This is a genomic window from Microvirga arvi (assembly GCF_016892765.1).
In the GTDB taxonomy this organism is placed as follows: domain Bacteria; phylum Pseudomonadota; class Alphaproteobacteria; order Rhizobiales; family Beijerinckiaceae; genus Microvirga; species Microvirga arvi.
The window spans coordinates 57,172-114,842 of the sequence record NZ_JAFEMD010000009.1; the positions used below are offsets into that span (position 1 = coordinate 57,172).

A 57,671-nucleotide genomic window follows, 5' to 3' on the forward strand; every position below is an offset into this window, starting at 1 on the left:
TCGATCCAGCCACAGGCCGCGTCAGCGTGGAAGCCGGCGTCCTGCTCTCCGATCTTCTGAACGTCGTGGTTCCACATGGCTTCTTTCTACCCGTGGTGCCAGGCACAAAATTCGTCACCATCGGCGGCATGATCGCTTCGGATGTCCATGGCAAGAACCACCACCGGGATGGCGGCTTTGGCGATCATGTGGAAAAATTGACCCTTGCCCTGCCGGACGGAAGCACGGTCGCGTGCTCGCGCGAGGAGAACCCCGAGCTGCTGGCTGCCACGATCGGCGGGATGGGTCTCACGGGGACCATCCTCGATGCCACCTTCCGCCTCCGGTCCATTGAGACCGGTTGGATGCGCCAGACCACCACCGTCGCTCGCAACCTTGATGACGCCATTCGTGCCCTTCAGGAAACGAGCAATGCCACCTATTCCGTGGCCTGGGTCGATTGCTTGGCTCGAGGCGCTGCGCTGGGCCGTTCGCTGATCTTTGCGGCCGAGCATGCCACCCTGCGGGACTTGGATGCCCTTCGCCCGGATGCAGAGCCCTACCCAGCCTCCAAGCTCGGCCGTTTGGCTGTTCCGCTCGATCTGCCTTCCTTCACCCTTAACCGCCTCTCGGTATCCGCTTTCAACGAGTTCTACTTTCGGGCAGGAGCAGTGAAATCCGGCTATCCCTTCCTGGTGCATTGGGATCCGTATTTCTTTCCCCTCGACGGAATCGGCAACTGGAACCGCATCTATGGCCGCCGCGGCTTCCTTCAGTATCAATGCGTCGTCCCCACCGCGCAGGCTCGATCCGCACTCGGCAGCATCCTGGAGCGGGTCTCCAAACATGGCAGCGCTTCATTCCTGGCCGTGCTGAAGCAGCTCGGCCCTGGCCATGGCAACCTCTCGTTTCCGCTTGAGGGCTTCACCCTTACCCTCGATCTGCCGGTCAGCGACGAAGCTTTCCCCCTGCTTGATGAGCTTGACCGCTTGGTGGTCGAAGCGAGGGGGCGGCTCTATCTAGCCAAGGATGCAAGGCAGTCGCCTGCAACCTTCGAAGCCGGTTATCCGGGATTGCCCCGTTTTCGCGACCAGAGGCGGGCCATCGGTGCGACCGGCAGGATTTCTTCGCGTCTGTCGGTACGGCTAGGCATTTGATGACACCTTCGAAAACCCTCCTCGTCGTTGGTGGCACCTCCGACATCGGACGCGCCACGGCGCTGCACTACGCTCAGGCTGGTTGGCGGGTACAACTCGCTGCGCGAAACGAGGAGGAGGCCTGTCGAAACGCCGATGATGTCCGCGCTCGCACCGGAACCGAGGTGACGGTTCACCGGCTCGATGTTCTCGACACTGCCGCTTTCGGGAGCTTCGCCGATAGCCTGTCCCCCCTGCCGGATACGGTCGTCTGCGTTGTCGGTGAGTTGGGCGACCAAGTGCTTGGCCAGAGCGACCTCTCCCATGCATCCCTTGTGTTGCGGACGAACTTTGAGGGGCCGGCGCTCCTTCTCGGATTTTTCGCGGAGCGCTTCCTGGTGCGGGGATATGGTACCATCGTCGGCGTAAGCTCGGTTGCAGGGGATCGTGGCCGCGGCTCCAACTACCTCTACGGAGCGGCCAAGGCAGGATTCACGGCTTTCCTGTCGGGTCTGCGCAACCGCCTTGCCCCGAAGGACCTGCGGGTCGTGACAGTCAAGCCCGGCTTCGTGCGCACGCAGATGACGGCAGGCATGAAGCTGCCTCCCGTTCTGACCGCAGAGCCCGACGAGGTGGGCCAGGCTATCTTCACAGCAGCGGAAAAGAACGGTCGGGATGTGATCTATGTACGCCCGATCTGGCGACCTGTCATGATGGTCATCGGCAGTATTCCCGAGCGGTTCTTCAAGCGCTTGCGCCTCTGACCCCGACGTATGGAGGACAGGAATGATGAGGCTCTGGAGTAAGCGCAGCATCCCGTCAGGCCCGATTTTGCTGGCATCCGCAGCACTCTTTGCCCATGTGCCGGCGGAAACTCTGCTTGCCGATGTGCAGATTGTGATGGAGCCGAAACCTTCCGACAGTCCGGACGATGCAAAGGGACCGTTGGCACAGCTTCAGGCCTCCTATGGCCCCTACATTGCAGCACAATTCGACCTTGCAGGAGAGACGCAGCATTGGAAGCTCCACCGCCGCCGCCTTCCCTCGCCCCCACTGACCGTCTTGCAGCGGGACGGCCGTTCATGACGCTCTCGCGAGAACGACAGACGCAATGGGTTCCCGTCGTACTTCTCGCCGCGGCAGCATTATTCGCGCTGCTCCTGGCAGCGCCGGGCCAGACGGTCACGACAGCTTATCTCAACGATCTCTTCATCTTCCTCGATGGCGCACATCGGATTGCTTCGGGGCAGGTCCCCAACCGCGATTTCCACACGGCTTTAGGTCCCCTCTCCTTCTATGTGCCGGCTCTGGGCTATTGGATCTCGGGCAGCATGGGCGGCGCGATGCCGGCAGCCATGGCTGCCATGACCGTCGGACTTGCACTGCCGATAATCCACATCCTCGGCTCGCGCCTCCGGCCGGTGGTGGCCATTCCCTATGGTGTGTTCCTGCTCCTGATCGTTGCCGTGCCCATCAATCTTGGCGAGAGCATCGCATCGCTGTCCTTCGCGATGTTCTACAACCGGATCGGCTGGACTGCCCTCAGCACGCTGCTGGTCATGTATCTGCGGCCAGAGCAGACCCGAGGCCAACAGGATGTGCTCGATGCCCTCTGCGCCGCAGTCCTCACTCTGACGATGCTCTATACCAAGCTCACGTACGGCCTTGTTGCTCTTGGATCCCTGGCGTTCATGGTGTTCGACAGCCGCCAGCGGCGCTGGGTCTTGTGGGCTCTTGGTGTAATCGCTTTGGCGGTGCTCACCATTGAGCTGTTTTGGCATTCGTCGCTGAGCCATCTTGAGGATCTCGCGCTTGCAGGCCAGGTGAGCGGAACCAAGGGCATCGTCGATCTGGCATCGTCGTTCCTCGGTCACCTGCGCGACTATCTGCTTCTCGCCATCTTTGCCATCATGGTGCTGTGGCGAACCCGCAGCCTTCGTCATCTTCTATTCTTTGGCATCTGCGCGTTCCCGGGCCTCCTGATCCACAGCCAGAATTCACAGGCCTGGGGCATCATCACTCTCTTTGCCGGAGCGGCCGTGGCTACGGAGATCCTCCTGCGTTTCGGCATGCCGACTGGCCGTAAGGGAAATCGGACATTGAACATAGGGGCACCACTTTTGTTGCTGGCATTTCTGCTGTCGACGAGCCTTTATTGCTTCATGGCGCTTGGCTTGCATACGATCGCTGCGGTGACACGCATGGGCGAGCCGTTCGGCCTGCCGCGATTCAACGAGCTCCGATTGACGACCCTCTGGGTGCCAGGCGATCGCACCTTTGTGGCGGATTACCTCACAAGCATTCGAGAGGGCGCCCGCCTCTTGGGTGAGCTTCCTGTGAAGCCTGAAAACGTCTCCGTCCTGGATTTCGCCAATCCTTTTTCGGCAGGCCTCGGCCTGCCGCCCTCCCGCGGCGACTATGCCTGGCTCCACTGGGGCCGCAACATCGATGATCGGCATCACCTGCCCCCGAAGGAGCTGCTCGGAAACGTCGATATACTGATGGTGCCCAAGGACGGGATCAACGACGCTCCGCTGCGCCAACTTTATGGAGCCTATATCCGCGAAGCATTCGTTGCCATCCGTGAAACGGACCGCTGGGTCGTTCACCGCCGCAGGGATGCGAAGATGCTCAGCAATCTTGGCAGGTCTTCGGAACATGACCACTGATCCTGGATTGGGAGGGGGGATGGAAACTCACAACGCCAAGCTTGATCTGCTCTGTGAGGGCCTACCACATCGAGGGCCTGGACAAGGAGAGCCGAAGTCGAAGGATTGAGATTGGGGTTCCATGAATCGAACTCAAGCAGCTCGACGCGAAGAGCCAGCGGATAGCCGCCACAAAGGACCCGAAACCCCATAGACCATGCGCATGGATGATGCGGGGAAACTCGGCATGGATCGCCAAGAGACCATGGATTGCGACCTGCAAAGCCTGTGATCCAGCACGCTGTTGCCGTCATCCTAGGCTTCAAAACATTACAGCTTGAGGGAGGCTTCTTGGCTGTAATGCACTTCTCTCCGAAGACCGCCATTGCCGGGATCTCTCCAGGGATTCCTGGCAATCCCTTCCCATGAGTGGCACAAGCACTTGGAACCACTGTCTTATTTGGAAGGTTTACGGTTGGGCCAAGCCATTTCGGCAGGCAATCGATAAGTGAGGCTGTGTCTGACCATGGCGGATAATCCGGCTGTCCAGCAACCTGGAACGCGGCAAACCTCCTCTGCGGCCGCGACCATGTGGGCTGTAGTTCTTGGTTGGGCCCTGGTGAAGCTCGTGGCAGGCGGGGAGCGTCGCCCCATGCCGGCCGGAACAGGTCGTCAAGCGCAGCGCTCGCCTCAGGGCACGAGACAGGCGCGCGGCGCCGACACTGGCTTTGCGGAGAAGCAGCATGCCCCACCTGAGGCTGCATCCGAGAAGGGCCGCGGCCGCAGTGCGGATACGCCAACCGAGATTCCGGCCAAAGGATGGAAGGACATCCTGTGGCGCACATATGAGGAATTCGGCAAGGATCGCGTAATGTCGGTTGCCGCCGGTGTGACCTATTACGCTCTGCTCGCCATCTTCCCGGCGATCGCGGCTCTCGTCTCCCTTTATGGGCTTTTTGCAGATCCGGTATCGCTGCAGGATCATCTCAATGCCATCTCGGGTTTCCTTCCTGGGGGCGCTGTCGACATCATTCGCGAGCAGGTCACCAGGATTGCGTCCCAAGGCAGCGGAACCCTGGGCTTCAGCTTCGTCATTGGCTTGGCAATCTCCCTCTGGAGCGCCAATGCCGGAATGAAAGCCGTCTTCGATGCCTTGAACATCGTCTACGACGAGGAGGAGAAGAGAAGCTTCATTAAGCTGAACCTGATGTCGCTTTCATTCACCTTAGGAGCGATCTTCTTCATTCTGCTCGCCCTTGCCGGAATTATCATCCTTCCCATTGTCCTAGACTTCATCGGGCTGCGCGAAAGTGTCGAATGGCTGCTGTCGCTCGCTCGCTGGCCGATCCTGTTGATTGCCGTTGTGCTGGGATTGTCGGTGATCTATCGCTATGGCCCCAGCCGCGACAAGGCAGAGTGGAAATGGGTTACGCCAGGCGGCGTGGTTGCGGCTGTGCTCTGGCTCGTCGTTTCGATGCTGTTCTCCTGGTATGTGGGCAACTTCGGCAGCTACAACGAAACCTATGGCTCGCTCGGTGCTGTCATCGGCTTCATGACATGGATCTGGATCTCGTCGGTCGTGGTGCTGTTGGGAGCTGAGATCAACGCGGAGATGGAGCACCAGACCGCCAAGGACACCACTGAGGGGTCCCACCAGCCTATGGGTACCCGTGGCGCACAGATGGCGGATACGGTCGGCGTCGCGAAAAGCTGATGCTGTTTCCCTTAGCAACAATGGGACTCCGCCAGGAGACTCATTGTTGATCGGGCACTCTGCGAATGTGAGAAGGTTGTGTGTGCGTCAGGAGGTGTTTTCTGAGGTCTTGCTCGCGACGTAATCCCTGCGCGCCGCGCTATTGGGCTCTACGCCCTTTTCTGCGCACCAACGGGCGAAAGCCTCCGGCTCGATCAGAATGCGACGGACTTGAAGACCAGCGTCTCGACCGACATTTTCATTGTTTTCGGCCGCTGCCAGCCACGTGTCATAGACGGGGGACAGATTGTGCCGGTCGGCCATCATCTCGCGAATGCTTGGATAATCCTCACGCCTGTACCATGGGAGCCCGATCCGTCGCGGCTCATCTACCATTTCACGCCCCATTTCGAACCAGCAACCGAGCCCTTCCATCCGCTTTCCAGGCAAAAGGGCTCGATGCTGCTTGCCTTCAGCTCAGCAGATAGAACACAGCAGGTGCTGCGGTGAGCAACCCGGCTGCCGTCAATAACGTGAGCCGATGGTCAGGGTTCGCAATGCGATGAACTTTCCGGGCGGTCGTGCCGGCCTCCATACTCCACCCATTCATGCAGGAGCAGAGAAGGCGATGGGAGGCTCCCTCGGACAACTCGAAGAACTCCATGGCATCCCCGAGTGTATCCCCCTTCAAGCCCGCGGCACGCAGGACCGGGTCTTCGAAGGCAACGGTGATCGGGGACTCATCGGACCTCAGCTGGGGCCGCTTGTCCTTCGGGACGAACTCGATTTCTCCTAACGACCTCAGGCGCCGCTTCGGCTGGCGCTCCAACACTTCGGCCCAGCGCTCAAGGCGTTCGTGGCGGGACAGGAAACCTTGGTTGAACTCATGTACCTCAGCGACGCTACGCAGCTTCTCTACAGGCTTGTGTTCCATAGGTATTCTCCTGCACGGGAGCCGACCCTGAAATCCAGGGCCGAGCCCAGGGAACCCTATGATCCTTCAAGTCCCTGGCTTTTTTGCGTCAAAGGAGACCCTTAGAAGAGAGTTTCGTGAGGATGCGCCACATGTTCCTGGAAGATTGCGCCGGTGGACGGCTCGACCTCCTTGAGCACGACGGCATAGCCCCAGAGGTTAGCCACCATCTGCAACACCCGCTGAGCGTCATCCTTGTGAAGCAGATTCCGGTTCAGGACATGGTGGTGGAGGATCAGCCGCCGATCCCCGGCGAGGTCCACATCGATCACTTGAATGTCGGGATCACTCCAGCCGATATCGTAGTGGCGCGACAGGGAACGCCGCAGGCGGCGATAGCCCCTCTCGTCATGAATGGCCTCGATCATCAACTCCGGCTGCTCCGGGTCGTCGACAAGGTGGAACATGCGCCACTGCCGGATCAGATTGGGGCTCAAATATTGAGAGATGAAGCTCTCGTCCCGATAGTTCGCCCACACATCGCGCAGAACCGCCATGACGTCGCCACTGCCGGCGATCTCAGGAAACCATTGGCGGTCCTCAGCCGTCGGCTTTGTGCAGATGCGTTCGATATCCTGCATCATTCCGAAGCCGAGTGCATAAGGGTTGATGCCACTGTAGTGCGGATCGTCGAACTCGGGTTGCCGGGTCACGTTCGTGTGCGACTGCAGGAACTCCAGGAAGGCGCCGTCACTGATCTGCCCTGTCTCGTGCAGGCGGGTCATGATGCGGTAATGACAATAGGTAGCGCAGCCTTCATTCATCACCTTGGTCTGCCGCTGCGGGTAGAAATACTGTGCGATCTGGCGAACAATACGCAGGATCTCCCGCTGCCAGGGCTGAAGCCGCGGCGCGGATTTCTCGAGGAAGTACAGGAGGTTTTCCTGGGGCAGTTCCAGAAGAGCGCGGCGGCGCTCGTCGCTCAGTTGCGGCTTTGCGGCAGCCCCCTTGGTAGGCACCGTGCGCCAGAGGTCGTTGAAGGTCTGCTCCTGATGGAGATGGCGCTCCTTCTCCCGGCGCTCTTCGGAACGCAGGTCAGGACGCTTCTTGCGGGGATAACGATGGACGCCGTGGGACATCAGCGCATGGGCGGCATCAAGCACACGCTCCACGGCGGCATGGCCGTAGCGCTCCTCGCAGCGGGTGATGTAGCCCTTGGCGAATTCGAGATAATCCAGGATCCCGTCGGCGTCAGTCCATTCCTTGAACAGGTAGTTGTTCTTGAAGAAGTGGTTGTGCCCAAAAGCCGCGTGAGCGATCACGAGCGTCTGCATCGTCGCCGTGTTCTCCTCCATGATATAGGAAATGCATGGATTTGAATTGATGACGATCTCGTAAGCCAACCCCATGAAGCCCTGGCGGTAGCTTGCCTCATGGAGCGCGAAGCGCTTGCCGAAGGACCAGTGCTTGTAGAACAGGGGCATGCCGATGGAGGCGTAGGCATCGAGCATCTGCTCGGCAGTGATCACCTCGATCTGGTTCGGGTAGACATCGAGCCCCATTTCCCCGACGCCGATTTTCTCGACGGCGTCGTGAATGCGCTGGATGGTGCCGAAATCCCAGTCGGCCCCCTGGAAGAGCAGGCTGTCGTGCTCTATCACGCTCATGGCACCCTTGCTCCTGCCTCCGCATCGCGCCGACGGAAGAGTTCGCGGAAGACGGGGTAGATCTCGCGCCGATGATTGACCTTGCGCATGGCGAGGTTCGCGCCCTTTTCCTGCAGGGTCTCGTAGGTCTGCCACAGGGATGTCTTGTGGTTGATGAACCCAGTCTGCATTCGGTCGCTGTCGCTGCCGACCTCCAGATAGGCATAGTACTGGCAGACCGGCAGGATCACATCCCGCAGCATGGCCGCACTGGTGCTGCCATCGTTGGGAGAGTTGTCCCCGTCGGAAGCCTGAGCCGCATAGATGTTCCAGCTGTCCGGAGAATAGCGCTCCTCCACAATCCGCTGCATCTCCCGCAACGCCGACGAGACTACCGTGCCGCCCGTCTCAGGGCTGTTGAAGAAGGTCTCCTCGTCCACCTCCTTCGCCTCGTGGGTATGCCGGATGAAGACGATCTCCACGTGCTTGTAGCGCCGCGTCAGGAAGATGTAGAGCAGCATGTAGAACCGCTTGGCAAGATCCTTCATATGCTCGGTCATGGAGCCCGACACGTCCATCAGACAGAACATGACCGCCTGCGCAACGGGTCGCGAGACCGGCTCGAAGCGGCGGTAGCGCAGGTCGAGGGGATCGATATAGGGGAAGCGCTTGGTTCGAAGCTGCAATTGCTCCAGCTCCAGCCTCAGCGCGGTCAGGCGCTCGGACGGCTCCTCCTGTTGCTCAAGCCGGTCAATTTCCTCTCGCAGGCTCAGCAGCTCCTGAGGCTTGGGCCGCCGCATGGCGATGCGGCGGGACAGAGCATTCCTCATGGAACGCAACAGGGCAAGGTTTACCGGAGAACCGGTGACGGTGTAGCCGGCTCGCCGCATACCCTGGATCTCGACTGTTGCCACCCGCCGCTTGGCGAGGTCGGGGAGTTCGAGGTCGTCAAGGAAAAGGTCGAGGAATTCGTCCCGGGTCAGGGCGAAGCGGAAGTCGTCTTCCCCCTCCCCGTTATCGCCGCCGGCAGAGCTGCCGCCACCGCCTTCGGGAGGCCTGTCGATGGTATCGCCTTCGACGAAGCGCTTGTTGCCAGGAAGAATGTGGTCGTGCACACCGCCTTCGCCTGACCTCCGGAAGCTGGGCTCGCGGACACCATCGGCCGGGATGGAGATCTCGCCGCCTCTCTCGAGATCGGTGATGTCCCGATCTCCCGCAGTGTGGCGCACGGCCCTCTGAATCTGCGCCTTGGCGCGGCGAAGGAAGCGTTGGCGGTTCGCCAGACTCTTGCCTCCTGGGTTGAGGCGCCGGTCGATGATGTACATAGGAACGCCTGATCTGCCTCCGTTTTCTGTCAGCCCGCCTGCTTCACCCGCATGTACCACTCCACGAGACGCCTGACCTGGCGCTCGGTGTAGCCACGATCCATCATCCTCGCCACGAACTCGCCGTGCTTCTTCTCGGTCTCACTGTCCTTCTTGGAGCCGAAGCTGATCACGGGAAGGAGTTCCTCCACCTGGGAGAACATCCTCCGCTCGATCACATCGCGGATCTTTTCATAGCTCGTCCAGGAAGGATTCCGGCCGCTGTTGCCGGCCCGCGCCCGAAGCGAGAACTTGACCACCTCGTTGCGGAAATCCTTCGGATTGGCGATGCCGGCCGGCTTCTCGATCTTGGTCAGCTCCTGATTCAGGAGCTCCCGGTTGAGGAGCTGGCCTGTATCGGGATCCTTGAAGTCCTGATCCTCGATCCAGGCATCCGCATAGGCCACATAGCGGTCGAAGAGATTTTGGCCGTAATCGTGGTAGGATTCCAGGTATGCTTTCTGGATCTCGTGTCCGATGAAGTCGGCATAGCGTGGTGCAAGCTCCGCCTTGATGAATTCCAGATAGCGCCGCTCCACATCCTGCGGCAGCTGCTCTCGCCGAAGCGATTGTTCAAGCACGTACATGAGATGGACCGGATCGGCCGCAACCTCGATCGTGTCGTGGTTGAAGGTGGCGGACAGGACCTTGAAGGCGAAGCGGGTCGAAATTCCGTCCATGCCTTCGTCGACGCCGGCTGAGTCCTTGTATTCCTGCAAACTGCGGGCGCGAGGGTCGACTTCGCGCAGGCTCTCGCCGTCATAGACCCGCATCTTCGAGTAGAAGTTGGAGTTTTCATGCGCCCGAAGCCGCGACAGGACCGAGAACCGGGCCAGCATCTCCAGTGTGGCCGGAGCGCAGGGGGCGCCTGCCAGTTCCGAACCACGGATCAGCTTCTCGTAGATCTTCTGCTCCTCCGTGACCCTAAGGCAGTAGGGCACCTTGATCACGTAGATGCGGTCGATGAACGCCTCGTTGTTCTTGTTGGCGCGGAAAGTCTGCCACTCCGCTTCGTTGGAATGGGCCAGGATGATGCCGGTGAAGGGGATGGAGCCGATATTCTCCGTTCCGACGTAGTTCCCCTCTTGTGTGGCCGTGAGCAGAGGGTGCAGCATCTTGATCGGCGCCTTGAACATCTCGACGAATTCGAGAATGCCCTGGTTGGCCCGGTTGAGGCCGCCAGAATAGCTGTAGGCGTCGGGATCGGACTGGGAGAGCGTCTCGAGCTTGCGGATGTCGACCTTGCCGACGAGGGACGAGATATCCTGGTTGTTCTCGTCGCCCGGCTCCGTCTTGGCAACCCCGATCTGCCGCATGCGGGACGGGTTGATCTTGACCACCCGGAACTTGGAAATATCGCCCTTGAACTCGTCGAGCCGTTTGATCGCCCAGGGGCTGAGAAGATTGGTCAGGCGCCGCTGAGGAATGCCGTAGCGCTCCTCCAGCATGGGGCCCATCTGCTCCGGATCGAAAAGCCCGAGCGGGCTCTCGAAGACCGGGCTGATCTCGTCGCCTGCCTTCAGGACATAGATGGGGTTGACCTCCATCAGTGCCTTCAGCCGCTCCGCGAGGGAGGACTTACCGCCGCCGACCGGACCGAGAAGGTAGAGGATCTGCTTGCGTTCTTCCAGCCCTTGCGCAGCATGACGGAAGAAGCTGACGATCATCTCGATCGTCTCTTCCATCCCATAGAATTCGGAGAAGGCCGGATAGACCCGGATCGTGCGGTTCATGAAGATGCGGCCGAGCCGCGCATCCTTCGAGGTATCGACGAGTTTCGGCTCGCCGATGGCTGCCAGGATGCGCTCGGGAGCGCTCGCATACATCATGGGATCGGTGCGGCACCCTTCCAGGTATTCCGCCAGGGACATCTCCGCCTCGCGGCGGGTCTCATAGGCCTTCAAGAAACTCGAGAACAGGTCGTCGGAATGAAGCATGGCGCCACCGAAATCCAATCCCTCTCAGAGACAACTATTGTGCACCGCTAAGGTTGCCCAGACCATGCGATACTATGATGCGGCCCAATGGTGCGGCATATCCCTTTCGTTGTGGCGGTTGATGGCAGATCGCGACAAATCCGGCTCATTTCGGGTTTTTCCGCGCGACCTGGAAGTATGCCCGCCCTGGACAATCAGCGTCGCGGATTGCGGGCAGAACGGCAAGTTAAAGTTTTTCACCACCGCTCGAATCCGGTGTGCCGCATTGCCGCCTGTACAGTCATAAAGCGACGTTTCCTCAAGCTGTCACAAGCCCTTACTCAAGATGTGGGGACGGGCGATGAGGACGCCAGACTCCGGCGATTCAATTGCACGTGACCATGTGGAAAAGCCGCTACCCGCTGCAATGCAGCAAAAGCGTGGCATCCATCATGAACGAACCCTGCCCGCATCCGTTGACGGCGGATCGATGGCACCTATCGGCTTTAGCGGTTGAATACCCAACGGGACTTACCCCTTCAGTCCGCTTTATCTGGAGAACTTTCCTGTGGTCAAAGCTTTCAGCTACGCCGCCCAGGATGCGACCACACCGTTTTCCTCCCTCAAGCTTCGAGCGCCTGGAGCCGGGCGAGCGGGAGATCCAAATCATCCCGGTTCAGAGGATCAACGAGGCCTATGAGCGGATGCTCGACAGCGGCGTCAAATACCGCTTCGTCATCGGATGGCCTCCCTGAAGCAGGAGGCTACAGCTTAAGTTCCTGCCAAAGGCAGCCCGATGCTGGTCTACGACGATGTCGAGACGAATGAGACGGTTGGCGCCAAACAGGCCGCGATCACGGGGACCTTCTGTCGGAAGCCCTTTTCAAACCGACCGGCAGCGGAGGGAGCATCCCTCGCCGAGCTGCGCCATATGGCTCTTTACAATAACGGCCAAGCCCTGGGGTCTGGTGCAACCTCGGCCTTTGAGCCATCCCTGGCCAATCCTGGCACGCTTGAGAGCCAAGTACGCCGGGCTTGTGGAGCGATAACCGAATGCATGTATGGGAGTGACTTGTTTCAGGCGACAAGCTGATCAAAACGGACGCACTGGATCACAGCTTGGCCTATGATCTTGTCGGCTGTCAGTCTGGGATCCGGTATCCGGATCTGATTGCCTTCATGCTTCCTTTTTATCTCGCCGTCCTGATGGGCCCCTGTCTCATGGCGGCAGGAGCCCTAGGTGAAGGCCAGGAAGCCGCCCGCCTGCGCCAGGACACTCAGCGCTACGCCCACAACCTGCGAAAGCGCCTAAACCGGTTCCATGGGTCCGACCCTTCGCAGGAACAAGCAGAAGCGCCAGCCAGTTAATGGCCAAGCAACATCCTCACAGCGCCGGGCAACGGAACCGGCAGGATCGGTTCTTGCATGCTTTCCGAGACGTGGCGGCTCTTGAAGGTGGCATTCGCGGGCTGGTGGAACGACCGCGCCATGAGCCTCGGCGCTTCCATCGCCTTCTTCACCGTGTTCTCGCTGGCCCCGATGCTGCTTGCCGCGATCGCCGTCGCCGGGCTTGCCTTCGGCCGGGAGGCGGCACAGGGCGCCATCGTGGCCGAACTCGGAGGGATGATCGGCAACAACGAGGCTTCGGCCCTGGAGGCCATGATCGCCGGCGCCAGCAACGTGGGATCGGGCATCATCGGCATGACAATCGGCGTCGTGACCTTTCTCCTCCTGGTCACGGGTGCCGTCGTCGAATTGCAGGATGATCTGAACATCATCTGGAAGGCGAAGCCGCCCGCAAGCTATGGCGTCCTGGACTTCATCCGCACGAGGCTCGTCAGCTTCGCACTGGTGCTCGGGATCGGCTTTCTTCTTCTCGTTTCCCTGGTGATCGACACCGGTCTGACGGCTATCGGGTCCTATCTCGAGGCAAACTTCTCAGGTGCGACGGCGATCCTCCACTTCCTCAATAGTCTCGTCGCCTTTGCCGTCGCCACGCTCCTGTTTGCGATGATGTTCAAGCTCCTGCCATCCGTTCACATCGAATGGAGCGATGTCTGGACCGGCTCCCTCGTCACGGCGCTTCTGTTCACCATCGGCAAGTTCCTGATCGGCTACTATCTCGGGAAGAGCAATGTGGCCTCGAGCTATGGCGCCGCCGCCTCCATCATCACGATCCTGCTCTGGATCTATTACTCATCCCTGATCCTGCTCTTCGGCGCGGAATTCACCAAGGCGTATGCGGAAAGCCGGGGGAGCCGGAGCGGCCGCAAGACGGTGGGTCCATAAAAAGAAATGGGCCAGGGAGACCCCCAGCCCGTTCCTTCCCTCGTCATGCGTTATGTGTCACGGCTATTCGGCTGCCTGCCCCATTGCAGGTTCCGTCGGGACATTGCGCATGCCGTTTAAGACCTCTTCGGCCGAAGCCTTGTAGTTCTTCACGGAACTCGTCCATTGACCCCAGACGGCTGGGTCGATCTTGTCACCGTTCTTGCCCAGGTTCTGCAGCCGGCGCTTACCCTCGTCGGTCAAAACCTGCTTTGGCAGCGGCTGAAGGTTGCGCACATCATCCGCCGTGATGCCGAGCATCTCCCCGACGCGATTGCCGTAATCGTCATGGACGATCAGGAAATGCCAGACCATCCGCTCCTGCACGTCGCGCTCGCACTGGCCGAGCAGGGTGCCCATATTGAGGACGAGGTCGTCACGCTCCCAGTCCATCATGGTGCAGTAGCGACCCCGCGCCTGAACATAGTCGTTGCGTCGCTCGATGATGCTGCGGGTCAGGCGCCCGCGGACCTCCGGCGAGTTGATCGGCTCCTCGCGTGGGGATTCATGCAGGCCGTTGTGGATCGACGGCTCGAAGTTCACATGCGGGTTCTGACCCGGCGCCAGATCGCGGCGGTAGGACATCTGGCCGCCGTTCAGGTTGGTGGAGACTTTGGCATTCTTGGCCTGATTGACGGGCAGCTGCAGATAGTTCGTGCCGACGCGGTAGCGCTGGGTGTCCGAATAGGAAAAGGTACGGCCTACCAGCATCTTGTCGTCGGAGAAGTCGAGGCCGTCCACGAGAACGCCCGTGCCCATGGCGATCTGCTCGTTCTCGTTGAAGTGATCCTGGACGTTGCGGTTGAGCGTCATGACGCCCACGTGCCGCAGCGGGAAATCCTTCTCCGGCCAGATCTTGGTGTCATCGAGCGGATCCCATTCCAGCTCCGGATGATCGTGATCCTCCATGATCTGGACATACATGTCCCATTGCGGATGCTCGCCGCGCTCGATGGCCTCGTACAGGTCCTTGGAGGCGGAGCCGAGATCCTGGCCCTGCACCTTTGCGGCTTCCTCGGCCGTCAGGCTGGCGAGGCCGCAGCGCGGATGGAAGTGGTACTTGACCAGAACCGTCTTCCCCTGGGCATTGACCATTTTGTAGGTGTTGACGCCAAAGCCTTCCATATGCCGGTAGCTCGCCGGGATGCCGCGCGGGCTGAACAGGTGGGTCAGCATGTGCATGGATTCGGGCGTCTGGCTCATGAAGTCGAAGATCCGGTTCGGCTCTTGGCGGAAGGTGACCGGGTCGGGCTTCAAGGAATGAATGACATCCGGAAACTTGATGGCATCGCGGATGAAGAAGATCGCCAGATTGTTGCCAACGAGATCCCAGTTGCCATCCTCGGTGTAGAACTTGACCGCAAAGCCACGCGGATCGCGGGCGACTTCCGAGGAGTCGCGACCGCCGATCACGGTCGAGAAGCGGATGGCAAGCGGTGTCTTCTTGCCGGCCTCCTGGAACAGCTTGGCTCGGGTGTATTTGGAGGCAGGCTCGTCGCCGATCTTGCCGGTCACCTCAAGTTCGCCATAGCAGACAAAGCCGCGGGCATGGACGACGCGCTCAGGGATCCGCTCGCGGTCGAAATGAGTGATCTTCTCAAGGAACTGGTAGTTCTCCAGCGTGGCCGGGCCGCGGCTGCCGACAGTGCGTTGGGACTGGTTGTTGCTGATCGGATGGCCCTGCCTGTTCGTCAGAACCTTGTCCGGTGTTCCCGACGGCGCTTTGGGACTCTTGTCCATGATTATCTCCCTTGAATGGCCTGCCACGGCTCGATTGCTCGAAGCCCAACATCCGGGGCAGGCGATGGTTGCGCGTGCTCGTGCGGCTGCGGCGAGAGGAGATACCTGATGCACAGGGAAAGAAAGGAAATAGACTTCCTCGAAGATGAAACGGTGAAGCCTTGCGATGATGAGGAGACTTCAGCCGAAGATGCGCTCGCCCTGCTCGTCGATGATCTGCCTGCCCTTTGCGATCGCGAAGGCGGCAGCGTCGTCCTTGCTGGGATGAGTCTCGGCTCGCACGAACCGGTGCTCCTTCATTCCGGCTTCGAAATCCTTCTCGATGATCCCTGCCGTCTGATAGCCGCCCTTGGCGGAATAAGGAGCTGGACGGATCCGGAAGCCCTTGTACTCGACGGCCTCGGCGGCGGGCTCTTCGCGGCTTGCTCCCCCGCTTCCGCCTGCCAGACGGTTCCAGAGGTCTTTCAGGATCGAGGGCATTGCTGGACTCAAGCTATGGTGATTCGTGAGGTCACAGCATAACCGTGCGCCGGCAGAGGCGCGAATCCGGCAAGTCCATCACCAAGTCCCTTCACGATGTCATGATCAGGCTTGACCGTGCCTTCCCAATGGCTTGACGGCAACCTTCCTGCATCCGACTCTGCGGAGCAGATGTCATTGGCGAGATGCAGGGATCCACGATCATGAAATATCCTCTGTTCGGCCTGTTCTTCTCAGGTGCCCTCCTGACCGGCGGCATCGCCGTCGCTCACCACGGGTGGGGGAGCTACGACGCGGCACGACCCATCTCAATCACGAGCAATGTCCAACGAACCAGTTGGGAGAACCCCCATGTTACCGTGGTCGTGAGCCATCAGAACAAGAGCTGGGATGCGGTGCTGGCGCCACCGTTCCGGATGAGCGCGAGAGGCCTGAACCCGGACTTGATCAAGCCAGGAACGCCGGTCCAGTTGGAGGGCTATCCATCCACTCGCACGGACACGGAGATGAGAGCCGAACGCATCATTGTGGGCGGCAAGACCTACGAATTGCGCTAGGTACATCATGTATCTGGACATGCTCGCAGCTCTGGAAGGCTCCTGGCTCGGCCATGCAGGGCGCCATTCAGCTTGGCTCTATACGATTGCAAACCTGCTGCATGTGCTTGGGGCTGCCTTCGTCGTCGGCGGCATAGCGGTCTTCGACCTGAAGGTTCTGGCAGAGCATGGTAAGCATGCATGGCAGGTGGGGCGCTATGCCATTCCCCTTGCCGCCATAGGCCTCGCTCTGCAAATCCCCACAGGCTTTCTTCTCCTCGCCGTAGAAGCCCGCGCGCTTGGGGTGAACCCGGCCTTCTACCTCAAGCTTGCCTGCATTGCGCTCGGTCTCGTCAATGTTGCGCTCTTCCATACCCGCTTCGGATCCGCCCTGCGCGCTGGCGCGCTGCCCCCGGAAGCCCGGATCTATGCTCTTGTTTCTCTCCTTGCATGGATCGTCACGCTCTTGGCAGGACGCATGATTGCCTATCTCTAGCTTGGCATCGAATCGATTTCACTCATTGGGCGGAGTGTTCATGCGCTTGCAGCTGACGCTTTGCGGGATCTTCCTTTGTTGCAGCACAGCCTCCGCCAACCCGGGATCCTCCGGTGAGACTGTCGAGCAGGCCCTGTGCCGACTGATCGAGGGGGCCGCGCAGGCGCAGCGGGTTCCGCACGACATGCTCACCAAGCTCATCTGGCAGGAAAGCTCGTTCCGCCCACGCGCCGTCAGTCCGGTCGGCGCGCAGGGAATCGCGCAGTTCATGCCGGGCACGGCCAAGGAACGAGGGTTGATCGATCCTTTCGATCCCGAGCAGGCGATCCCGAAAGCCGCAGAATTCATTGCTAATCTCGCGGAGCAGTTCGGCAATCTGGGTCTTGCCGCCGCGGCCTATAACGGCGGTCCTGCCCGGGTCGCATCATGGCTTGCCGGCCGGGGCGAATTGCCCGCAGAAACCCGGAACTACGTCATCGCCGTCACGGGCCGTTCGGCGGAGGAATGGGCCTCCGAGGCGAAAGAAAAGAAGAATGCCGCCGAGGATGGGCCCGATGGGTCGCAGACATGCCTGCAGATCGTTGCCACTCTGCGCATCCCCGGACGAGGCGACACGATCGAGGCGCCCTTTGCCCCATGGGGCGTTCAGCTCGCCGGCAATTTCTCGAAGGACAAGGCCCTCGCCAGCTTCAGGCGCGCGAGCCAGTCCTACGCCTCGTTGCTGAAGGATGTACGGCCGATGATCATCGGAACCCGCCTGCGCTACCGTGGCACGAGAACTTTTTATCGGGTGCGCGCACCTGCCGAAACACGGCAGGCGGCAGAGCAGTTGTGCCGGAACATCCGCTCGGTCGGAGGCAGCTGCATCGTTCTGCCGAGCTAAAACAAGAAAAGCCCTCTTGGTGATGTCACCAAGAGGGCTTTGCCGGAGCTTCAATCACCGGCGCTGCGGTCGGAGCGAGCGGGCCAGTTCGCGAATGACATTGTCTTCGATATTGAGGTTCAGATCATTGTCATCATTGTTGTCTTCGTCGCTCATGTCGGCATCAGCCGGAGCGGCAGGCCTGGACAGAACGCCGCGCTGAGGGGGGGAAGTTCGCTCGCCGCCCTGGGCCGGAGGAGTCGAGGGAGGTGCATTGCGCTGACCTGAGCCCGCTTCCGCAGGAGGCCGTGCCGGTGCGTGGGTGGTATAGCCTCGAGGCGCCACATAGCGGTTTTCCAGAGCGTCGAGCAAACTGTTGAGCGCCGCATTCGACATGGGGACGTCAGGCGCCTGAGGAGCACCCTCCAACGCGATGGAGCGGTTCTGGTAAACGGCTTCCGTGGTGACGTCCGGGCCGAACCAGGACAGCGGCCGGAAATCCCTGGCCTCGTCCTCGCTTTCGAACGAGACGGAAATCAGATCCAAGGGACCCGGCGTCACGAAACGCACGATCTGGATGTCGCGCGTGCCAACGGTCAGATGGGTCAGGAGGTAGTCGAGCTTGCCGGGTGTGACATCGAGCAGAGCCTCGGCATGAGCCCGTGGGACTTCGGTGCGCTCCTCGATCGGTCCGCCGGGGCTCGCGTGAACCAGAACGAGGCTACCCTTATCCCCTTCGACAACCACGAAGGAGCTGCGGTCGGCCTGATTGGGGAAGTGGCCTTCCGTGACACGATTGCCTCCCCTCTCCTTGCGAACGAGGCGCGCAAGGGAAGAGGCAATGAGGTAACGCCGGAAAGTAACCATATTAAGTTCTCTACTATTAACGGAGCGCCACTTACCGGCTCAAAGAACCAGCAGCAAACTGACTCAAGATAACGAAGTTGCAATTCGTATCCCCGAGGCAACTCACCTGGTTTCGACATGCAACAACGTTTGATACTGCAGGAATTGAGCTTGTAAGCAGAATGTCTCTTGGAAGCCTATGATGGCGTTCACGTGGCAAAGTTCAATGGATGTGGCGAAAAGCTGCCTGAGTTTTGTCGATAAAGTTAATAGAGCTCAGAATATGATGCACGACGGTCCTAGAACCCTGCCCGGAGCATCCATTTTCCTCAACAAGTTCGTCAGATCGAGCATCAAGCCATCACATATGTTAAGCCTCGGCATCTTATCCACGAGATGCCGAGGCTTAAATGCTGCGAGTGTGAGCGTTACTCGCTCGCTGTTGTCTTCGGCACGTAGGGTCCGTTGCCGTCGAAGGTGTAGGCGGTCTTCACGGTGGTGTAAAATTCCTGCGCGTAGCGGCCCTGTTCACGCGGCCCGTATGAAGAGCCCTTCCGACCGCCGAACGGAACGTGATAATCCACGCCTGCGGTGGGCAGGTTTACCATCACCATGCCGGCTTCCGCATTGCGCTTGAAGTGCGAGGCATATTTCAGGCTCGTGGTGCAGATGCCCGAGGACAGACCGAACGGCGTGTCATTGGCGAGTTCAAGGGCCTCGTCGTAATCCTTCGCGCGGGTCACGGTAGCCACCGGCCCGAAGATCTCCTCGCGGGCCACGCGCATCTGGTTGCTTACCTCTGTGAACAAAGCCGGCGCGAGATAGAAGCCCGGCGCGTCGCGCTTCAGGAGTTCGCCGCCGGCCACAAGCTTGGCGCCTTCCTCCTGACCGATGCGGATGTACTTCAGATCCTGGTCGAGCTGGCTCTGATCGACCACCGGGCCGATATGCGTTCCGGCTTTCAAGGCATCGTCGATGACCAGACCCTGCATGCGCTCCTGCATGGCCTCCACGAAGCGGTCATGGATGCCGTCCGTCACGATGAGGCGCGAAGAAGCGGTGCAGCGCTGCCCGGTGGAGAAGAAGGCGCTGTTGACGGCGCATTCCACCGCCACCTTCAGGTCGGCATCGTCGAGCACCACCATCGGGTTCTTGCCGCCCATCTCGAGCTGAACCTTCTTCATCGGATCGGCGGTGATGCAGGTCTGGGCCACCTTGCGCCCCGTGGGCACCGAGCCGGTGAACGAGATGGCGGAGATCTTCGGGCTGTTCAGCATGGCCTCGCCGACCACGGAGCCGCGCCCCATCACCAAGTTGAACACGCCCGCCGGCACGCCAGCCCGGATGATGATCTCGGACAGCGCATGGGCCGAGCCCGGCACCAGATCGGCGGGCTTGAACACCACGGTGTTGCCATAGGCGAGCGCCGGCGCGATCTTCCAGGCCGGAATCGCGATGGGGAAGTTCCAGGGCGTGATCAGGCCAACGACGCCCACCGGCTCACGGGTGATTTCCACATCGATGAAGGGCCGCACGGATGGCACCTTCTCGCCGGCCATGCGCAGGCATTCACCGGAGAAGAAGAGGAAGATCTGGCCGGCCCGGGTCACCTCGCCGATACCTTCGGGCAGGGTCTTGCCCTCCTCGCGGGAGAGAAGGCGGCCCAACTCCTCCTTGCGAGCGATGATCTCGTCGCCCACGGCCTTGAGGATGTCATGCCGCTGCTGGATCGAGGAGCGCGACCAGGCCGGAAAGGCATCATAGGCGGCCGCAATCGCACGCTCGGCCTCAGCTGCCGAGGCGCGGGCGAACTCGCCCAGCACATCGTTGGTGTTCGATGGGTTGATGTTCGGCGAGGCCTCGGACGCCGCAAGCCATTCGCCCGCAATATAGTTCTTGGTCATCGTTAACCTGCCATTCTGGTGTTGATGAGGCCCCGCTGGGCCAGGTTGGACATAAGCGCGCGGATGCCGAAGGTCCAAGGTTCGCATTCGGAACTCGACTTCATGCGATTGACGAGTGCTCCGAGCTTGGGGGCTGCGATGGTGACGATGTCGCCCTGCTTGTGCGTGAAGCCCATGCCAGCCTCGCCCCGATCCTGTGTCGGCGCGAACATTGTTCCCAGGAAAAGTGCGAACCCATCGGGATATTGGTGGTGCGTCCCGACGGTCTGCGCGACCAGGTCTTCGGGATCGCGGCTGATCTTCGTGATCGACGACGAGCCTTCGAGCTTGAAGCTATCTTCGCCTTCCACCGTTAGCGTCACCGTGGTCTGGCGCACATCGTCAAGCGAAAAGGTCTCGTCGAAGAACCGGACGAAAGGACCGACGGAGCAGGATGCGTTGTTGTCCTTGGCCTTCGAGAGCAGCAGGGCGGAGCGGCCTTCGAAATCGCGCAGGTTCACGTCGTTGCCCAGCGTGGCGCCGACGATCTTTCCTTCAGCGGTGACGATCACCACCACTTCCGGCTCGGGATTGTTCCAGGTGGACTTGGGATGCAGGCCGGCATCCATGAAGGTGCCGACAGCGGACAGGGTCGGCGCTTTGGTGAAGACTTCCGCATCGGGACCGATGCCCACCTCGAGATATTGGCTCCAGGCCCCTTGAGCCATGAGAACCTCCTTCAGCGCCATGGCCTCTGCGGAGCCCGGCTTGAGGCGACTCAGGTCGTCGCCGACGAGCCGGAGCACTTCAGCGCGGATCGCCGCCGCAGCGCTGGCATCGCCCCGTGCGCGCTCCTCGATCACCCGCTCCAGCATGGATACGGCGAAGGTGACGCCGGCGGCCTTGATAACTTGAAGATCGATGGGCGCCAGGAGCCAGGGTTTCGAGGAATCCCGGCTGTCAGGTGGTGTGTTGCCGGCAATGTCCTCAAGCGATCCGATCCTCTCGCCCTGTGCCGTCTTCGCTGTCCGCGCCGGATCGTCCATGGCGGCGAGTTCGCTGACCGTGGAGCATGTCGATGAGATGTCGAAGAGACCATCCTCGCGCACGACGACCACTGAAGGCCCCAAGCCCGGACGCCAAACGCGCCCGACTAGCGCCCCTTGAAATCCATCCGCGGGCAGAAGTTGGGCCATGTTCGTTGCAGATCTGTGGGCCATCGGCGTGCGCTCGCTTTCGTTGAGGGCCGTTTCATGCCCTCTTTCCCTTTGCGCCCTTGATATAGCGAGCAGGATCCAAGGGGCTATAGGGAAAATTCATTTCAGCCGCGCCCTCCCGGCATAGCTCGGAACAAACCCAGTTTGTCCCCCGTTCCGCCCGTGGCTACGCAATCACGATTCTTGGAAGCGCCAGCCGGTGACGAGAAGGAAAAGGATGCCAGGAATGTCCGATACACCATCCCCGAATCCGCAGCCCGATGTCCCAAATCCGGCGCCCCAGCCCGTGCATCCCGATCCAGGCCCCGCCGGCATCCCGAGCCCTCAGGAGCCTGTAGGCGTTCCGCCCACGACTCCCAGCGAAGCCCCCAGCCCTGCCGAACCGGTGGGCATCCCGCCATCCGGGCCTCAGGAGCTTCCAATCGGTCCGATGGGGAATTAACGCTGCATTGAAACTGTGCTTTGTGCATGGCCGGGTCAAAGGAGCCCTTCCCCATGGATGACGGCAAGCGTTCAAATGTGGCCAGCATGGCGTCACCCTCCTACCGTCTGGCTGCGATGGATCAGGACTTCCTGCTCGGCGATTCCATGCGGGGCGTGCGGTTCATGCTGGAATACGCCAAGGCCGAGGAAAGCCTGCGAACCTGGGGCGTACGCTCAACCATCGTCGTGTTCGGCAGCGCCCGCACCCAAGAGAATGGACCAGGCCGCCACCCCTTCTGGTACGAGCAGGCCCGTTCCTTCGGAGCCATTGCCTCACAACGCGGCGGCGCCCTGACCGTCACCAGTGGGACCCGGGACAATGTCATCGCCACGGGCGGCGGCCCCGGCATCATGGAAGCCGCCAACCGGGGAGCATCCGACGTCGGCGCTCCCTCAATCGGCTTCAACATTACCCTGCCGCACGAGGAGGAGCCCAATGCTTATTCGACCCCGGGCCTGACCTTCCGCTTCCACTACTTCGCAATGCGTAAAATGCATCTGGCCATGCGGGCCAATGCCCTTGTGGTGTTCCCCGGCGGTTTCGGCACCTTGGACGAGCTCTTCGAGATCCTCACCCTGCGCCAATCGGGCAAGGCCCCTGCCCTGCCCATCGTTCTCTTCGACAAGGCCTATTGGCAATCGGTCATCAAGTTCGACACCCTGCTCGAACATGGAATGGTCAGCGAGAAGGACCGCGAACTGGTCAATTTTGCCGACACCGCCGAGGATGTGTGGACCACATTGATCGAGAATGGCTTGGTCGTTCAGACGCTGGAGAGGGGATCCGAGCAGGACTTCTGATGACAATTCCATCGTCTTCGAAATTGATTTGACAAAATGGGCTGACTGAATTTGGATTGTCTGCATGGGGATCGCGATCTCCCCACGAGGCGACATGCCCAAGCATCGCATCCGCTCTAACCTTTACGGATGCACCATGTCGTCATTCAACACCATCTCCGCTGAAAAGCTTGCTCGCCTTATCGGCACGCCCAAGTGCCCCATTCTCATCGACGTCCGCACCGACGAGGATTTCGACAGCGACCCCCGGCTCATTCCAGGCTCGATGAGACGCCCGTTCGCCACGGTGCCGGATTGGGCTCATGAGTTCACGGGCAAGTCCCTTGTCGTGATCTGCCAGAAAGGATTGAAGCTCAGCCACGGCGTTGCTGCCTGGCTCCGCCATGCAGGGATACCAGCCGATTCCCTTGAAGGCGGAACTCTGGCCTGGGCCCAGGCCGATTTGCCCACGGTGCCGATTGCAAGAATCCCATCCCGTGATGAGCAGGGACGAACAATCTGGGTGACACGCTCACGGCCGAAGATTGACCGGATCGCCTGCCCTTGGCTGATCCGCCGCTTCGTCGATCCCAATGCCGTATTCCTGTTCGTCCCAACCTCCGAGGTTCAGGCTGTGGCGGAGCGCTTTGCGGCAACTCCCTTCGATATCGAGGGTGACAATGTCTCCTGGAGCCACCGCGGCGAACTCTGCACCTTCGATGTGATGGTCGAGGAGTTCGGGCTTGCCACCAAGCCTCTGAAGCAGCTTGCCGCGATTGTCCGGGGCGCCGACACCGCGCGGCTCGACCTCGCTCCCGAAGCAGCTGGACTGCTCGCAGCCTCCCTCGGCCTGTCCCGCATGTATGCGGATGATCTCGCTCAGCTCGAAGCCGGGCTTCTGCTCTATGATGCCTTCTACCGCTGGTGCCGGGATGCCACGGATGAAACCCATAATTGGCCTTCGAAGAAGCCCGGAGCTTGATGGGGGCGAGACCTTGCAGACATCAGAAAATCGGAACGCTCAGGTCACGTCCGGCCATGGCGTTTCTCTTGGCGAGGCTTTCCGTGTCTGGCTGCGCGTCGCCGCCCTGAGCTTCGGCGGCCCCGCGGGCCAGATCGCCGTCATGCACCGCATCCTGGTCGAGGAGAAGCGCTGGATCTCGGAAAGCCGCTTTCTCCACGCACTCAATTACTGCATGCTGCTGCCGGGACCGGAAGCCCAGCAGCTTGCCACCTACGTGGGCTGGCTCATGCACCGCACCCTCGGCGGCATCATGGCAGGCGGCCTGTTCATCTTGCCCGGCATCATCGCCATCATGGGCCTGAGCTGGATCTATGCTCTTTATGGCAAGGTCGGCTTCGTCTCGGCACTCTTCTTCGGTCTCAAGGCTGCCGTGCTCGCCATCGTGCTTGAGGCGGTGATGCGGATCGGCAAGCGTGCTCTCAAGAACCGCATCCTGATCGGCCTCGCAGCAGCCGCCTTCGTGGCGATCTTCTTTCTCGACGCGCCCTTCCCGCTGATCATTCTTGCGGCCGGCCTGATCGGCTTCTTCGGAGGGCGGGCAGGCCGACCGCAATTCGAGGTCAGCGGGCATGGCAGTCGGGATGGAGACGGTGACAACCTGCTGGGAGAGCATCTGCCGGTTCATGCGAAACCGAATGCGGGGCGAAGCCTTCGCATCGCCGCAGCATGGCTGGCGCTCTGGCTCGTGCCGGTCGTCGCGCTCCTGCTGCTTCTCGGCGGCGGCAATGTCTTCAGCCAGATCGCCGTCTTCTTCTCCAAGATGGCGATGGTGACCTTCGGCGGCGCCTACGCGGTTCTGGCCTATGTGGCGCAGCAGGCCGTCGAGATCTATGGCTGGCTGCAGCCCGGCGAGATGCTCGACGGACTCGGCATGGCCGAGACGACGCCGGGTCCGCTGATCATGGTTCTGCAGTTCGTGGGCTTCATGGCAGCGTTTCGGGATGCTGGGAGCCTCCATCCGCTGCTGGCGGGGACGATGGGCGGTCTTCTCGCCACATGGGTAACCTTCACGCCTTGCTTCCTCTGGATCTTCTTAGGAGCGCCTTACATCGAAATCCTGCGCGGCAACCGCGCCCTGAGCGGGGCCTTGTCCGCCATCACAGCTGCGGTCGTGGGCGTGATCCTGAACCTCGCGATCTGGTTCGGCATCCACACGATCTTCAAGGAGGTGCATCCCATCGAATGGGGGATCCTCAGCTTCGATGCGCCCGTGTGGGCGAGCCTCAACATCTGGGCGCTTATTCTGTCGGCCACAGCCATCGTCGCGATGTTCCGTTTCAAGATCGGGATGCTGCCGACTTTGGCCGCGACATCGGTCGCGGGGATTGCCCTCTATGGAGCCGGAGCCATCGCGTGATGGTAAGGGTGAGGCAATGTCTTGCCTCACCCTCTTTCCGATCAGGTCACGGACGAGATCTGCCCACCATCGACCCGCAGGATCGAGCCGGTCATGAAGGAAGCCTTCTCGCTTGCGAGGAACACGGCAGCCGCCGCAAATTCCTCGATTTCGCCATAGCGGCCTGCCGGAATGCCGGCACGAGCGGCTGCGGCCACATCCTCGACGGAGCGGCCAGTGCGCTCGGCATTGGCGGCGTCGAGCTGCTTCAGGCGGTCCGTGGCGATGCGCCCCGGCGCGATGGCGTTCACGGTGACTCCGGAGGACGCCACCTCGCTTGACAGGGTCTTGCCCCAGCCCACGAGAGCGGGACGGATGGCATTCGAGATGGCAAGGTTCGGAATGGGCTGGATCACGCCGGACGAGATCACCGAGATGATGCGGCCGAACTTGCGTTCGATCATCCCGGGCAGCAACTGATCGGCGATCCGCACGAGATTGACGAACATGGCGTCGAACGATTGGCGCCATTGATCAGACGACACGCCCTGCGCCTTACCGGGCGGCGGCCCGCCGCTGTTGAGCACGAGGATGTCAACGCCACCGAAAGCTGCCGTCACATCCTTGACCAAGGTATCGACCTGATCGACCTTGCCGGTATCGCAGACGAGCGGAAGCACGTCCCGACCGATCTTGTCGGCAGCGGCCTTCGAGCCCTCCATTGTGCGGCTGGCGATGGCGACGCGGGCGCCCTCCTCCGCCAACCCCTGAGCGATGCCGAAGCCTAAGCCCTTGCTCGCGCCCAGCACGAGCGCGCGCTTTCCTTCCAAACCTGTTTTCATTCCTGAAGAACTCCTCTGTTCTTACGAGCGCTCGATGCGCTCCATGAGCCATTCAATATCGGCAATCGTCTCCGGGCTCAGCTTCGGCCCAGGCTTGCGCAGCGTATCGGTTGCGATAATGCCGCGCCGCTTGAGCACGTACTTGCGCACCGCCAGCCCCACGCCGGGCTGCGTCTCATAGCGCACCAGCGGCAGGTGGCGATCGAAGAGATCGTGCGCTTCCTTCCGCTTGCCTTGGTTGATGAGGTTGACCACACCGACCAGCATCTCGGGATAGGCATAGCCGGTCATGGCGCCGTCGGCGCCGCGCTCCATCTCGAAGGGCAGGAACATGCCACCGTTGCCGCAGAGGAACGAGACGCGACGCACTTGGCCGGCATCGCTCGCACGGCGCAAGGTCGTGATCTTGTCAAGGCCTGGCCAGTCCTCATGCTTGAGCATGACACAGGAGGGGCTCTGCTCGATAATACGCATGATCACCTTTGGCGTCATGACAACGTTTGTCGTCAGCGGGTAGTCCTGGATCACCCACGGCACATCCGTGCCGATGGCTTCCACCGCATCGGCGTAGTAAGACACGATCTGGTCATCGGTCTTGAGGGTTGACGGCGGAGCAATCATGACGCCGGCCGCGCCTGCATCCATGACCTTGGAGGAGAGGCCCGACATGGCGGCAAACCCCGCCGCCGAAACGCCGACGATGACGGGAACACGCCCCGCCACCGTGGCAATGACCTGACGGGCGAAGGCCAGCGCCTCGTCGGCTGCCAGCTTGGGCGCCTCGCCCATGATGCCGAGAATGGTCAGTCCGGTGGCCCCGGCCTTCAGATAGGCCTCGACCATCCGGTCGGTCGAGGCGACGTCCACCCGCCCATCACTCTCGAAGGGCGTGGGGCAGATGACGTAGACGCCGGCGGCAGAACTCGTGAGCAAGGCTTCCTCCATGGCAGAGCTTGGTGAGGGATCAGGGGACCCCTCTTACACCTGCTTGCCGCGGGACGCACTACCCAAGCTGAGCCGGCAGAGCCTTCAGCTTCGGCCGGAGCCGCTTTTTTTGCCGCCGCCCTCCTGCTTGTTGACAGTGGCCCAGGCCCGCCGCTCGGCCTCCTTCTCCGAAAGCCCGTGTTTCTCGTAAGATTCCTCGATATGCTCGGCCTTCCGCTTCTGCTTGTCCGTATAGGCCGACTTGTCACCGCGGGACATGGCGCGCTCCTTAGCTATCGTTGGTGCCTTCGGGATGCCTCCCTTCAGGGTTCATCCCTCCGGATTCAACCGAATAGCCGGAGCGCAGTTCCTAAACTGTGTTTGCTAACCGCTATTGCGCAGGCCAGCCGCGATGCCGTTGATCGACAGATGGATCCCCTGCACGACCTGCTCGTCCGCATCGCCGGACCGATGGCGCTTCAGCAACTCGATCTGAAGATGGTTCAGTGGATCGAGATAGGGGAAACGGTTGCGGATGGAGCGAGCCAGAAGCGGATTGCCGTCCAGCAGCGATTCCTGCTGCATGATGGCCAGCAGTTGCCTGATCGAATCCTCCCATTCGTGACGCAGGCGCGGGAAGATGGCGTTGCGCAGCGCCTCGTCCTCGACAAGCTTCGCATAGCGAGAGGCGATGGCGATGTTGCTCTTGGCCAGCACCATGTCCATGTTCGAGAGCAGCGCCTGAAAGAAGGGCCACTCACGGTACATCTCCTGCAGCAGCGCCAAACCCGCATCCGGCCGCTTTTCGAGCCAGGCATTGACGGCGGAGCCGAAGCCGTACCAGCCGGGAAGCATGAGGCGGCACTGCGCCCAGCCGAACACCCATGGAATGGCGCGCAGATCCTCGATGCGACGGGAATTCGAGCGCGAGGCCGGCCTGCTGCCGATATTCAGATTGGCGATCTCACCGATCACGGTCGATTCCCAGAAGTATCGTTCGAACCCTTCCGTTTCGTAGACAAGCGCGCGGTAAGCCTTGAAGGCGCTGTTCGAGAGCTCTTCCATGGCCTGCAGATATTCCTCCCGGGGCGCGGGCTGGCCGGAATGCAGCAGGGAGGCTTCAAGGGTTGCGGCCGCAAGGATTTCGAGGTTGCGGCGCCCGAGGTCGGGGTTCGAGTATTTGCCGGCGATGACCTCGCCCTGTTCCGTGATGCGGATCGCGCCCTGCACTGCGCCGCCCGGCTGCGCCAAGATGGCCTGATAGCTCGGTCCGCCGCCGCGTCCGACAGACCCGCCGCGACCATGGAAGAGGCGAAGCGCAACGCCGTGGCGCTTGAAGACATCGATCAGCTCGATCTCGGCCTTATAGAGTTCCCAGCCGGAGGTAAGGAACCCGCCATCCTTGTTGCTGTCGGAATAGCCGAGCATCACTTCCTGTGCCTGGCCGCGGCTGCGCAGAAGGCGCATGTAGTCGGGCAGCGCGAAAAGCGCATCCATCACATGGCTGCAATGGCGCAGATCCGCGATGGTCTCGAAGAGCGGGATGATGTTGACATGCATCTCGCCTTCGCGCGGACGGAGGAGGCCTGCTTCCTTGAGGAGCAGTGCCACTTCCAGAATATCAGACGGGTCGCTTGCCTTGGAGATCACATAGTTCGGCACGGCCACGCGGCCATAGCGGCGGTGCGCCTCCGCCGCCTCGTGCACAATGGCGAGTTCGGATGAGGTCTCCGGTGAGTATTCCAGATACGGCGAGGTCAGCAGACGCGGCGTTCTGATCTCCTCCAGGAGCAGCCCGACACGCCGTTCCTCCGACAGGTTCTCATAACCCGTGCCCGGCATGGCCTTTTCGAACAGCTCCGCCACGACGCGCTGATGAACATCGGAATTCTGACGCATGTCGAGGCTTGCCAGGTGAAAGCCGAAGACATCGACGGCACGGCGCAGTTTTCGCAGGCGGCCTCGCGCGAGCGATCCTGATCCGTTCGACAGCAGCGAGCGGTGCAGGATCGACAGATCGCCGGCAAACTCCTCGACGCCGGCATAGGCTGGCGCCTGCCCCACCGCATGGCGCGCGATATCGCCATGACCGAAAGCGGTGGCTGTTGCGGCAAGTCGTGCATAGATGCCGGTAATGGCGCGGCGATAGGGTTCATCCTTACGATGAGGCGATGAATCGGGTGAGGCCTTGGCGAGTTCCTGCACCTGCTCCGATACGTTCACATAGCGGGCATCGAGAGACAGCTCGGCTCCGAGGCAATGCAGCTCCTCCAAGTAGAAGCCGAGTGCATGCTTGCTCTGCAACAGAAGAGCCTGCCGCAGCGCGTCCGCCGTCACGAACGGATTGCCGTCGCGGTCGCCGCCGATCCAGCTGCCCATGCGCAGGAAAGGCGGAAGTTCAATGGTCTCCCAGAGAGGATCCATGGCTGCGAGCTGATCCTCCAGGGAGGCATAGACCCGCGGCAGCTCCTTGAAGAAGGTATAATCGTAGTAAGAGAGGCCGTTCATCACCTCATCGATCACTTTCAGCCGGTTGCGGCGCAGGATGCTGGTCTGCCAGAGAGTCAGGATTGCGCGACGCAAGCTCTCCTGGCAGGCGGTTTCCTCTTCCGGCGTCAGGCTCTGACGATCCCTCTGCGCCAGGATCTGCGAGATCTCCATCTCCCGATCGATGGTGCTCTTGCGGCGCACCTCGGTCGGATGGGCCGTCAGGACGGGACAGACCAGGGCGGACGAGAAGAAGGCCTGCAGGGCAGACTGGCTGATGCCGGCTTCCCGCACGAGCTTGAGCGCCCGGGCGAGCGTCCCCTCCCGCGGAACCGCAGCCGCTATTGCATGGGCGCCAGCCATGGCATGGGCACGGGAGCGCCGGACGTGATGCTGGTCCTCGGCGAGGTTCGCCAGATGAGAGAAATAGCTGTAGGCACGGATGATCTGATTCGTGCGGCCCCGCGAGAGGCTGTTCAGGATGGTTTCAAGCTCCTGGCGTGCCGCCTCGTCCTCGTCACGGTGGAAGCGGAGCGAGGTCTGGCGGATGCGCTCCACGATTTCGAAAGCAGCCTCCCCTTCCTGCTCGCGAATCGTATCGCCGAGCAGGCGCCCGAGGAGCCGGATATCGTCGCGAAGGGGAAAGTCCTTCTCAGGCGTGACGTCGGGGTTGATCAGGGACATGGGAGGCTCTCGCTTAGAGCGCGTTTGCTGCAGCGCGAAATAAACCCCTTTCCGCGGCCCGGGCAAGCGCAATTAAATTCCAAGCTTCGCCTTTAGTTTGTCACGGCCCAGCGGCCCGGTTCCTCGGTCTGCCCGATGAGAGCAAGGCCATAGGCAATGGATTCGAACTGGTCCGCGGAGGTCAGGCGGCTTTCGCCGAACCGGTTCACGAACAGGCGGCGGATCGCGGGAACGAAGGATGTGCCGCCCGTGAGGAAGACCCTTTCGATCTCGTCAGGCTTCACGCCGGCTTTGGCGAGCGCCTCATCCACCGTGCCGGCGATCTTCCGGACGTCCTCGTCAATCCAGCTCTCGAAATCGGCGCGGGCAATTCGGGCGTGAATGTCGACGCTCCCACCTTGGAAGCGGAAATCCGTCTCCTCCTGGCTCGAGAGTGCCACCTTCGCTGAGGACACGGCACGATAAAGGTCAAAGCCTAGATCGTATTCAATGATGTCAATGAACTGTTCAAGCGGCTCGGGCTCCAGCGCGGTGCGGACGAGTTCGCGCAGCTCTTTCAGATCGCCACTGCCCTTCATCAGTGCGAGCTGGTTCCAGCGGGCGAAGTTGGCGTAGTAGTGGTTGGGAACCGAGAGGATCTTGCCCATGGAGCGGTAGTGACCGCCCTTGCCGAGGCGGGGCGAGACCACCCGGTCGACAATCCGGTAGTCGAAGGCATCGCCGGCAATCCCGATGCCTGCATGGCCCAAGGGCTCGGCCCGCAGCACTCCGCCTGCTTTGGAGAAGCGCATCACGGAAAAGTCGCTGGTGCCTCCGCCGAAATCAGCCACGAGCACGGTCGCATCGTGATCGAGCTGCCGCGCATAGAAGAAGGCGGCTCCTACCGGCTCGTAGACATAGCGGGCATGCTCCGCCCCAAGCCTGCCGAAGGCCGCCCGGTAGCGCTGCATGGCGAGATCGTCGTCTGGATTGTAGCCGGCGAACCGGACCGGCCGCCCGATAATCACATTCCGTGCGCCCCAATCCAGGCGTGAGCCGCCATGGCGCACGAGAGTGCGCAGGAAGGTGCTCAAGAGATCCTCGAAGCCGTAGCGCTCCCGAAAGATGCGGGTCTCCTTGAAGGTCGAACTCGCTGCAAAGGTCTTGAAGGACTGGATGAACCGATGGGCATGGAGACCCTCCAAGAACTGGTCGATGGCCCAGGGACCACCCTCGACCTGGGTTCGGAGACCATTGCCGTGCCGCTCGTCCCAGAAGCAGAGGGCGGTCACATAGACTTTGAGGCCCTCGCCTCCGTGCTCAAAGGTCAGGGCCTCGACACGCCCGTCCGGGGTTGCAATGGCCACGACCGTGTTGCTGGTGCCGAAATCGATGCCGATGGACAAATCGTTGGACGGGGGCATGGAGACCTCGGAAACGGCCGTGAAGGGCCGGATGGTCTATACGCCTCGGCTTCCGGAGCCAAGAGGGAACATCGAAAAACCGTTTCTCTTCAGGCGCTGCGACCCCGGTGCTGTGGACGGGCCGTTGACCCGCGATGGCCCGCACCGTAGAAGCCGCGCCTCACGCTTTTTCGGAGACTTTCATGCTATCCATAGGTCAGCGCATCGCGGACGAACTGAATGTTCAGGAGTGGCAGGTCAAGGCGGCCATCGGGCTGCTCGACGGCGGTTCGACCGTGCCCTTCATCGCGCGCTACCGCAAGGAAGTTACCGGCACCCTGGACGATGCCCAGCTGCGCACCCTCGAAGAGCGTCTGCGCTACCTGCGCGAGATGGAGGACCGCCGCAAGTCCATCCTCGACAGCATCCGCGAGCAGGGCAAGCTCACCGATGAGCTGGCTCTTCAGATCAACACCGCAGATACCAAGGCGCGGCTGGAAGACCTCTACCTGCCCTACAAGCCCAAGCGCCGCACCAAGGCGCAGATTGCCAAGGAAGCCGGCCTTGAGCCGCTGGCCGACCTGCTCCTGGGCGAGCCCACCCGGGAGCCGAAAGAGGCTGCGGCTGCTTTCGTAAGTCTGGAAAAGGAGATTGCTACGCCGGAGGCGGCACTGGAAGGCGCGCGCTCCATTCTGGTCGAGCGTTTCGCAGAGAACGCCGAACTTCTCGGTGCCCTGCGCGAGATTTATTGGGAGCGTGGCAGCCTCGCCTCCAAGGTGCGCGACGGCAAGAAGACGGACGGTGCCAAGTTCGCCGATTACTTCGATTTCGCCGAGCCGCTGCCGAAGCTGCCCTCCCACCGTATCCTCGCGCTCTTCCGGGGTGAGAAGGAGGAGATCCTCGATCTGCGCATGGAAGAGGACAAGGACAGCGCCGATCCCGGCTACGTCAGCCGCTACGAGGGCCGCGTCGCGCTCGCCTTCGGCATTGCCGATCAGGGCCGCCGCGGCGACAAGTGGCTTCTCGATACGGTGCGCTGGGCCTGGCGGACGAAGCTGCGCTTCTCCATCGAGCTCGATATGAAGATGAAGCTCTGGCAGCTCGCCGAGGATGAGGCGGTGAAGGTGTTCGCCGGCAACCTGCGCGACCTGCTGCTGGCGGCTCCCGCTGGCGCCCGCCCGACGCTCGGTCTCGATCCCGGCTACCGCACCGGCGTGAAGGTGGCCGTGGTCGATGCGACCGGAAAGGTGGTGGCCACCGATACCATTTACCCGCACGAACCAAAACGCCAATGGGATGAATCCATCGCCACGCTGGCGCGGCTCTGCCGCGTGCACCGGGTCGAGCTGATCGCCATCGGCAATGGCACCGCCTCGCGCGAGACCGACAAGCTCGCCGCCGAACTCGTGTCGAAGCATCCGGACCTGAAGCTCACCAAGATCATGGTCTCGGAAGCGGGTGCCTCCGTCTATTCCGCATCGGCCTTTGCCAGCCAGGAACTGCCGGATCTCGATGTGTCGCTGCGCGGTGCCGTCTCCATCGCCCGGCGCCTGCAGGATCCGCTGGCCGAACTCGTGAAGATCGACCCGAAATCCATCGGCGTCGGCCAGTACCAGCACGATCTTGCCGAGTACAAGCTTTCCCGCTCCCTCGACGCGGTGGTGGAGGATTGCGTGAACGCCGTCGGAGTCGATCTCAACACCGCTTCCGCTCCGCTGCTCGCCCGCGTCTCGGGCCTCGGCGACTGGGTCGCGCAGAACATCGTCTCCCATCGTGATGCCAACGGCGCGTTCAAGACCCGCAAGGCGCTGACCAAGGTCTCAGGGCTTGGCCCGAAGACCTTCGAGCTGGCCGCAGGGTTCCTGCGCATCCCCAACGGCGACGACCCGCTCGATGCCTCCGGCGTCCACCCGGAAGCCTATCCGGTCGTGCGCCGCATTCTCGAAGCCACGAAGAGCGATATCAAGGTAATGATCGGCAACGGCGCGGTGTTGAAGAAGCTCAACCCGCAAAGCTTCACCGACGAGAAATTCGGCGTCCCGACCGTGAAGGACATCCTGAGCGAGCTGGAGAAGCCGGGGCGCGATCCGCGCCCAGAGTTCAAGACCGCCACCTTCATGGAGGGGGTGGAGAAGATCGGTGATCTGAAGCCCGGCATGATGCTGGAAGGCGTCGTCACCAACGTGGCCGCCTTCGGCGCCTTCGTGGATGTCGGCGTGCACCAGGATGGGCTCGTGCACATCTCGGCGCTCGCCGACACCTTCGTGAAGGACCCGCGCACTGTCGTGAAGCCCGGCGATATCGTGAAGGTGAAGGTGCTTGAGGTGGATATTCCCCGCAAGCGCATCTCGCTGACCATGCGCATGACCGACCCGGCCGAGAAGCGCAGCTCGGGACGGCAGGAAGAAAACCGCGGGGCTTTCCAGAAGCATAAGGCCCAAGCGGAGCGGAAGCCCGCTGCACAAGCGCCCTCCTCCGGCGGCGCTCTAGCGGACGCTCTGCGCCGGGCGGCAATGGGCAACGACAAGGACACCCGGAAATGATGTCGACAGGGGCGGCTTGTCGCCGCCTCTGAACTGTTCTAGAAGCAAAGCGTCTCACGGGGAGCCTCTTGACGAGGCTGAGAGGCGGCCAGGCCGCCGACCCGTCGAACCTGATCCGGGTCATGCCGGCGGAGGGAATGAGCATGCGACATCGCCATAAAAGCCATGCCCCGTGCAATCTGCGCCGCCAGTCCGGCCTGCCTCTTGCATGGGAGCGCCCTTAAGATGTTACGCCGCCTTCTTCTCACTCTCGTTTCGCTCGGGCTCGCCACCGGCTTCGCCCAGGCTCAGACCAAGCCGACGCTCACCGTCTACACCTACAGCTCGTTTGCCGGGAAATACGGCCCCGCCAAGACCATCAAGGAGCGGTTCGAGGCGACCTGCGGCTGCGAGCTCACCTGGGTCACCGCCGAGGATGCGGGCAGCCTGCTCGGGCGCCTGCGCCTGGAGGGCGAGAACACGAAGGCCGATGCTGTCGTCGGCCTCGACATGAACCTCGTGGCCGAAGCGAAGTCCCTCAAGCTTTTTGCCCCGCACGGCACCGAAGTGAAGGATCTCTCGCTTCCCATCGAATGGAAGGACGACACGTTCGTCCCCTTCGACTGGGGCTACTATGCCTTTGTTTACGACGCCAACAAGCTCCCCAATCCGCCGAAGAGCCTGAAGGAACTCGTCGACAATCCGAACGGTCCGAAAGTGGTCCTGCAGGATCCCCGCACCAGCGCGCCGGGCCTCGGCCTTCTGCTGTGGATGCAGAAAATCTATGGCGACAAGTCTGGCGAGGCCTGGGGCAAGCTGAAGCCCCGCATCGTCACCTTCACCAAGGGCTGGTCGGAGGCCTACGGCCTCTTCATGAAGGGCGAAGCTGACATGGTGATGTCCTACACCACGTCTCCGGCCTACCACATCGTCGCGGAGAAGAAGGACAACTACAAGGCTGCCGCCTTCACGGAAGGCCATTACCTTCATGTGGAGCTCGCCGGCATGACCCGCACGACGAAGCAGCCGGAACTAGCCAAGACCTTCATGGCCTTTGTTCTCAGTGAACCGTTCCAATCCACCATCCCTGAGACCAACTGGATGTATCCGGCGAAGAACCCGCCCTCCGGCACGCCGGCGGCTCTCAAGGGCATGATCGAGCCGAGCGAGGCGCTTCTCTTCACGCCTGAGGAGGTGCAGCAGAACCGCCGCGCCTTCACCGATGCCTGGCTCAACGCCACGGCACGCTGATCGCTCATGCTGACCTTGAGGCTGCCCCATCCCGGAAGCCTTGTGGCCTTTGCCATTCTGGCTCTGGTCGCGGGCGGCTTCATCGCGCTTGCCACCTTCGATGGAGGAACGCCGACGCTTTTCTCCATCGGCCCCTATCTCGGCAGGGTGCTCGCCTTTTCGATCATCCAGGCGACGCTTTCGACGATCCTGTCCCTTGCCCTCGGTATCGGTCTGGCGCTCGCTCTCGTCCGGCGCGTCTTCCCTGGCCGGAGCATCGTTCTGGCAGCCTTGAGCACGACGATGGTGATGCCGACCATCGTTGCCGTCTTTGCGGTCTTCGCCGTCTACGGTCGAAGCGGCTGGCTCGCCGAATTGCTCGCCTTCTTCGGATGGGAGACTCGGTTCAGCATCTTCGGCTATCCCGGCATTCTCATCGCGCATGTGTTCCTGAACGCCCCCTTCGTGGCGCGGCTCTCGCTGGATGGCTTGAACCAGATTCCGGCTGAGCATTGGCGCCTCGCCACTGCCTTCGGCTTCACGCCGACGCAGGTTTTCCGCCACCTCGATTGGCCCGTCCTGCGTGCAGAACTGCCCGGCATCTCGGGCCTCATCTTTCTCATGTGCTTCAAAAGCTTCGCCATCGTGCTCGCGCTCGGGGGTGGCCCGAGCCGTTCCACCCTCGAAGTGGCGATCTATGAAGCGCTCAAGATCGATCTCGATTTCGGCCGCGTTGCGTGGCTGGCCCTGATCCAGCTCGTCATCTGCCTATCGATGACGGCTCTTCTCCACTGGGCCTTCACGCGACCACCTGTCGGCCACACGATCCGCAACCTCGTTCGCCGTCCCGATGCGAAGGACCGCCGCCTGAGAATCGTCGACACGATCGTGCTCACGGTTGGAGCGCTCTTCATCGCGCCGCTCGGCTTCAGCGTCCTGACAGGCTTGCGCAATATCCTCGATGTCCTGGACGAAGATCTTTTTCAGGCTTTTGTCACGAGTATGATCATCGCGGCTGCCGCCGCCGTCATCGCCTGCTTGCTCGCTCTCGCGCTCGCGTCCGCGGCGCGCCGCCGGCGCCTCGTTCTGCGCTCACCACGCATCGCAGCCGTCTACGACTTCCTGCCCGATACGCTCCTCGCCATTCCGCCTTTTGCACTGACGGCAGGCCTCTTCCTGCTGCTCCAGCGCTTCGGTGATCCCTCGTCCGCCGGATTCATCCTTCTGCCACTCATCAACGGGCTGGCTGCATTGCCCTTCGCTTACCGCTATGTCGCGCCCCATCTCCTCAACGTCGAGGAGCGCTACGGCCGGGTCGCGGCTTCTCTCGGCGTCACCGGCTGGGCGAAGCTGACGATCATGGACTGGCCCGCTCTCAAGCGCCCGCTTGCTGCAGGCCTTGCCTTGTCCATGGCGCTGTCGTTCGGCGATTTCGGCATCATCGCCCTCTTCGGGGGCACGGAACTCGTGACCCTGCCCTATCTTCTCTACGAGCGCCTCGGCGCCTACCGGCTGGATGAGGCCTCGGCCATCGGACTCGTCATCGTTCTCGTCGCCTTTCTCCTGGCTCATGTTTCAGGTCGCCTGTCCCATGCTGATGATTGAGAACTGCCACCTGACCTGGCCCGATTTCGTGGCGGATTATTCCCTTTCGGTGAAGTCAGGAAACCTCTGCGCCGTCATCGGCCCCTCCGGCGGCGGCAAGACCACCCTGCTCCATATGATCGCCGGCTTCGAGACACCGGAAAGCGGACGGCTGACCTTCGGCGGCCAGAACCTTCTGCCGCTGGAGCCTGCCAAACGTCCTGTCGCCATGGTCTTCCAGGATCACAACCTGTTTCCTCACCTGAGCGTCACGCAGAACATCGGCCTGGGCCTGCGCCCCTCGCTGCACATGACCGATGATGAGACGATGCTCATCGAAGAGACGCTGGAGGCTGTTGGATTGAGGGGATTTGGCTCCCGCAAGCCCGGCGATATGTCGGGAGGTCAGCGTCAGCGCGTGGCGCTGGCCCGTGCACTTGTATCAGGGCGTCCGCTGATCCTGCTCGACGAACCCTTCAGCAGCCTCGATCCCACCTTGCGCCGTGACATGATCCTGCTTGTCGACGAGATGAGGCGCAGGCGCCCGGTCACGATCCTGATGACGATCCACACGCCGGAGGATGCAGCCGATGTGGCGGATCAGATGGTCTTCGTTGCTGACGGAAAGGTCATTGCCTCGGGATCGCCCTCATCCATTCTCAACAGCTCGCTTGCGCCGCGGATCGCCGCTGCCGTGTCGAATTCGTGAACAAAGCCTCATTCACGGAACGATCGGTCTGAACCATTGCTCCCGAAGTAAGACTTGCCGACAAGTGACCTCATACTGGTATCGCGGGACTTCAAAGACAATTTTTCTTTGACGGCGTCCTGCGACCCTGCAGGAGCCTCTCGTACACTTACACGATGCAGCATCCATGAGCTTGATTCCCAAAGCTGTTGGGTATTGCCACTGGCGCCTCTTCCCGAACTGGATATTAAGTGGCATTGTGCCCGTCCACTCTTTCGATCCCGAGATCCGCTCGCGCATGACCGACCTCCTGTTCCTTGGCATCGATGGCGGCGGCACCAAATGCCGGGCCCGGCTGCGCAATGCGCAAGGAGACTTGCTGGGGGAAGGAACGGGTGGCCCATCCAACATCCGTCTCGACCCCGAACTGGTCTGGACCTCGATTCTGTCGGCCTGCCACGAAGCCTTGTCCCAGGCAGGGCTTCACAAGGGCGATCTCGGTCGCATACACGCCGGCATGGGAGCCGCCGGCGCGGGCCAGACAAGCGCCGTCGAGCGCCTCTTGACCCGTTCGCATCCTTTCGCTTCCTTCGAGATCGAAACGGATGCCCACACCGCCTGGCTTGGCGCCTTCAACGGAGGTGACGGGGCGATTCTCATCGTCGGTACGGGCTCTTGCGGCTATGGCGGCGTGAGCGGGCAATGCCATTACGTCGGCGGCTGGGGCTACGAGATTTCCGATGAGGGCAGCGGAGCCGTGATCGGGCGGGAACTCCTGCGCCGCTGCGTCTGGGCTCATGACGGACGTGCGCCTGCAACCCCGCTCTCCGATGCGGTGCTGGCCGAGTTCAAGAACGATCTCGAGGTTCTGGTCGATTGGGTCGGCAAGGCCCGGCCGAGCGATTACGGGCGCTATGCGCCGCTCGTCCTGGACTATGCCGAGCGGCGCGATCCGCTCGGCATCGACATCGTTGCGGAAGCCGCCACCGGGTTAGGCAGGATCGCCACCCGTCTCCTCGATCTCGGCGCTCCGGCAATCTGTCTTTTCGGGGGCCTTGCCGAGCCCCTGCGTCCCTGGCTCCCGCCGCCTGTGCAGCGGACCATTACCGCTCCGATAGCCGATGCCCTGGATGGCGCCATCCTGCTTGCCCGCACGTCCATGGCGGGGAGGCCCTGATGAATCAGCTCTCCGGCGAGGCACTGGCGCTTCTTCCCCTCAACGAGGCCAATCCCACGCCTCTCTATCTCCAGCTGCAGCAATCCATCGAGGAGGCGGTGCGTAACGGCGCGCTCAAGGCGGATGCGGCGCTTCCTGGAGAGCGGGACCTCGCCAAGCAGCTTGGCATTTCGCGCGTGACCGTGCGCAAGGCCATTACGGGCTTGGTGCAGAAGGGCGTGCTCGTCCAACGCTGGGGTTCGGGCACCTTCATCGCGCCGCAGATGCGGCTGGAGCAGCCCCTCTCCCGCCTGTCGAGCTTCACCGACGACATGTCGGCGCGCGGCCTGAAATCCTCGGCCGTGATGCTGAGCCAGTCGATTGGCCAAGCCTCGACGGATGAGCTCATGGCGCTTGGTCTCTCACCGGGCGATCTTGTAAGCCGGGTCAACCGCCTGCGTCTGGCGAACGGAATTCCCATGGCGATCGAAAACGCCGTCGTTCCGTCACGCGTTCTGCCTGATCCATCCCTGGTCAAGCAGTCCCTGTATGCCGTCCTGCACGAGAAGGGGTTCATGCCGACCCGAGCCCTCCAGCGGCTGCATGCGGTGCTTCTCACCGAGGAACAGGCGTCCCTCCTCGGCGTTCCGCCTCAGAGCCCCGCGCTCTACATCGAGCGCCGCTCGTTCACCGCAACGGGCGAAGTGGTCGAGTTCACCTCGTCCTATTATCGGGGCGATGCCTATGATTTCGTGGCCGAGCTGACCATCAGCCCGCCCGACCGGATGCAGAATAATGACGTCTGAAAACAATAGCGCTGTTTCCACCATCACGGCCATGCTGCGAGAGGCGCAGGAGGCGCCGCAGGTTGTCGCGCATCTGCTCGAAAGCAATGCGCCTCTCTGCCGCGACCTGGGCGAGCGGCTGCGTGCCTCTCCCCCGCCCTTCGCCGTGACCTGCGCGCGAGGCAGCTCCGACAATGCGGCAACCTTCGTCAAGTATCTGCTCGAAATCCATTCAGGCCTCGTGACGGCGTCAGTCGGCCCCTCGGTGACCTCCGTCTATGAGGCGCGCCCACGCATGCGTGATGCGCTCTTCCTCGCGGTGTCGCAATCGGGCCGCAGCCCGGACATCCTCAACCTTGCGCAGGCCGGTCGCGATGACGGTGCACTCACGGTCGCGCTGGTGAACGACACCTCCTCGCCGCTTGCCTCCACCTGCGAGGTCGTGCTGCCGCTCCATGCGGGTCCGGAAAAGAGCGTAGCTGCCACGAAATCCTTCATTGCGGCGCTCGCTGCCGGATTGCAGCTCGTCGCCCATTGGTCGCAGGACCAGGAGCTGCTGAATGCGCTCGACACTCTGCCGGATGTTCTCGCGAAGGCGTCCGCCGCCGATTGGTCGTCCGCGCTGCCGCTCCTGTCGGACGCGAACAATCTCTTCGTCGTCGGGCGCGGCGTGGGCTTTGCTGTCGCACAAGAGGCCGCACTCAAGCTCAAGGAGACATCCGGCGTTCATGCGGAGGCGATGAGCGCCGCTGAGTTGATGCATGGCCCCTGGACATTGGCCGGCGATCACTTCCCGATCATGGTTCTGAGCCAGCGGGACGAGACTCTGAGCGGCGTCAATGATCTCGTGACGAAGCTGAACGAGCAGGGCGTTCCCGTCGTCGTCGCCGGCGCGGCGGAAGGCCCCGCCACCGTCATGCTGCCGCCCGTCGAGGATGTGCATCCCTATCTCGCGCCGATCGCGCTCATCCAGAGCTTCTACCCCCTCGTGAACGCCATTGCCCTGTCCCGCGGCCGCAACCCCGACAATCCCCCGCGCCTGCGCAAGGTGACGGAGACCGTCTGATGGCCATTGCTCTCACCGGAGCCCGCATCTTCGACGGGTCCCACATGCTCGATGGCCGTGCCGTCGTGATCGAGAGCGGCCGCATCCTCGACGTCCCCCACGTGGAGAACCTCGGAACCGGCATCGAACGCCGCGAGGTGGACGGCCTGCTGGCTCCCGGCTTCATCGACGTCCAAGTCAATGGCGGCGGCGGCGTCCTCTACAACGACGTGCGCAGCGTCGATGGCATCAGGACCATCGCGAACGCGCACCGCGCCTATGGCACCACCGGTCTCTTGCCGACCTTCATCACGGATACCCGTGAGACGATGGCGGAGGCGGTCGAGGCCATGCGGGGAGCCCTGGAAGCACGCGTCCCCGGCGTTCTCGGCATCCATCTCGAAGGCCCCTTCATCAGCCCCGAGCGCAAGGGTGTGCACAATCCTGCTTTTATGCGCCCGATGGAGGAGGAGGACATCGCCATCATGACCTCCTTGCGGGAGGGCCGCACTCTGGTGACGCTGGCGCCTGAGCGCAACAGCATGGCGTCCATCGCGCGGCTTGCTTCCGCAGGCGTGCTGATCTGTGCAGGTCACACGGCCAGCGATTACGCCACCGTCATGGAAGCCACGCGCCACGGCCTGCGCGGATTCACGCATCTTTACAACGCCATGCCGCCGCTGGCCGGCCGCGATCCGGGCCCTGTAGGCGCAGCCCTCGACAGCAGGGATACATGGTGCGGCCTCATCGTGGATGGGCATCATGTCAGCGATGCCGCTCTGCGGGTCGCGATTGCCGCCAAGGGCACGGAGCGGATGATGCTCGTGACTGATGCCATGTCGGTCACGGGCACGGATCTCGCGAGCTTCGACCTTCATGGCCGGACGATCTACCGCAAGGATGGCCGGCTCACCACGGAGGACGGGACGCTCGCCGGTTCCGATCTCGACATGGCGAGCGCCGTGCGCAACAGCGTCCAGCGCCTAGGTCTTGCCCTGCCGGATGTGCTGCGGATGGCGTCCCTCGTGCCGGCAAGCTTCCTCCGGCTCGATCATGAGCTCGGGCGCCTTGCACCGGGCTATCGCGCAGACCTCGTTCTCCTCGACGAGGCCTTGAATGTGCGACAGACCTGGATTTCTGGAAGCAGCGACTGATCAGGGTGGCTCCGCTCAATAGGACGTGGTGCACATTGACCAGCGGAGGCACTGAATCTCCGATGCCTCAGCCTTTTGCGTAGAGGACGAAGCTGCGGCTCCTGCCGGCAAATTCCCGATCATATTCCCGCTCGACACGCCAGCCATGGCGCTCGTAGAAGCGGCGGGCACCATGATTGTCGCGGAAGCATTCGAGCGTTCGGGCTCCTCGCACCTCTGCTTCCTTCAGCAGACGTTCGCCACCGCCCCTGCCGCTGGCAGCGGGATCCATGAAGAGCATGTCGATGTGCCCGTCGGTCATGAGCAGGAAGCCGGCAGGCTTTTCATGTGAGACGGCGACCAGCATGTGCTCCCATGACGAGGCGAAGCGTTCGGCAAAGAACGAAGCATTCCGGTCCTGGAGCGCAGGCTCTTCCAGAATGCATGCAAAGGCAGCGCGGTAGGATCGTTCTGCAATGGCGGCCAGGGCTGGGATGTCATCCGTCCCGGCGGCCCGCACGATCACGGCTGCCCCCTCAGGCGCGGATCGAGGGTGTCGCGCAGAGCGTCTCCCAAGAGATTGAAGCCGAAAGACAGGAAGAGGATGGCAAAGCCCGCGAAGATGGCGCTCCAGGGCGAGAGCATGAGAAAGTTGCGCCCCTCGGACAGCATCAAGCCGAGGGACGGCGTCGGCGGCTGGGTGCCGAGCCCAAGGAAGGAGAGCGAGGCCTCGACCAGGATTGCGGCTGACAGCAGAAGGCTCGTCTGGACCAGGATGACCGAGGCGAGATTGGGCAGGATGTGCAGGAAGATGATGCGCGCATCCGATGCACCGATGGCCCGCGCGCCGGCCACGTATTCGCTCTCGCAGAGTACCAATGCAGGACCGCGCAGGAGCCTTGCGAAAATCGGCGTGTAGACTACCGCAATGGCAGCGGCTGCGCTGTAGGTATGAGGCCCCAGCACTGCGATGATGCCGATGGCGAGAAGCATCACCGGGAAGGCGAAGAGCACATCCATGATGCGCATGATGATGCGGTCGAGCCAACCGCGGTAATAGGCGGCCACAAGCCCGAGTGCGCCTCCGGCAAAGAGCGCGATTGCGACGGCGAGCAGGCAGGCGATGAGCGAGGTGCGATAGCCGTAAAGGATCCGTGTCAGCACATCGCGCCCCAGCTGATCGGTGCCGAACCAGTTCAGCTCGGTCGGCGCCCGTAGGCGCCGCGCTACGCTCTGTGCCATGGGATCGTAAGGGGCGAACAACGGCGCGCCGAGCGCAAGGATGATCTGAATCGCCACCAGAACAACCGCGAAGGCGAGAAGCTTGTTCCTGGCCAGACGCTGCACGACTTTAGGCCCTCACCCGAGGGTCGACGACGATATAAAGCAGGTCGACGAGGAAGTTCACGATGACGAAGCCCGCCGTCACGACCAGAATGGTTGCCTGGATCAGCGGATAGTTGCGCTCGGCAATGGCTCCGAGGATGAGGCGGCCGAGGCCCGGGATCGCGAAGACCTGCTCGACCACGATGGCGCCGCCGAGAAGATACCCGGTCATGATGCCGACGCTGGTGAGGAACGGGATCAGCGCATTGCGCAGAGCGTGCTTGTAAACGACCTTGCGCTCGGCCAAACCCTTGGCGCGGGCGGTGCGGATATAGTCCTGGCCGAGCGCATCGAGCATCGCCGAGCGCACGAGGCGCGAGAGATTGGCAAGGATCGGCAGCGCCAAGGCTATCGCCGGCAGGGTCATCCGTTGGAGATTGCCGATCGGGTCCTCGGAGAACGGAACATAGCCAAGCGACGCGAAGCCCGGCGCCCAGGTGGCGAGAAGCAGGATCAGCACAATCCCGAGCCAGAAGGAGGGGATCGTCAGACCGGCGATCGACGTCACGCGCATTGCGACGTCCGCCGCCCCGCCGCGGGTCTGCGCCATCAGGCAGCCGATGGGCACTGCCAGCACGGCCCCAACAAGAAGCGCGAGGAGCGTGAGTTCCAGCGTCGGCCACAAATGCAGGAGGATTTCGGCCGCCACGGGCCGGCCCGTCCACAGGGAGGTTCCGAAATCACCGCGGAGAGCCGAACCGGCCCAGAGCAGGTACTGCTCGACGATGGGACGGTCGAGGCCGACGCGGCGGTTGAGTTCCGCCATACGCTCAGGCGTGATCTCGGTGTTCGCCCCCAGCATGATCGCCACCGCGTCGCCCGGGATCAGGCGGATCATCAGAAACACGATCACCGACACGCCGAACAGGACGATGACGAGATCGACGAGGCGGGCAAGCAGAACGCGATTCATGCGGACAGGCTCTTTGAAAAAAGAATCCCGGCGCCGCATTCGTGCGGCGCCGGGCAGTGGAAGCCGCTCAGTAGGATGCGTTGCGCAGCAGCATGAGCGAGCGGTTCGGCATCACGTCATAGCCCTGCAGCTTGCTGTTCATGGCCGAGAACAGCGTGCCGTAGGTCAGGTGCGCTACGGGGCCGGAGCAGGCGAGCTTCTGCTGCACCTTGTCATAGGCCGTCTTGCGCGCCGCCTGATCCTGCTGGCTGCGGGCCTGGTCGAGCAATCCGTCGATCTCCGCATCCGAGTACTTGAACACGTTGGTCGACCCGCCCGTGCGGAAGGTGCGGTAGAAATACTCATCCGGATCGGGCTGGCCGGCATTGATGGAAGCGAACATGTCGAAGTTGCTGTTGCGCCAATCCTGGATGAACTGGCCCTGCTCCTGGTTGATCAGCTCGACCTTGAAGCCTGCCTTGTTCAGTTGCTCCTGCACCACCTGCGCGATGTCCTTCACGTCCTGACGCGGCAGGACCTTCAGGGTGACGGCCACCGGCGTCGCGACGCCCGCCTCCTTCAGAAGCGCCTGGGCTTTCGCCGGGTCGGGCTTGTAGCAGGCGAACTGGCTTACATTGAGCGCCCAGGACTTCAGGCCCGGCGAGAGCGGGCCGCCCGGCACGCCGGCGCCGAAGAGGGCCGCATCCACGATTTCCTGGCGGTTGATGGCGTAGTTCACCGCCTCGCGCACCTTCGGGTTGTCGAAGGGCGGCTTCGACACGTTCATGCCGATGAGCGTGTAGGCGAGATCCATGGTCTCGGCGAGTTTCACGTTCGGCTTGCCCTTGAGCTGCAGGGCCGTCGCCGCATCGATGTTGGGCAGGAGCGCATATTGTCCGTTGCTCAGGCCGACCTGACGGGTCGCCGATTCGGGCACGATGTTGAACTTGAGTCCGGCGAGCTTCGGCAGGCCCTTGTCCCAGTAGGCGTCGTTCTTGGTGAGCAGGATAAAACCGTTCGGCTGCCATTCCTGGAACTTGAACGGCCCTGTGCCGACCGGGGTCTTCTGCAGGGCGTCCTTGTTCGCCTCCATGGCGCTCGGCACGATGGCGATGGTGGCAAGCGAGCTCAGAAGCGCAGCGGACGGCTCCTTGAGCTTCAGCTCGACGGTCTGGGCGTCGACTGCATTAGCGCTCTCCACCGCAGCAAGACGGCTCGCCAGAGGCGAAGCGATATCCTTGCTCTGCACGCGCTTGATGGTGGCCACCACGTCCTCCGCATTCATGTCGGAGCCGTCGTGGAATTTCACGCCGGAGCGCAGCTTGAAGGTATAACTCTTGCCATCCGGCGCGGCGGTCCAGGACTCGGCCAGTCCCGGGACGGTCTTCAGATCCTTGTCGATGGCGGTGAGGCCTTCATAAATGTTGCCGTTCACCACCATGAAGCTCGGGAATGCGGTGATGAGATGCGGATCGAGACCCGTCGGGCCTGCATCCGCGCCGATTTCCAGAACCTGAGCCGAGGCGGAGGCCATCGCCGCCACCATGAAACCTGCGCCGATTGCGCCGCGCAGAGCTGACCTGACCATACGTCTATTCCTCCCTTGGAAGCCGCAAAGCAATTTATAGGCCATTGCCGCCAACCTGTCATGGTCCAATATCATACCACTCTGGACCGGCTCCCTGGCTATGCTATGGTCCACCACAAGACCAGAACAACCGGAGAAATCGATGTCGGAACGCCCTATCGTCAAAGCCATCGGCGTGATCAGCGGCACATCGATGGATGGCATCGATGTGTCGATCGTTGAAACGGATGGCGATAAGGTCGTGAAGCCGGGACCCGGCCGCACCTTCTCCTATCCGGACAATTTGAGGAAAACCCTCCAGGCTCTGATCGCCGAGCCGGCGCGGGCGCAGAGCGAGCCGCTGGAGGACCTCGAGCAGGCCGTGACGGACGCGCATATCACTGCCATCAGGCGTTTCATGGAAGAGACCGGAATTGCTGCGACGGACGTGAAGCTCATCGGCTTTCACGGTCAGACCGTTTATCACCGACCCGAGATCCGCTTCACGCGCCAGCTCGGATTGGGCACGAGGGTCGCCGAGGCTTTCGGCATCGATACCATTGATCGCTTCCGCCATGCGGATGTCGCCTCGGGCGGTGAAGGCGCGCCCTTCGTTCCGCTCTATCACCGCGCGCTCGCCAGCCATCTCACGCAACCGATCATGATCCTCAATCTTGGCGGCGTCGGGAACGTCACCTACATCGATGGCGACGTGGTCATCGCCTTCGACACCGGCCCGGCGAGCGCGCTGCTCGACGATTTCGTCCTGCGCCGCCGCGGCTTGAGCTTCGATGAGAACGGACAGCTGGCGGCCTCCGGCACGGCGGACGGAACGCTCGTTGCCGAATTCATGACCAATCCCTTCTTCGATCGGCCGGCCCCCAAGTCCCTCGACCGTCAGGATTTCCATGCCCGCGCCAAGGGCGTGGAGGCTCTCTCCGATGCGGACGGGGCAGCGACCCTGGCGGAGTTCACCGTGCAATCCGTTGTTGCAGCGCTGCGTCATGTTCCCCGCGCGCCGCAGCGCTGGCTCGTGACCGGTGGCGGGCGACGCAATGCGCATTTCATGAAACGCCTGCACGAGGAGCTGGGCGTTGCGGTCGATCCCGTGGAGAGCGTCGGTTGGGACGGCGATTTCCTTGAGGCGCAGGCGTTCGGCTATCTCGCTGTGAGGTCGACCCTCGGCTTGCCCTTGAGCCTGCCCACGACCACGGGCGTGCCGCATCCCATGCCCGGCGGCGAGTTGCACCGCGCGGCATGAGGCGACCATGGCACTGACGGATTTCTTCGAGCAGGCCTTCGCGCCTGCCGACGCATCCATCCAAGCCGGCAAAATCCCGGGCGCAGTACTCGGGATCGTCACCGCTGATGGCAAACGCGCCGTGCAATGGGCAGGCTTGGCGCAGATCGAGCCGGTGCGCGAAAATGTTTCCCGTGAAACATGGTTCGACCTCGCCTCGCTGACGAAGGTGATCTTCACGACCACTCGCATCCTGAAACTGGTCGAGGAGGGCAGGATCGCACTCGACGATCCGTTGGTGTCAGTCATTCCGGACCTGCGCCAATACGACATGAACGCCGCCGAGCGACGGCTCACCTTCCGTCAATGCCTGGCGCACCAGACGCATCTGCCGGCCGTGGAGCCGCTCTACACCTACGGGCAGGATCCGAACACGCTGCGCGCCTTCATCCTGCAACGCGTCTGGCAACCGGGGCCGCCGGTCTATTCCGACATCAACTTCATCCTGCTCGGCATCGCCATCGAGCGCATCACGGGAGAGGCGCTGATCGATCAGCCGCTCCCGGAGAGGTTTTCGTTCCGGCCGGATCCGAAGCTTTGCGCAGCAACGGAGAAAGACACCTGGCGCGGGCGTGTGATCAAAGGCGAGGTGCATGACGAGAACGCCTTTGCGCTGGGTGGCGCATCGGGCCATGCGGGACTCTTCGGCACCATCGACGGGGTGCTCGACTTCGCTCATTCGCTTCTCGACGGGTCCGCTCTCTCCTCGGATTCCATCAAGGCCATCCGCACGCGGGAGTCGGACAAGCGCACGATCGGGTGGGAAGGCTTCTATCCCGGTTGGCACGGCGGCGATGCCTGCTCTCCAGGCACCATCGGCCATACGGGCTTCACGGGCACCGGGCTATGGATCGATTGGGAGCGCGGGCTCGCCTGGTCGCTTCTCACCAACCGGGTCCATCCGAGCCGCCACAAGGACAGCGGGATCCTTCCCCTGCGTCGTGCAACGGGCGAGCAGGTGATCGCGTTGTTCGACCGGCACGTGTGACTTTAAGGATGCCAACAGAAACTTGATCGCTGGCCCGCCCGGACGTCTGCGGGCGATTGTTGCGGATCTCGACTGGTCCTATACTGGTCTGGAAGAAAGTTGGCATAATGACGACAGAACATTCCAGTACCCGCTACCAGGATCTCGATACCTGGCCCAGCCTCGACGTTCTCTCCGCGTTCTACGAGGGACAGCTCTCCGCCGTCGCGGCGGTCAGGCCTTCGCTGCCTGCCATCGCGGCAGCGGCAGAAGAGGCCGTCAAGCGCCTGCGCCGCGGCGGGCGGCTCGTCTATGCGGGTGCCGGAACCTCGGGCCGCATCGGCGTTCAGGACGGCACGGAATTGCCGCCGACCTTCAACTGGCCCGACGATCGCGTGGTCTATTTGATCGCAGGTGGCAAAGGCGCCATCATGCAGGCGGTCGAGAACGCCGAGGATTCGGTGGAGGACGGCATTGCCGGCATTCGCGACAACAACATCGGTCCTGACGATGTGGTGATCGGCGTGGCCGCCAGCGGCCGGACGCCCTTCACCATCGCGGTCCTTAAAGAGGCTGCCGCACGCGGCGCCCAGACAATCGGTATTTCCAACAATCCGGCTGCCCCGATCCTCGAGGTCTGCTCCCATCCGATCCTGGCCGATACGGGCGAGGAGGTGATCGCCGGTTCGACCCGCATGAAGGCGGGTACCGCGCAGAAGGTCATCCTCAACCTGCTCTCGACCTTGATCATGGTGCGGATGGACCGGGTCTATCGCGGCCTCATGGTCAACATGCGGGCGACCAACGCCAAACTGCGCCGCCGCAGCGAGATCATGGTCTCGCAGATCACCGATTGCGACGACGCCACCGCCGTCGAGGCTATCCGCAAGGCCGATGGCGACCTGAAGACTGCAGTTCTCATCGCCATGGGCGCCAGCCCGTCGGAGGCGCAAGGCGCCCTTGAACGCTACGATGGCAATCTGCGCAAAGCCCTGGCGGATCTCTCCAAGACGTCCTAACAAAGCTGGCACTGAAAAGAAGGCTGTGGGCGCATGGGGCTGGGGCTGGGCATCGATGCGGGCGGGACCGCCACGCGCTGGCGGCTGGCGGACGCGAATGGCCGCTGCGTTGCCGAAGGTTCGGTTGCCCCCCTGACCGGGCATCTCTTCTCTGCCGCAGCGGAAGAGCGCGCCCGGCAGATCGTTCTCGACATGGCGCAGGCGTTGCTGAAGACGGGAAAGCCCCTCGGCATCATCGCGGGCATCACGGGCTTGACCCGCGACACCCCGGCGGAAGCCACCATGCGTGCCCTGTTCGCGGAAATCTTCGAGCTCCCGCTCGACAAGGTCTTCGTCGCCGAGGACATGTGGATCGCCTATCTGGCCTACTTTGCGCTGGGCGAAGGCATCCTGGTCTATAGCGGCACCGGCTCCATCGGCTACTACCTGTCCGAGGACAAGCAAGTGATCCGGGTCGGCGGACGCGGCAACCTCATCGACGACGGCGGTTCTGGCTTCTGGATCGCCCGCGAGGCCCTGAAGGCGGTTTTGCGGGCCGAGGAGGAAAGCCCCGGCGAAGGCTGGACGACGACGCTCGGCACCTGCCTGGCCAGGGCGCTCGGCGGCACCGACTGGAACATCGTGCGCTCCTTCGTCTATGGCGGCGACCGGGGCAAGATCGGCTCACTGGCTAGGGCGGTGGGCGAGGCGGCCTATGCCGACGATGCAACCGCGCTGCGTATCTTAAGGGAAGCAGGCGGGGAGCTGGCCCGTCTCGCCAACAGCCTGATCAAGCGCCTCGGCCCCCGGCCGGTGGCCCTGGTGGGCGGCAGCGCACGCCTGCATCCGGTCGTTTCCAGTGCCTTCCGCAAGGAGCTTGTCGCACCCGTCGAGTTCATCGCAACCGATCTGGATGCCGCCCTGACGGCCGCGCGGCTTGCGGCGACGCTCAACAGGGCGTGATGAGATCCAGAAAGCCTAGCGCCGCGTGTTTCTCCTTACGAGAAGACGGGGTGAGGGTTGGCCGTATTGAGCGATCCTCCCTCTCCCGGCTGGGAGAGGGCTGGGGTGAGGGAAGGCCAGTGCCGGATGAAGTGCTGAGGTCTGCGACCGCGGCGGAGATGGCGACGTTCAGCTGGTGAAGTGTCTCACCCTCACCCCTGCCCCTCTCCCACCCGGGAGAGGGGTTCTGCGGCAGCCCTCGCATCTTCTGGATAAGGTGCATCGTTCCGACTTTCCGCCTCGCCTTCGGTCGCTCCCCACCGGGGAGAGGTATGGCCGCAACGTCTCTGACCAGCCCGCAAGACCTTGCTTAATCAGCCCCGCTCGTCCAAGACTTCGCGTCGAAGTGCAGATAGACCCGAGACGTTTTAGCGATGCATGCTCTTTTCGTGGGCCAGACCTATATCGACGTGACCTTCCTGGCGGACGAGTTGCCCACCGGCGACGAGAAGACCGTGGCGCGGGATTATGCGATCTCGTTCGGCGGCAATGCGGTCACCGCCGCCTTCGCCTGTGCCAAGCTCGGGCTTCCGCCGGACCTCCTCACGTCGATCGCCGATGACTGGCTCGGCCGCATGTTCATCGACATGGCGGCGAAGTACGGCATCTCGGTCCACCACCGGAAGGTCCACGAGTCCTCCCTGTCCTTCATCATGCCGAGGGGCGGCAAGCGCGCCATCGTCCGCTGCCGCGACGACCACTACCTGCACCCGGTGCCGCCGCTGAATCTTCAAGGCTGCAAGGCCCTCCACCTCGACGGCCACCAGGCCGATGCCGCCATGCATTACGCCAAGATCTGCCGCGAGACGGGCATCCTCACCTCGCTCGACGGCGGCGGCCTGCGCTCCAACACCCATGAGCTCTTGGAATTCATCGATGTCGCCATCGTGGCCGAGCGCCTATGCGAGCAGATGGATCTCACGCCGGCCGGAATGCTGGGCTATCTCAAGAGCCGCGGCTGCAAGATCGGCGGCGTGACCTTGGGCGAGCGCGGCCTCGTCTGGTACGACGAGACCGGTCAGGAGGGCGTCCTGCCCGCTCTCGACGTTCCGGCAGAGAAGGTGGTGGATACGAACGGCGCCGGCGACATCTTCCATGGCGCCTATGTCTATTCCGCCATGGCGCGGCCTGAGCTTCCCTGGCGCGAGCACTTCCTCTTCGCCCGCGGGGCCTCGTCCCATGCCATCCAGCATCTCGGCAACGAGGCGAGCCTTCCTTCCCTAGCAGATATCGCCCAGGTGCAGGCGCAGTTTCCGGAGAAAGCTCCGTCCAGGGCCCCGCTGGATGCCCCAGATGTGGCTGGACAAAGCAAGTTGACAGCCTAGAACAATATTACGAACGCAATATCATCATGGCATTGTCGCCCTTCCTTCGTGTGCTTTCGTAAAGGATGTCAGCGTGAGTCCCTCTCAGCCTTGGGCCTATGGACTCGATGAGATTCGCCTCAAGGGAGGAGCAGACAGTTTCAGCCGGGAGGCTCTTTCCGAGCTTCTGGAGAACGTGCCGCTGGCGATCGCGGTGACGCTTGGGGCGAACCAGCAATTCGCCTTCGCCAACCGCCTGTTCCGGTCGGCCTTGTCGGCTCCGGACGAGGACCTGACCGGCCAGACGGTGCAGGAGGTGATGGGCGAGCGGTACACCCCCGAGCTTCGGGCCTTGCGGGAAAAAGTGTACCAAACGGGCGAGCCTCAGGAGCTGAAGGATCATCCCCTCGTCCTCACGCCGGGCGCAACCACCTATTGGGACATCAAGCTGCTGCCGGTCCGCGATGCGGGCGATCAGGTCAGCGGCATCCTGGCTCTTGCCGCCCATGTAAGCGAGCGTGTCAGAGCGCGCAGCGAAGCCGAGACCAAGGCCCGCGAGATCGCACTCCACAATGAGCGTCTGGCGCTTGCCGTCGAGGCGACGGAGATGGGCCTGTGGGAATGGAATGCGCAGACGGGCGAGACCTTTTGGTCGGACCGGCAGAAGGACATCTTCGGCCTTCCGAAGAACGAGCCTGCAACCTATGAGTTCTGGTACGCGGCCATTCATCCGGAGGATCGCGAGCACGTGGTGAGCAGCGTCGGATCCTTGAGCGATCCGCGCTCGGGAGGGCAGCTTCAGGTCGAGCACCGGATCATACGCCCTGACGGAGACGTCCGCTGGATCCTCAGCCGCGGTCGCATGCTCTACGAGATCGTCAACGGCGAACTGAAACCTGCCCGCGTTCTCGGAACGATCATCGACATCACCGAGCGCCGCAGGAGCGAGGAGGTCCGGCAGCTCCTGGTGCAGGAGCTCAATCACCGGGTCAAAAACCTCTTCGCTATGACGAGCGGCATGATAGCCCTCACGGCGCGAACGGCGGAGACGCCGAAGCAGATGGCGGCCGCCCTTCGTGGCCGAATCGAGGCCCTGGCCCGCGCGCATGAGCTGATCCGCCCTGCGATCACGGGCAGCGAGCCGACGGACGGCGAGACCTCGGTCGACAAGATCGTCGAGGCCATCCTGGCACCGCACATCAACCAGGGCGCGCCCTCCCCGATGATTCTGGAGGGGCCGCCGGTGCCGATCGGCCCAAAGGCTGCAACGATCCTGACGCTGGTGCTGCACGAGCTTGCGACCAACGCCTCGAAGTACGGGGCCCTCTCGGTTCCCGAGGGCCGCCTGAGGGTCACCTGGGCGCGGGGCGTGATGCTCACGCTCACATGGCAGGAGGAAGGCGGGCCGGCGATCCAGGGCGCACCGAGCACGGAGGGCTTCGGCTCGAAGCTCGCGCGCCGGAGTGTGCAGGACCAGCTCGGCGGCGCCATCTCCTATGACTGGCGGCCCGAGGGCCTGCAGGTGCGCATCGACCTGCCGCTGAACCAGCTCGAAGCCTGAGGCACCCTTAAGCCCTCCCCACAAGGGGGAGGGAGAAGGAGCATGTTCTTCATCGCTCAGACGCTGGAATTCATGAGCCAGACTTTAATGTCTGAGAATAGTACAGCGAAAGAAAGCTTGAGGCCTTAGGCCGCCTTCTTCTGATAGTCCTTCACGTCCGAGAACTGGATCGCCTTGTAGCGGTCGACCTCGTATTGAAGGTTGAACTGGTTCGGCGCCATGAACACCGGCGCATCGTCGAGATCGCGCGCCATGGCCGACAGGTGGCCCTCGATGAACTTGTCGAGTTCCCGCGGATCGTCCGCCGTGATCCAGCGGCAGATGGAGAAGCGCGTCGGATCGTAGTCGATCGGCAGGCCGTATTCGGCGGAAAGCCGTTCCTTCAGCACGTCGAGCTGCAGCGCGCCGACGACGCCGACGATGGCGCCGGAGCCATCCTGCGGCACGAAGAGCTGCACCACGCCCTCCTCCGCCATCTGCTGCAGCGCCTCGCGCAGCTTCTTGGCCTTCATGGCATCCTGCAGCTTGATGCGGCGCAGGATTTCCGGCGCGAAACTCGGCACGCCGCGGAAGATGATGTCCTCGCCCTCGGTGAGCGTATCGCCGATGCGCAGCGTCCCGTGGTTCGGAATGCCGACCACATCGCCGGCCCAGGCCTCGTCCGCGATGGCGCGGTCCTGGGCGAAGAAGAATTGCGGCGAGTTCAGGCTCATGGGCTTGCCGGTGCGCACGAGCTTCGCCTTCATGCCACGCTGGAGCTTGCCTGAGCAGATGCGCATGAAGGCGATGCGGTCGCGGTGGTTCGGATCCATGTTGGCCTGGATCTTGAACACGAAGCCCGTCATGCGGCTCTCGCCTGCCTCGACGAGGCGCTTGTCGGCCTCCTGGCTCCGCGGCGGCGGCGCGTATTCGGCCAGCGAATCGATGAGATCGCGCACACCGAAATTGCGCAGAGCCGAGCCGAAGAACACGGGCGTAAGATGACCTTCGCGGAAGGCTTCCAAATCGAAGGGCTTGCAGGCTTCCTGCGCGAGGAAGACCTCCTCCTGCCAGGCCTCCACCTCTTCCGGCGGGAGCAGGTTTAGAAGCTTTGCATCGTCGGGTCCGGAGACCGCCGTCGGCTCCTCGTCCGTGTCGATGCGGCGGACCATGTTGCGGCGCAGATCGAAGGTGCCGGCAAAGCTCCTGCCCTGGCTGATCGGCCAGGTCACAGGCGAGGTGTCGAGCGCCAGCGTCTTCTCGATCTCGTCGAGGAGGTCGAAGGGATTGCGCGCCTCGCGGTCCATCTTGTTGATGAAGGTCACGATCGGGATGTCGCGCATGCGGCAGACTTCGAAGAGCTTGCGGGTGCGTGCCTCGATGCCCTTGGCCGCGTCGATCACCATGATGGCCGAATCCACAGCGGTCAGCGTGCGGTAGGTGTCCTCCGAGAAGTCCTCGTGGCCCGGCGTGTCGAGCAGGTTGAAGACGCAGTCGCCATATTCGAAGGTCATGACCGAGGTCACCACCGAGATGCCGCGCTCCTTCTCGATCCCCATCCAGTCGGAGCGGGTCGAGACGCGGTTCTTCTTGGCCTTCACCTCGCCGGCGAGCTGGATCGCGCCTCCGAAGAGCAGGAGCTTTTCGGTAAGCGTGGTCTTGCCCGCGTCCGGGTGGGAGATGATGGCAAAGGTTCGGCGGCGGCCCACGGGAGCCGGAAGATCGGTCATGGCGCTTGGTTATCTCTCGGAACGAAGACGGGGGCGGAACGCCATGGCGCCCGCCCCTCTCGCTGGTCTCTTCTCACCCTATATGGGGGCTGCCCGTCAACTGTGAAAGAAGATCACGAGTGTCACACCCTGTTGCCGCCTCCAGGAGGCCTAATAGGGAACCGGCCTTGGTGGTTGCCCACCCGGGAAAGACGCCCTAGTACCTGGCAGTTACGCCCACAAAGCGGGGCCGGCGCTCCAACTCCCCAATCCCACAACCGTAGGGGCTAGTAGCTGTGGAGATGAATATCGAACAGTCCCTTGTGTTTATAGGGCTTCAGGCTGCCGTCAGGCTTAACGACGCAGCCTCCGGAATAGAAGTATTTGAGGCGCGTAGATATGGGAGCATTCACCAAATCATTCCCCCAGAGATTCTCTGTCCTCGCCATTTCTAAAATGGAGGTGAAGGTTCCGACGGTATAGTCACCCTTCGAGGTTCTATGGACTTTCATATCGTCTTCGAAACCTGACGTCTGGCTCCGGTCCCCATTGAAAAGGAACGCTCTTAGCAGCGGCTTGCACTCTTCGATCAGCTTTTTGTCCTTCGCCATCTTCTCACGAAGCTTTGCTTCGGCTTCCTCATAAACAATCCGAGCTGTTTTGTTAACGGCGATAATCTTTACGCTTGAGATGTCGTCATAGACGGAGTTCGACTTTTCAATCACGCCAGAGAAAACGATCTCCGCGCCCTCCCATTGAAGTAGAGATCTTCCGGGTCCATTTGCGGACGAGACATCAAGAGATCATATGATCCATCCTCAACATCCACTCTCAGTGAGCCGCCGTAATCATCAGAGTATTTACCGGCAACGGAACCGCTCCAGACGATCTTCTTGCCTTTGCACTTGGAGTCGAAGTCACTCTTTGAAACCGATCTGCACAGTTTTCGATATTGGTCCTGGGGAATTTCAGCCTCCGATGCCCCAGGCATTATCACCACTGCTTTGGGGCCACTGATGCCTGAACCCGAGCCTTCGCTAGGGGCAGGATTAACACCGGCGCCGGACTGCCTCGTCACAGCGCTCGGCTGGCTCTGAGCGGTCACGTTTGTCGTTGCCTGCTCGCGCGCCTTGGCGACTTGATCCGGATCAATGAGGATTGGCAGATAGCGGAAGGCTACTTGATCACGGCGAAGTGCTCCCGTTAGGGATTTGAGATCGTTCTCCCTCGCATAGATGGCGCCGCATTGGCCACGCTTTGCCGCGATGAAGGACTCCTCGATGGGGGTGATCTTCATAGCAGGAGTGGATTTCATCTCCTCGGTGAGCCGCGTCATGTGGGGCGTCAGAAGCAACGCGTGGGCCTCGCGCTCGCTGCCGTCGATGGCCAGGCATACCTCTTTCGAGTCGTTCTTCAGCATCGCGAAGCCAAGACCCTTGATTGACCCGTCTTCGACACCCTTCTCGATCTCAAGTACCCGAGCGGTCTCAGCCTGAAGTGCGGCGTTCAGGTCCTGATCCGTCACAGAGAACATGAGCTTGAATGCTCCCGAGTCGATGGCTGAAAGAACGTCTGCAATATCAGCAGCCTTTTCCGAGACTAGTGCCTGACGGACCGCAACAATCACGTCGTAGGCCTTCAGGTTGCCGATATCGCAACGTGGCAGCGGGAAGGTGAAGGATTGCCCGTATCGGGCAAAGTGCCCATTCAGAAGCCGGGCCTTGCCGATCTCCGGACTTCCATCATGCCGCTGGCAGAGCGACGGCTTGTTCCCAATAAAGACGAGATCTCCTTTGAGATTCTTTGTGAGAGAGGGAGCCTTGTCGCCGTCGTTGTAGAGAACCAGAATCTCGCTCTGCTCGCCCTCGACCAAGAAGCGGTTCTTGTCCGTCGTTGCGTTCAGAACCATCACGGCTTCGTCCGTCGAGGCCTTCGCCTGTTTGAAGGTAGCAACGGCATGCTCGAGAGCTGCCATGCCAGGATTGGTTCTAACCTGAGCGATCTCGTCCTTCATTCCTGTCAGCAACGCGATAGTTTTTGCCGGCAGCGGAAGAGACATCTTTTGCGATGCATAGGCTTCCGCCTCAGCCAGCGTCGCAATCAACTGCTTCTCTCTCGCACGCTCTGCGCGAAATTGATCAATACGACCTGCAACATCCTTATAGCTCTTCGTCAGCTCCGTGAGACGAACTGCTTGTCCTTGCGCCGAGGGATCAATCCCACCTGCCATGGTCTGCGCGCCCCTTTGAAGCAGACGCTGTGCCGTCTCGTCCGAGAGAAGCCCGTCGACAGCAATGTTTTCCGCGGTCTGGAAATTGCTGATCGCCGTGCGTGTCCCCGCACCATAGATACCGTCCGCCTTCTCCGTTGCCGGAATGTATCCGATCTCCTGGAGAAGCTTCTGGAGCTGAACATGCTCGTCGAGAGGACGGCCCGTCTCTTCACGCGCAGAGAATGGCGCCGATTGCGCCATCTGGGCCTGCCACTGATCGCGCTGACGACGATACTCGGCCGCAACGCAGGGAACAGCCTTCTTGATGGCTGCGCTTGACACCGTTCCCTTCTCGGGAATGGCGCAGGTCTGGAGGACCGCTTGCGTGAACGCGACGGCTTCCTGCTTGAGAGTACTCCGCTGATCCGGCGCGCTGAAGCGGACCACATAGTAGGGGCGCAGCAAGTCGACATCCAGGCGGCTCAGTTCCTTGTCGGAACAGATGATCTTTCCGAGCGGATCCTTGGCCTTCGTGCAATCATAGGTCGGGCCGATCGCGAGTTGCGCCTTCTCGATCGTGAAGACGGGAGGGGCTTCCTGCGTGATTTCCGCGTATTTCACCTGCAGGGCGCCGAAATCGTCGTGAATCTCCTGCGAGATCTCGCCCGACAGCTTCTGCTCGGCGCGCGAGCGGGCCGCACCGAGACTGTCCAGCGCCGCCAAGCGGGCATTGTCACTCTCGGCGAAACCGGCAAGCGCTTTGTAGTCGCGCCGGATCGCCTCGACATCACTAGCCGAAATCACAGCCTTGGGACCCGATGCGGATGCAATCCGCTTCGCGAGCTTCTGCGCCTCCGCGCGAACGCTCTCCGACCGGGACGATTGAAGACCCTCCACGCTGCCGCGTAGGGCATTCAGGTCCGCGATCAGACGCTGGCGCTCGGCCTGGCGATAGCGCTGCTGCCGGCCGGAATCGCTTTCGACATCCACCAGCAGAAACGATCCGTTCGAGAAGTAGAGATCGAT

The 57,671-nt window shown here is 62.1% G+C and carries 49 protein-coding genes and 1 riboswitch (2 of these 50 only partly in view); of the genes, 27 read left to right on the top strand and 22 right to left on the bottom strand.

Translation table 11 applies throughout. The annotated features are described in order from the left end of the window. The 5 genes from ILT44_RS07680 to ILT44_RS07700 all read left to right on the top strand — a co-directional run. On the top strand, nt 1–1,136 hold the 3' portion of the coding sequence (locus ILT44_RS07680) for an FAD-binding oxidoreductase (protein ID WP_204238990.1). It extends 199 nt beyond the left edge of the window; the window shows 1,136 of its 1,335 coding nt (coding positions 200–1,335); its start codon lies off the left edge, out of view; the stop codon is at nt 1,134–1,136. Next, nucleotides 1,136–1,879, top strand: coding sequence for an SDR family oxidoreductase (locus tag ILT44_RS07685; protein WP_204238991.1), 744 nt, complete (start codon nt 1,136–1,138; stop codon nt 1,877–1,879). Before ILT44_RS07680 ends, ILT44_RS07685 begins: the two co-directional genes overlap by 1 nt. Nucleotides 1,880–1,904: 25 nt before the next feature. Continuing rightward, a complete protein-coding gene (locus ILT44_RS07690) occupies nt 1,905–2,201 on the top strand; it encodes a hypothetical protein (protein WP_204238992.1) in 297 nt (98 codons plus the stop codon). Beyond that, on the top strand, nt 2,198–3,784 hold the full coding sequence (locus tag ILT44_RS07695) for a hypothetical protein (RefSeq protein ID WP_204238993.1): 1,587 nt from the start codon (nt 2,198–2,200) through the stop codon (nt 3,782–3,784). The genes ILT44_RS07690 and ILT44_RS07695 overlap by 4 nt, the downstream gene beginning before the upstream one ends. Before the next feature lie 505 nt (nt 3,785–4,289). Next, nucleotides 4,290–5,477 (top strand): YihY/virulence factor BrkB family protein, encoded by a 1,188-nt coding sequence (locus tag ILT44_RS07700; protein WP_204238994.1) that lies wholly within the window; start codon nt 4,290–4,292, stop codon nt 5,475–5,477. An 87-nt stretch (nt 5,478–5,564) separates the two neighbouring features. On the opposite strand, the gene ILT44_RS07705 is transcribed toward ILT44_RS07700, so the two are convergent. The 5 genes from ILT44_RS07705 to ILT44_RS07725 all read right to left on the bottom strand — a co-directional run bounded on the left by ILT44_RS07705 (nt 5,565) and on the right by ILT44_RS07725 (nt 11,316). Then, nucleotides 5,565–5,891 (bottom strand): hypothetical protein, encoded by a 327-nt coding sequence (locus ILT44_RS07705; protein ID WP_204238995.1) that lies wholly within the window; start codon nt 5,889–5,891, stop codon nt 5,565–5,567. 37 nt (nt 5,892–5,928) lie between these two features. Then, nucleotides 5,929–6,390: a hypothetical protein gene (locus tag ILT44_RS07710; protein WP_204238996.1), complete on the bottom strand. Its 462-nt coding sequence runs from the start codon at nt 6,388–6,390 to the stop codon at nt 5,929–5,931. A 101-nt stretch (nt 6,391–6,491) separates the two neighbouring features. Continuing rightward, the gene (locus tag ILT44_RS07715; RefSeq protein WP_204238997.1) at nt 6,492–8,036 is read right to left on the bottom strand and encodes a SpoVR family protein; all 1,545 of its coding nucleotides are present in this window, start codon (nt 8,034–8,036) and stop codon (nt 6,492–6,494) included. After that, nucleotides 8,033–9,340, bottom strand: a complete 1,308-nt coding sequence (locus ILT44_RS07720) for a YeaH/YhbH family protein (protein WP_204238998.1) — start codon at nt 9,338–9,340, stop codon at nt 8,033–8,035. Before ILT44_RS07720 ends, ILT44_RS07715 begins: the two co-directional genes overlap by 4 nt. Nucleotides 9,341–9,369: 29 nt before the next feature. Then, complete coding sequence (locus tag ILT44_RS07725) at nt 9,370–11,316, bottom strand: PrkA family serine protein kinase (RefSeq protein ID WP_204238999.1); 1,947 nt, start codon at nt 11,314–11,316, stop codon at nt 9,370–9,372. A 578-nt stretch (nt 11,317–11,894) separates the two neighbouring features. Here ILT44_RS07725 and ILT44_RS07730 point away from each other — a divergent pair. Further along, entirely contained in the window at nt 11,895–12,050 is a 156-nt protein-coding gene (locus ILT44_RS07730; protein WP_204239000.1) for a hypothetical protein, read from the top strand. A 670-nt stretch (nt 12,051–12,720) separates the two neighbouring features. Beyond that, nucleotides 12,721–13,584 carry a YihY/virulence factor BrkB family protein gene (locus ILT44_RS07735; protein WP_204239001.1) on the top strand — a complete coding sequence of 288 codons (864 nt, stop codon included), beginning with the start codon at nt 12,721–12,723 and terminating at the stop codon, nt 13,582–13,584. Nucleotides 13,585–13,647: 63 nt separating this feature from the next. Here ILT44_RS07735 and ILT44_RS07740 read toward each other — a convergent pair whose 3' ends face one another. Further along, complete coding sequence (locus ILT44_RS07740; protein ID WP_204239002.1) at nt 13,648–15,363, bottom strand: catalase; 1,716 nt, start codon at nt 15,361–15,363, stop codon at nt 13,648–13,650. Between the two features lie 180 nt (nt 15,364–15,543). Next, nucleotides 15,544–15,843, bottom strand: coding sequence for an HlyU family transcriptional regulator (locus tag ILT44_RS07745; RefSeq protein WP_204239003.1), 300 nt, complete (start codon nt 15,841–15,843; stop codon nt 15,544–15,546). A gap of 203 nt (nt 15,844–16,046) precedes the next feature. Between ILT44_RS07745 and ILT44_RS07750 the strand changes: the two genes are divergently transcribed. The 3 genes from ILT44_RS07750 to ILT44_RS07760 are packed head-to-tail and all read left to right on the top strand — an operon-like array spanning nt 16,047 to nt 17,758. Continuing rightward, on the top strand, nt 16,047–16,400 hold the full coding sequence (locus ILT44_RS07750) for a DUF6152 family protein (protein ID WP_204239004.1): 354 nt from the start codon (nt 16,047–16,049) through the stop codon (nt 16,398–16,400). Between the two features lie 19 nt (nt 16,401–16,419). Next, the gene (locus ILT44_RS07755) at nt 16,420–16,875 is read left to right on the top strand and encodes a hypothetical protein (RefSeq protein ID WP_204239005.1); all 456 of its coding nucleotides are present in this window, start codon (nt 16,420–16,422) and stop codon (nt 16,873–16,875) included. A 40-nt stretch (nt 16,876–16,915) separates the two neighbouring features. Further along, nucleotides 16,916–17,758 carry a lytic transglycosylase domain-containing protein gene (locus ILT44_RS07760; RefSeq protein WP_204239006.1) on the top strand — a complete coding sequence of 281 codons (843 nt, stop codon included), beginning with the start codon at nt 16,916–16,918 and terminating at the stop codon, nt 17,756–17,758. 54 nt (nt 17,759–17,812) lie between these two features. Here ILT44_RS07760 and ILT44_RS07765 read toward each other — a convergent pair whose 3' ends face one another. The 3 genes from ILT44_RS07765 to ILT44_RS07775 all read right to left on the bottom strand — a co-directional run bounded on the left by ILT44_RS07765 (nt 17,813) and on the right by ILT44_RS07775 (nt 21,686). Then, nucleotides 17,813–18,604, bottom strand: coding sequence for a CYTH domain-containing protein (locus ILT44_RS07765; RefSeq protein ID WP_204239007.1), 792 nt, complete (start codon nt 18,602–18,604; stop codon nt 17,813–17,815). Between the two features lie 407 nt (nt 18,605–19,011). Then, nucleotides 19,012–20,487 (bottom strand): aldehyde dehydrogenase family protein, encoded by a 1,476-nt coding sequence (locus ILT44_RS07770; protein WP_204239008.1) that lies wholly within the window; start codon nt 20,485–20,487, stop codon nt 19,012–19,014. A 2-nt stretch (nt 20,488–20,489) separates the two neighbouring features. After that, nucleotides 20,490–21,686, bottom strand: coding sequence for a fumarylacetoacetate hydrolase family protein (locus tag ILT44_RS07775; protein ID WP_204239009.1), 1,197 nt, complete (start codon nt 21,684–21,686; stop codon nt 20,490–20,492). A 492-nt stretch (nt 21,687–22,178) separates the two neighbouring features. Between ILT44_RS07775 and ILT44_RS07780 the strand changes: the two genes are divergently transcribed. The 3 genes from ILT44_RS07780 (at nt 22,179) to chrA (ending at nt 25,327) form a co-directional block, all read left to right on the top strand. After that, complete coding sequence (locus ILT44_RS07780; protein WP_204239010.1) at nt 22,179–22,967, top strand: LOG family protein; 789 nt, start codon at nt 22,179–22,181, stop codon at nt 22,965–22,967. Between the two features lie 136 nt (nt 22,968–23,103). Next, nucleotides 23,104–23,928, top strand: a complete 825-nt coding sequence (locus ILT44_RS07785; RefSeq protein WP_239467997.1) for a chromate resistance protein ChrB domain-containing protein — start codon at nt 23,104–23,106, stop codon at nt 23,926–23,928. Beyond that, a complete protein-coding gene (chrA, locus tag ILT44_RS07790; RefSeq protein ID WP_204239011.1) occupies nt 23,888–25,327 on the top strand; it encodes a chromate efflux transporter in 1,440 nt (479 codons plus the stop codon). Before ILT44_RS07785 ends, chrA begins: the two co-directional genes overlap by 41 nt. 41 nt (nt 25,328–25,368) lie before the next feature. Here chrA and ILT44_RS07795 read toward each other — a convergent pair whose 3' ends face one another. The 5 genes from ILT44_RS07795 to ILT44_RS07815 form a co-directional block, all read right to left on the bottom strand. Continuing rightward, nucleotides 25,369–26,148, bottom strand: a complete 780-nt coding sequence (locus tag ILT44_RS07795; protein WP_204239012.1) for an SDR family oxidoreductase — start codon at nt 26,146–26,148, stop codon at nt 25,369–25,371. A 21-nt stretch (nt 26,149–26,169) separates the two neighbouring features. Beyond that, on the bottom strand, nt 26,170–27,081 hold the full coding sequence (locus ILT44_RS07800; protein WP_204239013.1) for a dihydrodipicolinate synthase family protein: 912 nt from the start codon (nt 27,079–27,081) through the stop codon (nt 26,170–26,172). 96 nt (nt 27,082–27,177) lie between these two features. Beyond that, nucleotides 27,178–27,351, bottom strand: a complete 174-nt coding sequence (locus ILT44_RS07805) for a hypothetical protein (protein WP_204239014.1) — start codon at nt 27,349–27,351, stop codon at nt 27,178–27,180. 105 nt (nt 27,352–27,456) lie between these two features. After that, nucleotides 27,457–30,243 (bottom strand): phosphoenolpyruvate carboxylase, encoded by a 2,787-nt coding sequence (ppc, locus tag ILT44_RS07810; protein ID WP_204239015.1) that lies wholly within the window; start codon nt 30,241–30,243, stop codon nt 27,457–27,459. A gap of 92 nt (nt 30,244–30,335) precedes the next feature. Beyond that, nucleotides 30,336–31,646, bottom strand: a complete 1,311-nt coding sequence (locus tag ILT44_RS07815) for an Hsp70 family protein (protein WP_204239016.1) — start codon at nt 31,644–31,646, stop codon at nt 30,336–30,338. A gap of 182 nt (nt 31,647–31,828) precedes the next feature. Between ILT44_RS07815 and ILT44_RS07820 the strand changes: the two genes are divergently transcribed. The 8 genes from ILT44_RS07820 to nagA all read left to right on the top strand — a co-directional run bounded on the left by ILT44_RS07820 (nt 31,829) and on the right by nagA (nt 41,789). Next, nucleotides 31,829–34,168, top strand: coding sequence for a Tex family protein (locus tag ILT44_RS07820; protein ID WP_204239017.1), 2,340 nt, complete (start codon nt 31,829–31,831; stop codon nt 34,166–34,168). A gap of 47 nt (nt 34,169–34,215) precedes the next feature. Further along, nucleotides 34,216–34,323, top strand: a riboswitch (TPP riboswitch). A gap of 70 nt (nt 34,324–34,393) precedes the next feature. Beyond that, nucleotides 34,394–35,398: a thiamine ABC transporter substrate binding subunit gene (gene thiB / locus ILT44_RS07825; protein WP_204239018.1), complete on the top strand. Its 1,005-nt coding sequence runs from the start codon at nt 34,394–34,396 to the stop codon at nt 35,396–35,398. Between the two features lie 6 nt (nt 35,399–35,404). Continuing rightward, a complete protein-coding gene (locus tag ILT44_RS07830) occupies nt 35,405–36,982 on the top strand; it encodes an ABC transporter permease subunit (protein WP_204239019.1) in 1,578 nt (525 codons plus the stop codon). Further along, nucleotides 36,969–37,670, top strand: coding sequence for a thiamine ABC transporter ATP-binding protein (locus ILT44_RS07835; RefSeq protein WP_204239020.1), 702 nt, complete (start codon nt 36,969–36,971; stop codon nt 37,668–37,670). Before ILT44_RS07830 ends, ILT44_RS07835 begins: the two co-directional genes overlap by 14 nt. 166 nt (nt 37,671–37,836) lie before the next feature. Further along, nucleotides 37,837–38,826, top strand: coding sequence for a glucosamine kinase nucleotide-binding domain-containing protein (locus tag ILT44_RS07840; RefSeq protein ID WP_204239021.1), 990 nt, complete (start codon nt 37,837–37,839; stop codon nt 38,824–38,826). After that, a complete protein-coding gene (locus ILT44_RS07845) occupies nt 38,826–39,611 on the top strand; it encodes a GntR family transcriptional regulator (RefSeq protein WP_204239022.1) in 786 nt (261 codons plus the stop codon). Before ILT44_RS07840 ends, ILT44_RS07845 begins: the two co-directional genes overlap by 1 nt. Beyond that, on the top strand, nt 39,601–40,656 hold the full coding sequence (locus ILT44_RS07850) for an SIS domain-containing protein (protein WP_204239023.1): 1,056 nt from the start codon (nt 39,601–39,603) through the stop codon (nt 40,654–40,656). The genes ILT44_RS07845 and ILT44_RS07850 overlap by 11 nt, the downstream gene beginning before the upstream one ends. Continuing rightward, a complete protein-coding gene (nagA, locus tag ILT44_RS07855; RefSeq protein ID WP_204239024.1) occupies nt 40,656–41,789 on the top strand; it encodes an N-acetylglucosamine-6-phosphate deacetylase in 1,134 nt (377 codons plus the stop codon). The genes ILT44_RS07850 and nagA overlap by 1 nt, the downstream gene beginning before the upstream one ends. Nucleotides 41,790–41,856: 67 nt before the next feature. Here the strand turns inward: nagA and ILT44_RS31410 are convergent, their stop codons facing one another. The 4 genes from ILT44_RS31410 to ILT44_RS07875 all read right to left on the bottom strand — a co-directional run bounded on the left by ILT44_RS31410 (nt 41,857) and on the right by ILT44_RS07875 (nt 45,634). Next, nucleotides 41,857–42,294, bottom strand: a complete 438-nt coding sequence (locus ILT44_RS31410) for a GNAT family N-acetyltransferase (RefSeq protein ID WP_204239025.1) — start codon at nt 42,292–42,294, stop codon at nt 41,857–41,859. After that, nucleotides 42,291–43,115, bottom strand: a complete 825-nt coding sequence (locus tag ILT44_RS07865) for an ABC transporter permease (protein ID WP_204239026.1) — start codon at nt 43,113–43,115, stop codon at nt 42,291–42,293. The genes ILT44_RS31410 and ILT44_RS07865 overlap by 4 nt, the downstream gene beginning before the upstream one ends. Before the next feature lie 4 nt (nt 43,116–43,119). Then, a complete protein-coding gene (locus tag ILT44_RS07870; protein WP_204239027.1) occupies nt 43,120–44,067 on the bottom strand; it encodes an ABC transporter permease in 948 nt (315 codons plus the stop codon). Nucleotides 44,068–44,134: 67 nt separating this feature from the next. Continuing rightward, nucleotides 44,135–45,634, bottom strand: coding sequence for an ABC transporter substrate-binding protein (locus tag ILT44_RS07875; RefSeq protein ID WP_204239028.1), 1,500 nt, complete (start codon nt 45,632–45,634; stop codon nt 44,135–44,137). 142 nt (nt 45,635–45,776) lie between these two features. On the opposite strand from ILT44_RS07875, the gene ILT44_RS07880 reads away from it, so the two are divergent. From ILT44_RS07880 to ILT44_RS07905, 6 genes are all read left to right on the top strand, one after another. Continuing rightward, nucleotides 45,777–46,874 carry an anhydro-N-acetylmuramic acid kinase gene (locus ILT44_RS07880; protein WP_204239029.1) on the top strand — a complete coding sequence of 366 codons (1,098 nt, stop codon included), beginning with the start codon at nt 45,777–45,779 and terminating at the stop codon, nt 46,872–46,874. Between the two features lie 7 nt (nt 46,875–46,881). After that, nucleotides 46,882–47,901, top strand: coding sequence for a serine hydrolase domain-containing protein (locus ILT44_RS07885; protein ID WP_204239030.1), 1,020 nt, complete (start codon nt 46,882–46,884; stop codon nt 47,899–47,901). A 107-nt stretch (nt 47,902–48,008) separates the two neighbouring features. Beyond that, a complete protein-coding gene (locus tag ILT44_RS07890) occupies nt 48,009–48,899 on the top strand; it encodes an N-acetylmuramic acid 6-phosphate etherase (RefSeq protein ID WP_204239031.1) in 891 nt (296 codons plus the stop codon). A 33-nt stretch (nt 48,900–48,932) separates the two neighbouring features. Beyond that, on the top strand, nt 48,933–49,841 hold the full coding sequence (locus ILT44_RS07895) for an N-acetylglucosamine kinase (protein ID WP_204239032.1): 909 nt from the start codon (nt 48,933–48,935) through the stop codon (nt 49,839–49,841). Between the two features lie 413 nt (nt 49,842–50,254). Beyond that, nucleotides 50,255–51,205 (top strand): sugar kinase, encoded by a 951-nt coding sequence (locus ILT44_RS07900; protein WP_204239033.1) that lies wholly within the window; start codon nt 50,255–50,257, stop codon nt 51,203–51,205. A 73-nt stretch (nt 51,206–51,278) separates the two neighbouring features. Further along, nucleotides 51,279–52,745, top strand: coding sequence for a sensor histidine kinase (locus tag ILT44_RS07905; RefSeq protein ID WP_204239034.1), 1,467 nt, complete (start codon nt 51,279–51,281; stop codon nt 52,743–52,745). Between the two features lie 125 nt (nt 52,746–52,870). On the opposite strand, the gene ILT44_RS07910 is transcribed toward ILT44_RS07905, so the two are convergent. The 3 genes from ILT44_RS07910 to ILT44_RS31695 form a co-directional block, all read right to left on the bottom strand. Continuing rightward, complete coding sequence (locus ILT44_RS07910) at nt 52,871–54,454, bottom strand: peptide chain release factor 3 (protein WP_204239035.1); 1,584 nt, start codon at nt 54,452–54,454, stop codon at nt 52,871–52,873. 266 nt (nt 54,455–54,720) lie between these two features. Then, nucleotides 54,721–55,158 carry a hypothetical protein gene (locus ILT44_RS07915; protein WP_204239036.1) on the bottom strand — a complete coding sequence of 146 codons (438 nt, stop codon included), beginning with the start codon at nt 55,156–55,158 and terminating at the stop codon, nt 54,721–54,723. Beyond that, nucleotides 55,155–57,671, bottom strand: partial view of a peptidoglycan-binding protein gene (locus tag ILT44_RS31695; RefSeq protein WP_204239037.1) — the 3' portion only. It continues 444 nt past the right edge of the window; 2,517 of the gene's 2,961 nt are visible here — the last part of the coding sequence; the start codon falls outside the window, past its right edge — the gene reads right to left on this strand; the stop codon is at nt 55,155–55,157. The genes ILT44_RS07915 and ILT44_RS31695 overlap by 4 nt, the downstream gene beginning before the upstream one ends.

Bases quoted from the DNA above. Each gene is read 5' to 3' on its own strand.
- ILT44_RS07685 (WP_204238991.1), top strand. From the start codon at position 1,136: ATGACACCTTCGAAAACCCTCCTCGTCGTTGGTGGCACCTCCGACATC.
- ILT44_RS07690 (WP_204238992.1), top strand. From the start codon at position 1,905: ATGAGGCTCTGGAGTAAGCGCAGCATCCCGTCAGGCCCGATTTTGCTG.
- ILT44_RS07695 (WP_204238993.1), top strand. From the start codon at position 2,198: ATGACGCTCTCGCGAGAACGACAGACGCAATGGGTTCCCGTCGTACTT.
- ILT44_RS07700 (WP_204238994.1), top strand. From the start codon at position 4,290: ATGGCGGATAATCCGGCTGTCCAGCAACCTGGAACGCGGCAAACCTCC.
- ILT44_RS07705 (WP_204238995.1), bottom strand. From the start codon at position 5,891: ATGGAAGGGCTCGGTTGCTGGTTCGAAATGGGGCGTGAAATGGTAGAT.
- ILT44_RS07710 (WP_204238996.1), bottom strand. From the start codon at position 6,390: ATGGAACACAAGCCTGTAGAGAAGCTGCGTAGCGTCGCTGAGGTACAT.
- ILT44_RS07715 (WP_204238997.1), bottom strand. From the start codon at position 8,036: ATGAGCGTGATAGAGCACGACAGCCTGCTCTTCCAGGGGGCCGACTGG.
- ILT44_RS07720 (WP_204238998.1), bottom strand. From the start codon at position 9,340: ATGTACATCATCGACCGGCGCCTCAACCCAGGAGGCAAGAGTCTGGCG.
- ILT44_RS07725 (WP_204238999.1), bottom strand. From the start codon at position 11,316: ATGCTTCATTCCGACGACCTGTTCTCGAGTTTCTTGAAGGCCTATGAG.
- ILT44_RS07730 (WP_204239000.1), top strand. From the start codon at position 11,895: ATGCGACCACACCGTTTTCCTCCCTCAAGCTTCGAGCGCCTGGAGCCG.
- ILT44_RS07735 (WP_204239001.1), top strand. From the start codon at position 12,721: ATGCTTTCCGAGACGTGGCGGCTCTTGAAGGTGGCATTCGCGGGCTGG.
- ILT44_RS07740 (WP_204239002.1), bottom strand. From the start codon at position 15,363: ATGGACAAGAGTCCCAAAGCGCCGTCGGGAACACCGGACAAGGTTCTG.
- ILT44_RS07745 (WP_204239003.1), bottom strand. From the start codon at position 15,843: ATGCCCTCGATCCTGAAAGACCTCTGGAACCGTCTGGCAGGCGGAAGC.
- ILT44_RS07750 (WP_204239004.1), top strand. From the start codon at position 16,047: ATGAAATATCCTCTGTTCGGCCTGTTCTTCTCAGGTGCCCTCCTGACC.
- ILT44_RS07755 (WP_204239005.1), top strand. From the start codon at position 16,420: ATGCTCGCAGCTCTGGAAGGCTCCTGGCTCGGCCATGCAGGGCGCCAT.
- ILT44_RS07760 (WP_204239006.1), top strand. From the start codon at position 16,916: ATGCGCTTGCAGCTGACGCTTTGCGGGATCTTCCTTTGTTGCAGCACA.
- ILT44_RS07765 (WP_204239007.1), bottom strand. From the start codon at position 18,604: ATGGTTACTTTCCGGCGTTACCTCATTGCCTCTTCCCTTGCGCGCCTC.
- ILT44_RS07770 (WP_204239008.1), bottom strand. From the start codon at position 20,487: ATGACCAAGAACTATATTGCGGGCGAATGGCTTGCGGCGTCCGAGGCC.
- ILT44_RS07775 (WP_204239009.1), bottom strand. From the start codon at position 21,686: ATGGCCCACAGATCTGCAACGAACATGGCCCAACTTCTGCCCGCGGAT.
- ILT44_RS07780 (WP_204239010.1), top strand. From the start codon at position 22,179: ATGGATGACGGCAAGCGTTCAAATGTGGCCAGCATGGCGTCACCCTCC.
- ILT44_RS07785 (WP_239467997.1), top strand. From the start codon at position 23,104: ATGTCGTCATTCAACACCATCTCCGCTGAAAAGCTTGCTCGCCTTATC.
- chrA (WP_204239011.1), top strand. From the start codon at position 23,888: ATGAAACCCATAATTGGCCTTCGAAGAAGCCCGGAGCTTGATGGGGGC.
- ILT44_RS07795 (WP_204239012.1), bottom strand. From the start codon at position 26,148: ATGAAAACAGGTTTGGAAGGAAAGCGCGCGCTCGTGCTGGGCGCGAGC.
- ILT44_RS07805 (WP_204239014.1), bottom strand. From the start codon at position 27,351: ATGTCCCGCGGTGACAAGTCGGCCTATACGGACAAGCAGAAGCGGAAG.
- ppc (WP_204239015.1), bottom strand. From the start codon at position 30,243: ATGTCCCTGATCAACCCCGACGTCACGCCTGAGAAGGACTTTCCCCTT.
- ILT44_RS07815 (WP_204239016.1), bottom strand. From the start codon at position 31,646: ATGCCCCCGTCCAACGATTTGTCCATCGGCATCGATTTCGGCACCAGC.
- ILT44_RS07820 (WP_204239017.1), top strand. From the start codon at position 31,829: ATGCTATCCATAGGTCAGCGCATCGCGGACGAACTGAATGTTCAGGAG.
- thiB (WP_204239018.1), top strand. From the start codon at position 34,394: ATGTTACGCCGCCTTCTTCTCACTCTCGTTTCGCTCGGGCTCGCCACC.
- ILT44_RS07830 (WP_204239019.1), top strand. From the start codon at position 35,405: ATGCTGACCTTGAGGCTGCCCCATCCCGGAAGCCTTGTGGCCTTTGCC.
- ILT44_RS07835 (WP_204239020.1), top strand. From the start codon at position 36,969: ATGCTGATGATTGAGAACTGCCACCTGACCTGGCCCGATTTCGTGGCG.
- ILT44_RS07840 (WP_204239021.1), top strand. From the start codon at position 37,837: ATGAGCTTGATTCCCAAAGCTGTTGGGTATTGCCACTGGCGCCTCTTC.
- ILT44_RS07845 (WP_204239022.1), top strand. From the start codon at position 38,826: ATGAATCAGCTCTCCGGCGAGGCACTGGCGCTTCTTCCCCTCAACGAG.
- ILT44_RS07850 (WP_204239023.1), top strand. From the start codon at position 39,601: ATGACGTCTGAAAACAATAGCGCTGTTTCCACCATCACGGCCATGCTG.
- nagA (WP_204239024.1), top strand. From the start codon at position 40,656: ATGGCCATTGCTCTCACCGGAGCCCGCATCTTCGACGGGTCCCACATG.
- ILT44_RS07870 (WP_204239027.1), bottom strand. From the start codon at position 44,067: ATGAATCGCGTTCTGCTTGCCCGCCTCGTCGATCTCGTCATCGTCCTG.
- ILT44_RS07875 (WP_204239028.1), bottom strand. From the start codon at position 45,634: ATGGTCAGGTCAGCTCTGCGCGGCGCAATCGGCGCAGGTTTCATGGTG.
- ILT44_RS07880 (WP_204239029.1), top strand. From the start codon at position 45,777: ATGTCGGAACGCCCTATCGTCAAAGCCATCGGCGTGATCAGCGGCACA.
- ILT44_RS07885 (WP_204239030.1), top strand. From the start codon at position 46,882: ATGGCACTGACGGATTTCTTCGAGCAGGCCTTCGCGCCTGCCGACGCA.
- ILT44_RS07890 (WP_204239031.1), top strand. From the start codon at position 48,009: ATGACGACAGAACATTCCAGTACCCGCTACCAGGATCTCGATACCTGG.
- ILT44_RS07895 (WP_204239032.1), top strand. From the start codon at position 48,933: ATGGGGCTGGGGCTGGGCATCGATGCGGGCGGGACCGCCACGCGCTGG.
- ILT44_RS07900 (WP_204239033.1), top strand. From the start codon at position 50,255: ATGCATGCTCTTTTCGTGGGCCAGACCTATATCGACGTGACCTTCCTG.
- ILT44_RS07910 (WP_204239035.1), bottom strand. From the start codon at position 54,454: ATGACCGATCTTCCGGCTCCCGTGGGCCGCCGCCGAACCTTTGCCATC.